The organism is Mogibacterium neglectum, from assembly GCF_030644205.1.
Classification (GTDB): domain Bacteria; phylum Bacillota; class Clostridia; order Peptostreptococcales; family Anaerovoracaceae; genus Mogibacterium; species Mogibacterium neglectum.
The window spans coordinates 1,614,800-1,669,659 of record NZ_CP128647.1; the positions used below are offsets into that span (position 1 = coordinate 1,614,800).

The window sequence follows — 54,860 nt, forward strand, 5'->3', positions numbered from 1 at the left end:
AGTTTCACCGCTAACATATTTCTTTTCTGCCATGACTTACCTCCTTATGCCTTCTCGATATATTCGTAATGCGTATTTTCAGAGCCATCTGGCTTTGCAGTGATAGTTAGTTCATATCCTATTACTGCATCGTCCTTGTACTCAACTTCACCTACTTCAGAAATCGTTCCAGCAGGTACTACAATGCGCTTGATATAGCCTCCCTTAAGTACCGTTTCAATAACATAGATTGCATCTTCTGTTTCAGATGAGTTTGATTTAATCACTACCTTATCATCTAATGTTCCTGTTACATTCTTGCTACCAAATGCAGTTTTCAATACTTCTACATTAAGTGCCTCAATGAGCGTTACTTCAAACTTATCTGTCTTCTCCTTGAGCAGAGATGCTACGGTGTTTCCGCCCCAAGCCTTAACATCATCTGTATCTAGCTTGTTCTCGTTTTTAACACCATCATCACTAATATATCCAAGTGACTTAAACGCTGCATTAAGTGCTGTTTTTGCATCACTTGGAATCGGTGTTCCTACTGGCGCTCTCCAGATAGCTCCACCTACTTTTGGCTTTCCCGCAGTAACATATGCTGCATTTACATTTGTTGCCATTTGTATTCCTCCTAATTGTAATAAGTAATATCGTATACTGACTGAAATCTATATCTCTTAGTCGTTAAATCGGTGAAATTATAATCTGAATTGAGTTCAACTTTAGTTGCAACACTATCAGGTCCTGCCATCTTATACATGGCTTCCTTCACCTTTTCATTCAGCTCTGCAGCTTCATACCGTGTCTTCCCATAAGTTTGTACGGCAAATGTTGCCGTGTTTAGTCCTACAGATTCAGTGCCGCCCGTTTTTTCGACTAGAACAAACTTATCACCAGCATTTTTAGGTTCTTCAATATACACCTTAATGCCAGGTAACTTCTTTTTCAGCCATTCAAAAACTGTTAACTCAACCATCATTAACCTCTCATAGCTTTAAGAAGTGTATTGTTTTTCGAGTTATCTTTCCGTGCTTTAATGGTTTTTGCGTGCACAGATGCATTTACACGATTCTTTCCAACATGTGTTGTCATTTCATAACCATCACCGCATCTACTCTGAATTCTTTTAGCGTGTTTACTACACTCTGCCATAAGCTCATCAGACCTTAATAACTCTCTTACACCACTTCTGTTTAACTGAAACTTAGTCATAACATTCCACCTGCACTTGTTTATTCCACGATAGCGGAAGCATTTCTTCTATACCTTCGATAGGTTCTCCAACAACCTTGAATTTCTTTCCAAAAAATTCAACAAGGCAATCCGTCCAGATGTGTGTATCACCTTTTGGGATTGCTAGTTTATAGATAACCTTATCGCTCATAATTGATCTTTCTGTTGTGATATCATCAGATGTTACCGGTGCAACAAGTACATTCTCAACAGTGACAGCATGCTCTTCATATATAGCTGTATCAAATTTATCTTTACTTGTAACAAACTTTTCATATAGTGTTACGGTAATTCCTTTAATCTCCATATATGTCAATCACTCCTAATCTCTGCCTTTTTAGCCCTAGCCTGGATAGTTCTGCATCTTTGATGAATAGTCCTCCGCCAGGGACTAAGTACGTCCCGGATGTTGTGTATCCCATCGCCGATTGAGAGAATTGTGTCATCGGTTCATTAGTTGTAGATGATAGTAGCATTCTTGTAATTACGTCTACTGTCACCGACTTGGCAATGCTCCCTAGAATTGGTGATGCTTCAATCATCTTGTCCAAATCTTTTCCAGTTAAGCTTGCCTCATGCCTAAGCGTGTCACAAACAATAGGCAGGAGCGCTTCTGCACGCTCCTGCTCTTTCGGTAACAAATTTCGCCACATCTTGTTGATATCTTCAAGAGTTGCGTAGTTGCTCATTTCTAAGCCTTCTTTCCGCCCCTTTTGTTAGGCTCATCAGCTTCATCATCTTCAGTTTCAGCCTCTTCAGAATCCTCAGCATCAGCCTCTTCAGCAGCTTCTCTAGCTTCTGCTTCATCTGCATCTTCCCAGAATTCTCCGCTGATTGGTGCATCGACTTCAATAACTTCTCCGCTTATTGTGTTTCTATACCTCATGTTACTAGTCCTTCTTAATAATCTTAGCAAACGCGGATGGATCTAGGATTCCCCAGCCGATATAAGTCTCAGCTCTGAGGTACACCTGGTTGTATGCCTTGAGGTCCTTTCCTGTCTGGTCAGGATCACCGTAAGGGATAACTTCTAGTGGAATATCCTTAGCAAATCCCCACTTAAACCCATTTGCAAAATCTCCTACGTATCCAACAGCCTTGTTTGCAAACGAAACTGTGCTGTTTACATCGCACGCAGTGCCACCAAGAGCACCAGGGCTAGCACCAAATCTAAACTCTGGATACTGTGGCACTCCATTTACCTTAATCTTTGCAAGCTCACTTCCAAATGTCTTTGATAGAGCAAATCCTGTTACATCATACTCACCGATTGCTGCAGCTGCTGTTTCAAGCACAGCCTCTTCAGTTCCAGCTGTATAATCTACCTTTGTAACACCTGTTGCAGTATCAAAGCTCTTTTCCCCGATTAGCGAAGATGCCTGCTTATCTCTAGGGTTTACTCCGTGCATTGCCATGATGTCAAGACCACGTGCAATCTTCTTTGAATAACCGTCGTTAAACGCAGTTAGGATATCGAGCTGCTTTTCCTCTGATGCATACATGAATTCGTCAGACACTCTAGCTCCGTACTCGACTTTAAGCGGTACAATCTTAACAGGTTCAGCCTTAATTCCACCTGCGCCCTTCTTTCCGCCTTCTCCAACGAGATTTACTTCGCTATCCATTGAAAATGTGAAGATGTCACTTCCAGTAAATGCCACTGGAATCTGCCCCGATAGCTGAGCAAGTGTTGAGTGTCCCTTTACTTTGTTAAATAGGTCTGCTACCACCTCTGGTGCAAACATTGTTCCCATCTGTAGTGTTTCTGCCATTGTTTCTTATTCCTTTCTTAAATTACCTAGCATTGATTTTAGTGCGGCCTTTTTCATATCACCGCCTGAGGGCTCTGTGTCCTTCAATGGCGGTGTTTTTGGCTTGCTTAAAAATGATTTAAAAGTTTCTGCATCCTTCCTCAAAGCCTCTTCATCATCACCTGACAATTTACCTGCAAGCTCATATGGGATACCTGCCTCGTGCGCAACTCTAATCTTCATATCGTTTTTTTCATAAACGCTGATTCGATTGTGCAACTCTGCAAGTTCCTTTTCATGTCCGGACTGCTTTTCAGTAAATTCTTCAATCTGCTTTGTCTGGGTTGCGATAGTTTCCTCAAGAGTAGCGTTCTTTGATTTAATTTCATCATAATCACTATACTGCTGAGCAAACTTCTGTTCCGCTCGATTCAATCTCTCTTTGATTGCTGTATCGAACTCATCTTGTGTTGTGATTGGTGTAAAATCACTCATGTTCCACCTTACCTTTCTACCACTTACCGGGTGGTTCCCGTAAATATCTAAAAAGCAGCCTCTTCAGGCTGCATTAATAGCTAATTCTTTGTTTTTCATGTATTTTAGTTTCTGAACATAGCCAATATGCCAATATTGTGCTATCCATTAAAGCAATTTCAATATTATCTGCTAATGACTTATACCCAAACCCTCCATTGGTGCCGATCGCTCTTTTTTCACTGTTGCTGACCGTTTGTGCTAATGATGGTTGGCCAGCATGACATATTTCTTTACTGAATATACCTTGCTCAAATGCAGCATTCGCTACTATTATCTCTTTTACAGTTGGCAGCAATGGTGCTTTGAGCTTCATCTCCCTCATGTTCTCTTCCAGCAATTGCTGTCCATTAGCGCCGTCTACGACTATGTCATATACATTTGGATTCATCATGAATGGTATCATCCAGCTATTCCCTGCTCTTGTTGGTCTGCAGTCTATACATTCAACAAATATTCGTCCATCATCTGTGCGAGATGCAACAGACATTGCAACATTTGTTCCATCTTTGCTGTACTTAACTCCCAGGAACAAGCCTCCAACAAGTTTAGGCATTGCCTGTACTTGAAGCTCCGCCCACTCATTAGAGCTTATTGCCGACTTTTGATTGTATCTTAACCACAGCCCAAGTCTCTGTATATTGAAGTCGTCATCATCGTTTCCAACTTCATCGAGTATCTTTCGTTCTGTAAGGATTGTTCCTAAAGACGGATTTGTCTGATACCATGCTTCTTTATCTCTTACATCTGTTTTCTTGTCTACGGACCATTCCGCCCATCCAGTGTTTACCGTTTTACCACCTAAGGCATTTTGCCTTAGTTTTAAGAAAACTGTTCCAGAACTTACTGGTGTTGGTGGTGTTCCACAATATACTGTTTGCGGATTGTTACTATCCGATACAACATACTTTAATGCAGATTCCTGATCATCTGTATATTCTTGTGCCTCGTCTATTACAAGTAAATCAAATCCTTCTCCCAGACCACCTTTCGCTGTCCTGGTTCTAAATTCAATTTTTCCACCGTTTTCTAGTTCAATATGTTCCTTTCCAAACGCTCTGTAAGATGATTTAATCTGCAGCTTTACTTTTGTAACTAGTTTTAGTAATCTATCCCAAGCTGCATGTGTTGTTGATGTCCTATGGGCTGTGTGCATGATATGTTCGCCATTTTTTAACCCCCACAGTTCTCGTATAGCCACAACCTCATTCTTTCCGTTACGTCTTGGCACCGAATATCCAAATTTTGTATGAGTCCATAGCTTTTCTTCATTCTGTGCCAATATGTCATATATGAGTAGCTCTTGCCACTCTTGCGCTATCCTACCAGTTTTGTTGTATAACTTTATTGCTTCGGCCCCTTTTGTTTTATAATAGGGCAGGGTTACGAACTCGGTAGGGATTTGCCTTCCAATTCGTACCTCTGGCATAACTCCTCCTAATTTTATTGGGTGACTGAATTGACTTTAGATAAGTATAATGATATATTGCTATTATATTAAGAGATTCCTCTCCCTCTCACCCATTGTTGAGGGGGACAGGAGTCTCTTTTTTATACCCTTTCGAATATATTTATTACTTCATCGTTTTCAAGCACTATTACTCCTTTAATGAAATCTAAATGTGATGACCAAAATGCTTCCTCTAGCTTCGAATATATTTCCTTTTTATTCAATTCACACGATCTAATCTCCAGTGCAACATATTCTGCTTGGTCCTTAGCGCGACCAAGATTATTATAAATTGTGTTCTTTCCTCCTCCCGTAGGTTCTTTCTTATCAATTCTGCACTTACCATTCCTAAAATAATCCGCCACCCTTATTTCTTTAGGTCGATTTATTTTGGGCATCATCTGTATATCTCCACCGATGGCTTTGATTATTGCTTTCGCAGTTTCCAGCTCATCGTTACTATAGTCTAAATAATTTTGTGTTCCGTCCAATTCATATCTTTTGCCATTAATGAGATATGTCTTTTTATCTGGTAAAATGGTGCCCTCTACTTTGTATTTTTTATGAATGGCTAGGGTGTCAATATATAACTTGTCTTGACTTCTGGCAATGCGTTTTAGTCTTGAAATTTCAGACGCTTTTTCATTTCCTAACTCGTTGATTCGTTCAATTCTTGCTGCTTTTTCAGACTCAAATTCTTTTTTACTCCAAACATCCGTGTATCTGCCCTTCATATTTTTAAATAAAACTATGCACTTACAGTAATCGTGTCTTCTAAAAAAATCTGCTGGTTGTTCCCCGTATTCATATTCTCCTGCAAGGCTAGCGCACCAATCACAACACCTGCCGATTTCTCTGCGAATCACGATAGTTTTCAGTCCAACCTGAGCAGAGCTTTCAGCATTTTCTTTGACAAACTCGTCATAATAAGCTTGTGTAATATTTTTGATTGGCTCATTAAGGTATTTATTTATCGCCTGTTCAGCAATTTCTTTTCGAGTTTTAGTCATACTCCTCAATTCCTACGTTATATGCATTCACAAAATTATTTATAAGTGATTCTATTCTTTCTTCCGGGAATACCGGTTCTATTGGCTTGATATGTATTCCATTCGCCTTGCGTACAGCCATGACAACCTCTGCAGCTACTTTATTCACAATGTCATGAATCTTTATCATAAGCGGTTTTATTGCTTTTTCTGCAATATTCCAATACATTTTGTCATTTGGCATCATCTCAGGCTTGATATTCTCTATCAGCACTTTAGAAGCAATCTCCCCTAGCCTCTTGCATAGCATTGTTACATCTCTTTGAGTTGCTTTACCATTTTCAACTTTGAGCTTTATCGCCTTTATAACAACATCTATCGCCAATCTTTCATTAAACGCAGTTTCTATGCTTTTCTGAAGCTCTAAGCCTATATCATTCATAGAATCCCCTTACTTGTTACTTGCTATCCCTGTTATGTCTCTTAGCACTTCCGCATCCAGATAATCAGGTACCGCTTGATTAATCTTTATTGCTCCATCTCCAATGCTACTCAGCATTGCTGCATCTGGTTCAAGCACTGGCTCCCACTTAGGTGTTGTTTTATACACAGCTCTACGCTTATATGCGAAATCATCTCTTACACATGCAGCTAGATATCCAGCATTCAAGAAACCTGTTCCAAAGTTTCTCTGCGCCTTTTTCGCATATAGTCTCAATGTCTCGTGGGATGCCTTAATAGCTTCTTGCGATGACGGATTGTCAGTAACAAACCCGAGATCGTCCATAGTCAAACCTGTTTCACCAGCAAACAATGATGCAAACATTTTGAGCTGGTCATTATGCGGCTGCATTGACTGCTGTGTAAACTGCCCAAATTTTGGTTCGCTTTCGTTTCGTCCAGATGAACTTGTTATCGCAAACATTGCGGACATTGCAGCACTCCATTTATCCAGTATTTCTGTATCAGGACTGAGTCCAGTTACCCACTTCTGCGGAAAGCTGAAAAACTCTGCTGATATTTCCGAGCGTTTAACAGTTCTTGATGCAGATGCAAGTATAGACATACACGCACGGCTTATCCTCGACCTTCCAAACGGTCTGTCTGCATCAGAACGATAGATTATCGGAACGAGCAATGGATACGGTGCTGGATTATCATATACTTCTGCGCCTGCTTGCTTGTCATAAATGATTGTGCTTTCTGCCGTGAAATATGCTTCTATTTGAGGGATACCGCTATCATCCCTCTTCAGCACTGCATAACCTTCTGTGAGCATATTTGTAACTGGATCTAGTATGCCAGTTGCATCATCCCCATTAATTACTTGTAGCCTTGGGAATCCGTCTTCATCTGCCGATATATAAATAAAAGAGCATGATGCTATCAAAGCCCCTAAAATTGCGCTATCAAAAAGCACATCGCTGTTATTCGCCTGATAAATGCCATTTATGTCAAAGGTATCATCAGCAAATTCTCTGAATACAAGCCTATCAGCAATGCTATCTACTGCTTTCCCACACCAGCCTAATGTTGACATCATACTCCGTAGCTTTGGTGGAGTCGAAATTCCAAAATCTGGTACATTATGCTTCATGGCATAGTACATGTATCTTGTCTTAACTCTGCCTCTCTTGATTGATAATTTATTTCTTAAATATCCTATGCCTCTATATGCCATTTCATTCTCCTAAAAATTTTTCATTACACCCCCTCGTCCGGGGGTTAGCGTGTGTTTTTTTTCGTAGTGACGGCGTGAAGGTCGCGAGCAGGGGGAGGGAGGGTCCCATGCCCCCTGTGAAGTTTGACCAAAAAAATTTTTTATTGTTTAAAAAGTTCTCCAGTCCACGCTTTGAGGTAAAACTCTGTTACCTAATTCTGTCTGCTCTTGTGGTGCAGCTTGATCGCTTCTGACAATCTTATCTGACTTCTGTCTGTTGCAAGTCAAGTGAGCTAATTGCAAGTTGTCTATGTCACTTGGATGTCCACCTTTCACAATCGGAATGATGTGGTCTATACATGCTGACATCGGATCTGGATACTTAAGGGAGAAGTCCACCGTGTGTCCACAGATTGCACACACCGACTGTGTGGCATATACCCTCTTCTTGTTCTTCTCGAACAACCCCCTATGGGGGCCATTTTTATCAGGGCGGGGTATATTTTGCATGACCCCTACTCCCATGCTGCCCCGTGCGGGTTTCTCTTGCATATCGATTCCTCTAATCTCTTGCACTGACTGGCGTTGAGCTTCATTGACATGTGTGTCTTTTGCCAATGCAGATGCCAGTTTTGTTTGCTGTATTTCCTCAATAACTTTCTGAATCTCTAATTTTTTTAATAAATTGTATCCGGCTGTGCCTGCTGTTTTACGGCTACATCCATATGCCTTTTGATAGGCTTGTGTAGCATTAAAACAATTGCAGTAATATGCGCAAAATAATTTTTGCTTAGATGTAAGAAAATTATTTTGCATAAGATTTTCAGAATCTTCTTTTAGCATTTTCTTTAAGGTCTTCGTCGTGGCCTTTCGTTGTTCTTTTTTCTGCACAACTTTCTTTGATGCGCTAGCTCTCCATTCGCCACGTCTCTTCCATGACCTCAAAGTGTTCTCATTTATTTCTAGCTCTACAGCTATTTCTGATATTGAATAACCGTCGCTATATCTTCTCTTAGCTTCTTTCTTTTTTTCTTCGTTCGTCATCATAATCGCATAATAAATGCGGTAGCTTTCGCCACCGCTTGAACAATATTATCTAAGGAGTTATTCATGGTTTATCTCCACGTACACTATAGCATGGGTGCACCATGAATTTTACTGAACTGTTTTGTAATTTTGTTGGTTTGCTATATCTTGTAGTGCTCTCCCATGTAGGATGTATACCCATCGCTCAGTCATATACATTTCTTCCGCGATTGTTTCAAAGGTCTGCATTCTTATGTATCTTCTGCGCAATACCTCTGCATGATCTGCATTCGACAGCTTGTAGATAGCCTCTTCAATCTTAACTCTTTGTTTCCAGAGTTCGTCTCTTAATCTCTTTTGCTTTTCTCTCAAAGTTGCTAGTTTAACAGCTGTATCCTCTGTTATCTTGCTAATACTATCACCGCCCGGCATTCCATCATAACTTACCGCCTTAACTCCCAGCGTTTGTTCTATATCAAAAATCTGATTATCAAGCTGTGTTATTCGCTCGCCAATTCTCCGATACTCATTAATAAATTCTTTTGCTGTCATATTTCACCTACCAAAACCAACCACTCTTTACAGAGTGTCTACGCTAACTAAGTCCTCAAAGCTGACCTGTTCTATTTCGGCCATGCGGATATATCCTTCTCGCCTATTAACAATTCTTCCCTTGCGCCACGTCTTTATCCTTGGCACTGGATCGGTGGCTATCATTTGATACTCTTTATGCTCAAGTCCTGTGATTGGATTCTCAAACTTTCTAACCGAATCCTTGTCAAGCTGATATCCTTTAAAAGCTTTAGGTTCGTCAAATAGCTGTGCAATACTCACATACTCTCTTTTAACAATCGGCCTCTTCAGATTTCTGCTTGCTGTCCATCTTCTCTTTGTCGAGTTCTCAGGATCTCTAAATGTTTGTTGTGTCTCTTTAACTAAGTATTCTGCAAGCTCTGTGTAATTACGTGATCTATCTAGTGTGGATAACCATATGTGCCCTAGCTTCCACTGCTTATCGATAATCGAACCATCTATGTAATTCATCACGATGTGATGATGTATTCTTTTGTTTTTATATTCCGTAACAGCAACGTAATAGAATTCCTTACCTTGCTTTGCATATTCTCGTCTCATCCTGTCAATAAATAAAGACAGCTGATGTTTAGCCTCTTCAACACTCATTATCTCTGCGTATGTTAGAGTGGTGTGAAAATCTCCAGGGAAAAAGTTCATGTTTAATAATCTAGCTAATGTCTTAACTGATAGGCGATCATTATATTTCTGCACAGCTTCATTGGTCTTATTCTTTTTTTCTTTTCTGTAACCTTTAGATGCTCTTAACGTCATCCTGATAGCAACATCTATTACAGCTCCAGCTGCACATATCTCTCTGATTACTTTTGACATTTATCTTCCCATCCTATATGGCTCTATTATTAATACTCTAATGAACCTTTACTCCGGACTTGCACCGGACTGTTTTCTTCTATATATATGTAGTTTTTATTTCCTAAGGTTATGCAGATGGTCTCTCGACCATCTGCAGATTTATATGATCTGTAGCTTTGTAGTTAAGTTACCTACTATTTTGTGCTCTTTATCCTTATTAAGTTAGTTGCTACAGTTTCATATCCATTTTTCCTATTGGACCTCTTTTCTTTTCTTGTAATAGCCAGTATCCGTGTTCAGTAATTTCACACGCATATTTGTTAAAACTGGTTTCTCCAATTTGCAAAATTTCATCCGCTATAGTTTCTATCTGACGTTCATCCAATATCATTATGAATGTCCTGCTTGCTATTTCAGACTTATGAAGTATTTCTAATTTGCCCATCTCTTTGTTATTCTCCTCTACTGCTAAAACGGTATATCCTCTTCAGTTGCCTCAAATGCATCCGGCAGCTCTCCCTGATAGCTAGGTGTGCCATCATTATATGCTTCATCTGGCTGCCTTGGAGTTCCTTGCTGGCTGCTGCCCAGGAACTCAACATTGTTTGCTATTACATCTGTTGTATATACTGTCTGTCCTTCTTTGTTCTTGTAGCTGCCCGTTTGGATTCTTCCGTTGACTGCAACTTGCTTGCCCTTATGGAGGTATCTATCGCAGTTTTCTGCTTGCTTGCCGAACACCGTTATTCTGATGAAGTCAGCTTGCTTTTCCCTTCCTTGTGTTACTGGTCTATCAACTGCAATGCTGAAATGCGTTACTGCAGTTTGATTACCTGGTGTGTACACTAGCTCTGGATCTCTAGTCAGTCTTCCGATTAGTATTACTTGATTCATTCTTTCTCCTTATATATAAAGGCGGTGATTTATCACAGCTATATGATTTGTACGTTTTATGATCGAAAGGAGATATTTTAAAACCACCGCCTCTATAAACTATTTATTGTTGTTCTCGTTTTCTATCCTTGCTAACTGTCTATGCAATTTATAATTCATGATTGGCAGTGTATCGATATTAAGCCCTTGCTTGAACTGCATTATCATGACTTCTACATCTGCCATTTCCTCACGAATGGCTCTTGTATCCTCTCTGGCTATCGCTGTAATTAGTTCTGCCAGTTCTTCCACAAGCTTCTTTGTTTGCGCCTCTTCTCCGTAATGTTCCCAAACTTTACGGCCCATCTCTGCATTTGCATTTTCTAGGAATTCTTTTGTCGTCATCTTCATAATTAGTTCATCATCCTTTCCGCAGCAGCTGTTGCTTTCTCAAACGTGTCATAGTTTGTTTTCAGAGCAGTTCCATCCTTATGTATCTTTATAGACATTGATTCCTTTATATCGCCTGCATCTGATATTCTTTCTATTTTCTTTACCCACTTAATTTTCTTCATCTTCTGGTACCGCCTCTTCTATAAGTTGATTCATAAGTTTTGTTCCTGCTTGGAATCCTATTGCTAATGCATCTACTTCTGTTCCCTCCGGGAGTCTATTCTTCTCAGCCAGGAATTCGCTTGCTAGGAAGTCCATTATTATCTTGTCTTCCATCTTGACCTCTTTATTTGCCTAATGTTTCGAGTTCGTTTGTAAGAATCTTCTTCAGAGCTCCTTTGAACTTTTCAGCAGAATCTTTGTCCATCTGGTCAAGCTGATTCACACATTCGTTGAACGTACTCTGGAGATTATTCACATTAATTCTGAATGCTGCGAGAACTTCTCCGCTTGCTACTGCTGCATTAAGCTTTTCAACCTCAGCTTTAGCCTTTGATAGTTCCTCTTCAGTCTTTAGATTTTCAGCTTTTGCCTGGATCTTAGCGGTAGCTACAGCCTTTTCAATTTCTCTATCTAGCTCAACTCTTGCCTCTTCAAGAGCTTTCTTAACCTCTTCATCCTTATTAATCTTGCTCTGCTTTACCTTTTCTTTTTCCTTCTTCAGCTTTTCTTTTAGATCCTCGATTTCTTTATCCCTTTTCTCGAGTTCTTCAGTACTGATTCCTGGTTCAGATTTTTCTTCTTCCAGTTCTTTGATTATGTTCTTTAGTTCAACTATCTCTGTATTTTGTGATTTGAGGTCAGCAATTTCCTCCTTCAGTTCTCTGACTGTCATTTCGGAAATGTCATTATTTTCTACTACCTCTACAGCCACCTCTTCAGGTGCCGCTAAAAGTGCGAACACCTTGGAAATACTCAAATCCGCAAACGTTTGCGTTTTTGAAAAGAGGCTATTTTCTTCTTCGCATCTTTTGGCCAGAGACATCATCATCTCTGCTTTTCGCTTGGAAAAATCCAGGTGTGATTCACACCATGATTCAAACTCACCATGATTTAATCTATCCTTAATGACTAATAGCCTCTGTCCGGCATTGGCAGCAATCATCATTGCAATGTTGCCTATCATCTCCATCTGGTGATATAGTCCATTGACTTCTATCTGTAGCTCTTCTGTTGTTTTATCAACCAATTCTTTCTGCACTTCGTACTCAACATTTGTAATCTCGTTCATTATGCTGCTCCTTTCATTGTGGCTTTATCAGCTCTCTTTAATTTCTTCATCATCCTTACTAGCCACTTTTCCACCCATTCTTTTACTCCCTCTTCAGGAAGTCTATTGCCTTTACCGTAGCACTGCTTTAGTTTCATCGTTTTTAAATCAACTTCGACAGTCACAAACGATTCTTCTTCAGCTCCTACTTTTCTTAATACAAATATCGATGTTCCTCCATCTGTTGCTCTTTCATAATAAGAGGCTACGCAGTTATGATTACTGCGGCCTTCTTTATTGAACTCTGTTCTGTTCCTAAGAGGTCTTATCAAATACTCGCTATCTCTCCAGCTCATTTTTTCCAATCTTGGCAGAAACTCTTTTTCAAACTTTGATTGTCGTTTTTTATCCGCTTCCTTTCTTATCTTGTCCTTCATAGCTAGATATTCTTCTGATATGCGATCATGTGCTTCTGTAAGGTCCTTTGGATATCTATAGTAATCATTTAATGGATATCCAAGTTCTTCTAACTGTCTTATGTAGTCATCGTATTCTCTCTGGATAGACATACGGCGGATAGTGTCACTAGCTTTTCTCTTTTCTCTCTGTTTGTTGAAATACGTTGCCAGCCTTACAAGATTTTCTGTTTTCCCCTTTTGATAAATTGCACTTATATGAAATTCTTTCATTACTAATTCGATGTGGCTCTTTTTTACTTTTCCGTGATTGACCAGCATCTTATAGGTTGATATGCTAGGCAAGTTGAACATGTCCCAATTCTTAAGTTTCTCTATATCTTGATGTGTTAAACCTAAAAATTCAGGAATTGATTTTGCCCTCCAGTTCGGTCTGATGTACACTGGACACCTTGTAATTTTGCATCTGACTATATCTTCTAATCCTGCTTTCTTAATGAATTCAATTTGTGGATACTTTGCGCAAAGTGCAGCTTCTTTTATCATGTAGTCTGCGCATCTAACATATATATCCATGTACTTAAGGAATGTATTTTGCAACTGCTCTATAGTTACAAGGTTATGTACACAACCTTTATCTATCAGGTAAATTGAACCATCTTGACATCTCGACCATCCGCCTCGATATGCTCCTTGATATGCATACATGAATTGTTCTTCTCTAGATATACACACAATCCGCTCTATATATATCTGTGTGACATCCCTCATATCGGCAACTTCTTCTCCGTTATATATCCAGGAAGCATATGCAACTACGAAGTAGATTGTTTCATTCCTATAGAACATCCATAAGTATGTTTTGCCACTGCCCAACGGATGGCATGTGTGTGGCATGAATATTCTATTTTGTCCTCTGTACGGTAACCAGTCTCCCTTTCTTATCGTCTCTATGTAATCAAATGTTTCTCCGAATCTAGGACAATGGGCCACCCTCTTAAACCTGTTGTATATGATTGGCTTATCCAGGCTTTCTGTAACTATGTTTTCAAAATCATCTGGATACTCGATATCAACAGGAATATTCTCTATATTGCGATATATGTATTCCATGACTTCCTCCTTAAATGAGATCCAGGATATCTACTACCTCCGCATTCTGTGCCTTTGTTTCGTCAATCTCGAAATACTTCAACACCATTCCTCTCACTTCTTCATCTGAGATTGCAGCCATGTTATTAACAGCTTTTTCTTTCGCTTTGTTCCTTATATCGTTTATTAAATCCTTGATGGACTTCTTGCCATCAAGGATCTTGTTTGCTACTTCTTCTGTGGTGCAGTGCTCGTTTATCGTTTCTTCAATAAACGTCGCTAACGCACCTTTTATTTTCAGCGATTCTTCTGTTATCTTCGCTCTTGCTTCATTGATTCTTTCCATGATTTACTCCTTTGTTAGGACAACTTCTCCACTATGAATACTCTCGTACTCTTTATCTCTTTCAGCCATCCTCTCTCTAATCTGCTTAATAATATTGTTCATTAATTCTCTTGATGATTCGTTTTTCGTTCGCTTTAGGCGGTCTTCGAATTTTGATATTCTGCGCTCGTCATCATTGTTAGCATAGGTTAGTTCGTACATACGAGCTTTACCGATAGGATCAAATCTGCAATGCCAGTCGTCGTTATACTCGCACTTCTCGCAGCACTGATCACATACTGTGCCACGTATTCTACGACACCACCTGAACGCTCGGTTGTCTCCGAGTGTGGGGTGTTCAAATCCACATACATCACACTCTGATTTAACGCGAAACATTATTTTCTCTTATCGCCTACCGCTACCATGAATGCTAGTGTTAGACAAACGATTGCCGTTACTGTTACTACTGTCCAGTTCATTTTGATACCTCCTACAAGTAATTACGGCCAATTAGCCGCATCCATTCTCTTCTTGCCTGTTCTGCTGTATAGCCTTGCTCTATCAACTCAATTTCATATTGAAGTTGGTAGTGCTGGCGCAATCTCTGATTTTCTCGCTGCGCCCACACGGTGCAGTTTGCATGCAACTCCTCATGATGCTTTCGGCACACATCGACCTGGAATTCATTATCGATACTGATTTGACGATTTGAGCCACCAAATACCTCGTGTCGCTCTGCATAAGGTTTGCCACAATACTTGCAAATCCTGTTCGGTTTGTTTTTCCAACCATTCATTTTCTTTTTCTTCTTTACCGACCGTGGCTTTGGATAGGCGCAATTTTGGTAATAATCATCTAATTTGCCCATATTAGTAACCGTATAACTGCTAGTAATAGAGATGTCAGCGCCCCTATGTCAAATATGAAAAATAGCAAGTTGGCATTTTTATACCTTTTTTCAGCGTATTCATGTAAGGCTATTACACCTATCACTAGCACCAAAACCATCAGCCACCATGAAATCTTTAACATTTTCGCCTCCTACTCAAACTTAACTCTTCCCCATGCATCAGCATCCTGAATCGCTGACTCTTTGCAGTTAACTATAGGGAGTGCTAGTTCTTCTACTATTGCATCTTCAATCTCTGGAAGTTCCGTCCTTGTGAGCTGTTCTTCAGAGAGCATATCTCCGAAATATCACTTTCTTCTATCAACATCCATATCTGCCTCCTAGATTGTCATCTGGTTTGTCTGCTTCTTTGTGCGCTTGATATCGACCTTACCTAATACACCATTGATTTTGATTTCACTATTGGCAGCGCTGAATTTTGCATTACTGATAAATCCTGCGTGGATCAGTTCGCATGTTGTTTTCACATACCTAAGACTTGTATCATCTAACGGCATGAAATTTAGATTCCTCGACTGCTCTCCGCATAGCATCTCAACATTTTCTTCCATCATGCGATGCCATTTTGCCTCATTCTCACAATCGCACGATTCACTAGCGATTCTATCCGCCTCTTCCTGAGTCTCTGCAGATACTAGATGCATCTGTCCGCAGTTTTTGCATAATCCTTCCATGTTGTACTCCTCTCTACATGCATTGTTTGATAACATCTATAATCATTGCCGTCTCTGAATCGGCGGTAACGTTGGCTGTCTTCTGATAGTCATCACTATATGTTGCGGTTACAATTTCATGTGCTCCTTCTTGCCTGTAATCCAATGAGATTAAATCTTTAAACCCTCTAGTTTCTTGTAATACTGGCAAGAGCATTTCACATATCTTTTTCTTATCTTCCATCGCTTGACTGCTCCTTTTCTAACTCCTCGCTGTACACCATGTATCGGTGTAACTCTGTGATTACTAGCGTGATACCTACTATCACCATTCCAATAATGAATGTTCTAACTAACATATGTTTACCCCCTTACTCGCATCCCAGTGCATATAGGAATATCCATAGCATTGGGATGAATAGTGTAGCTGCGATTGTGCCAACTACTGCGATTGGTTCAAAGTCTCCATCTTCGTTAGAAAATATAAACTTGATTGCTTCTATAGTGTTTTTCATTAGTTGCTCCTCCTTTTACTCATCAGTCGCTCTGCTACATCCGCTGCAAGATATTGCTTTTTCTTTCCGTCGGTGATGTATTCGCACCCCTCCATCAGAGTCATTACGTAGTCTCTAGATTTTCCTAGATACCTAGCTATGTCAGACTGGCATGGCCAGTTCCCAACTTCCCTTTTTATGTCTCGTACTATTACTTGTTTATCCATTTCTTTTATCTTCAACTTTCTCTTGTTTGCGATGTATAATCTCCTATATAGATAGTTTTTTGTTTTCGAAAGGAGATTTTTATGCGTTTAAACCTTGATTGTATGAGAGATGTTCTTCTTGTAGCCGAAGAGAACCTTCCATTAAATGGCTCTTTACCTATGAGCGATTTGCTCCCACTGCTCCCTGGTTATTCAAAAGATGAAATAACGTACACTTGTTTAAAATTGAATGAAGCTAATCTTTTGAACATCTTTAAAACCCCCTATCCCGGCGGAACTTTTGTAAACGATATTCGCGAGATCACTTACAATGGTCACCAATTTCTTGAAAACATCCGCGACCCATCACTTTGGGAAAAGATTAAACAAAAGGCAAACTCCGTCGGCTCTTTATCAGTAGATGTTATCCTTGCTGTGGCAGCTAATGTTATAAGTAATCATGTTAACTCTCTTTTTTAACTATCTTTTTTAACACCTTTTCTGTGGCTTTATGCACTTCGTTATGTTCAACTTCAATCTGTTTATCTTTCATGAACTGTACAAGTGCATGAAGTCCAATTTTCTGCACCATTCCCCATATCAGTAACGCTATGTTTAATGCTATGGATACTATTGCTATTACTGTTACTATTTGCATGTCTCTTTGTGTGCCTCCTTGTGATATACTCCCTCTACAGGCTGTTGGAGCAGCCGAGTTTTTCAGAAAGGAGATTGTTTAAAATGGCTTGTGATTATGAACTAACTTTGCAAATTGCTAAAGATATCACTGTTGCAGCGCTATCTAATTCACCATCCGTACTTGCCGATAGAGATGCCGGTGTGTTTATCAGCGAAATGTTTACAGCAATTCACGATGCTGTTGTTAAGGCTAACAAGGGTGATATTTCTGAAAATCAGAATGTCTCTTATTAGCCTTTAATTCTCAATTTGGCTAGAGGCTCGACCAGTTGCACAATTTCTCTTGTGCATACATCTGATGACAGTCGAGCCTTTATTTCATTAGCCAGCAGTTCTTGCACCTCAGTTATAATTCGTGCTTCTTTTCGCAAGTAGTGTGAAAAAGATTTCTCTTCTTTTTCAGAGTCCTTTTCTGAATCAGCCTTTAAGGTTTTAAATTCTTTTTCTCCGTTTACCACTATAACTATTCGCTTTGCATCTTCCTGGCTACGTAATCCGCTCAGTGTTATCATTGTTCCTTTTGTCATTTCTTCCTCCCTCTTCATCGCCGTTTTATAGTTGACTATATTTTTTGTTCATCGAAAGAACCAGTTATATCTTCTACATTGCAATCCAAAGCTTTTGCAATTTTCATCAAGGTGCTCACGCTCGATTCCTTGAGTGCTCCACTTTCTAGTCGACTAATTGTGATTCTGCCAACCCCTGATTCTCTGGATAATTCCTCTTGATTAAGCCCTTTTGCTTTTCTGATTTCTTTTAGGTTTGTAAAATCCATGTTGTACCTCCTTTGTCTGAAATTATAGTCGACTATAATTTTTGTGTCAACCCCTTTTTATAGTTGACTGTACTTTTTTTCTTTTGTATAGTTAGCTATACAAGGAGAAAGGGAAACTATTATGCACTTAGGAGATGTAATTTACAATTTTAGGATGACACACAATAAAATGTCTTTAGTTGAATTTGCAAAGTTAGCTAAATTATCAACTGCCTATATTAATCAGCTTGAGAGGAATGTAAATCCAAAGACTGGTGAGTCGATAGTTCCGTCATTAGAGACATTCTATAAAGTCTCTAATGCAATGAATATTTCTTTAGATGAGCTTCTAACTATGGTTGACGAAAACCAACCTGTCGGACTAGCGGGAGTTCAAAGTTACGAAAAGCCATTTACTCAAGAGCGTCCTCTTCCATCAAACATCATGGTGCCAGCTGGTCGACAAATTCCTATCCTAGGTACTATTTGTGCCGGGAATGGTATTCACTGCGAGGAGAATTTCGAGGGTTATTTCTTAGTGGATAGATCTATCAAGGCTGATTACTGTCTACGAGTTAAAGGTGACTCTATGGTCGATGCTGGTATCTATGATGGTGATGTTGCTTTCCTGAGGAAAGATTTTGATTTTGTAGATGGCGAGATATACGCAGTATGCTATGGTGCTGAAGAGTCCGCTTCTTTAAAGAAACTATACAAGGTGGATAATAAGATGATGCTCCAACCATGTAACTCAGATTATACAGCTGAATTTGTTGATGCAGATGATGTAGTTATTGTTGGTGAGTGTATAGGCACCTATCATGCTCGATAAATTATAGAGTTAATGGCTCATGCTATGGCAATACCACTCTGTACATCTTAGGAGTGATTGCAGATATATTTATTATTATTTAATAGGAGGAACTATTATGAAAACATGGAAGCTGATATCTGGAATCTTGTCAATTGTTTTAGCTGCATTTGTATTATTCCAATCAATGGCTGTTGGTTTAGGCAACTCTCTTTCTGAGAACGGAGAAGCAAGTGGAAGTGCTGGATTTTTAGTAGCAATTCTCTTAATTGCTGCCGGCATCACAGCAATTGTAGTTAGAAAAAGCGTTAAAAAGGGTGCTCACATTGCATTAATTATCATGTATGGTTTAGCTGCAATTGTTGGTTTTACAATGGCAGGCAGTTATGAGGATCTAAAAATCTGGGCTGGTTGGTGCTTAATCTGTGCAATACTTGCTGTTGTTGCAATCATTAAATCAAAGAATATCACTGAAGAAGACAAATAGTCTTTTTAATAAAAATAGCCGCCCTGCGCCAACAGTAACGGCTATATCTCAGCATTATTGCGAGATTCAATGTTCGGGGTAAGTATATCAACAATAACTATTTTTTTCAATTGTCTTGATGTAATAATCATTAATTGTTGGTGAGTGTATTGGTACTTATCATGCTAGGTAGTATAGATTGATTATACTGTTGTCGCATTTAACAACGGTTTAGTTTATAATGGCAAGGTTGATTTGCTCGTGATTTGCTCGTGATTTTGTCAATTTGATATTGCGATTCATTAGCTAAATGCCTGAATTCCAATGGATCCATTGTTTTTTTATACTCGTGATTTGCTCGTGATTTGAAAGGAGTAAAAATGAAAACAGATTTGACTATGTTTGATTTGTTGAAAGAACTACGAGAAAGTTCAACGGTAGAGCTAAAAGCAGCACATAAAGAGTTACCCAAAGAGTTTTGGCCTTCGTATTCAGCTTTTTGTAACACAGATGGTGGAGTTATTTTTTTAGGAGTAAAGGAATCACAACCGTACAACGAAATTGTGGGAGTAATTAATCCTGATAAGATTATGAAGGTCTTATGGGATCAACTATCAAACCAACAAAAAGTTAGTTTTAATGCATTGTCTAATGATTCGATTCGCGTATTTACACAAGGTGACAAATCTATATTAATGATTGACATCCCTGAAGTGAGTTACCTGCACAAACCTGTGTTTCTCAATGGAAATTATTCCAACGCTTACATAAGATCAGGTGATGGGGATCGCAAAATTACAGATGCGCAACTGCGTGCCTTCATTAGAAATGCAACTCCAAATTCTAGCAGTGATATTCTGCTTGATGCAAAACTTAGTGATCTTGATCCTGTTACTATTGCTTTGTTCAAAGAAACAGTTACTTCTAGGAATCCGCACATCATTGATCCCGAGATGTCTCAAGAGCATTTTTTATTGAGGATTGGAGCTATAACAAAAGATGATTCAAATGTTTCACGTATTAAAAAAGGTACTCTTTTATTCCTAGGTAAATACCAATCTATACGAAAGTTTTTCCCAAACTACTTCCTGGATTTTCAGAATAGGTCAAGTTCAGAAAGCAGATGGATAGATAGAGTTGCTACCGACGAACTTTCAGAAATTGAGATGAATATATATAATTTTTTTATGTCCGTCTCAGCAAAAATGAAGAATCAACTAAATCAAGCTTTCGATTTAGATGAAAATCAAGTTAGAACAACCACTGCTGACTTTGATACAGTAGTTCGTGAAGCATTTACTAATTGTCTAGCACATGCAGACTATGAACTTGCATCACCGTCAATAAAAATCGTTATGCATAACGGTTGGATTACTTTCACAAACCCCGGGCAGATGCTTATAACTAAAGGACAATTTTTTAGAGGTGGTCAATCAATACCACGAAACGAACTTATAATGACCTTCTTTAGATATATAGGTGCTTCAGAAAGACAAGGGGGCGGGGGACCTCAAATATATGAAACTACAACGAGGCATTCTTTTCGTATGCCAGAGTTAAAAACATGCATAGATTATACAGAGTTAACAATTTGGTATATAGATTTAGTTGATTCATATCCTGAACTTTCTAATGATGAAAAAGCTGTTTTTTCATATATAGTTAAATCCAGAGTGCAAGTTTCTACTAAAGAATTACAATCTAATTTGGGATTCACTGAATACAAGGTAAGAAATATATTAGCAAAACTAGTAAACGACGGAAAAATAGAAAAGATTGGAAATGGAAAGTCTACTAGATATCGAGTTGTGCTGGGAAGTGATGAATGGCTTACATCCGCTAGAATATTTCTATCTTCATTCTAATAAGAAAAAATGACCGCACCTGCGGCAACAGGCACGGTTATAGAAATTGGCATCGCTTGATACACAAAGTTCCAACATGAGTATATCAGCGATGCCTTGTTATTACAAGCAGGGTACTTTTTGTGCCTAAATCAAGGAGGCTGATATGGATTATATTCGTAGGTCATTCACATATAATGGTAAACGGTATTGTGTGTATGGAAAGACTGAGCGAGAAGCGATTGAAAAACTTGTATTAAAACGTCAAGCTCTTGAGAATGATGAATTGGTTAATCCTGCAAAACGAACAGTATCATCATGGGCGATTGAGTGTGTTGAGACATATAAGGTACGGCAAAGCTCTATCACTCGTGAGAAGTATCTACAGAAAATGCAGTCATATGTCCTCAAGGAGATTGGATCTATGCTACTCAAAGATGTATCGCCTATCGTGTGTCAGCAGGTATTAAATCTAAAGGCTGATAAGTCTAAGGCCACTATAAATGATACCTATCAAATGTTACGTTTTATATTTAAGTATGCGAAAATCAATAAATTTATTAGCAGTGACCCAACGGAGCACCTCGCAAAACCAACTGGATACTATAATCCTAGACGATCATTTACAGTTTCGGAAGAGAAGCATTTTTTAAATGTGCTAGACAACCATTATGAGCCTCTTTATTTTGCGTTAATGTACTATGCTGGATGCCGACCATCTGAAGCTTCATCAGTTGAATTCAGAGATATAGTAATGCGTGAGGATGTCAGATACTTGCATATAAGAGGCACCAAGACAAAGGCTGCAGATAGATACGTTCCTATTGTAGATGGACTTGCAAGATTTATTCCCTCTTCAGCTAGTCCTTTTGAGCTACTCTGTAAAAATAGATATGGAAAAGCTTTGAATAAAGATAACAAAAGGCGAGTATGGGCACACCTCTGCAGGTTAATGAATATTGATATGGGATGTAAGATATATAGAAATCAGTTGCTTCCACCATACCCACTAGCTACAGATATTTCTGCATATTCGTTGCGCCACACGTTTTGCACGAATCTACAAAAGCGAGGCGTGGATATTAGAACAGCTCAATATCTGATGGGGCATGCTGACATTCAAATGACAGCCAATATATATACTCACGTTGATTTTGAAATTATAAACCAGGCAGCAGCGTTAATGTGATACCGTGTTACTCTCTGCGATAATAGGTGCTACAGCCATTGAAATTACTGATTATTAAGCTGTACTCCTAAAGCGGGTGTCGGAGGTTCGAATCCTCTTCGGGACACCATTTAAAAACACCGCAATTCTAACGAGTTGCGGTGTTTTTGTTTGTCAAAATTCTTTTACATACTAGTATAGTGCTCAAGCACCGCAGACGTAGCTCCCTTCGAGCTAGACTCAACTGCGATTCCCAGGATTTCCTTAACCAGCTTGAAATTATCCGTGGCATTTCTCTTCCAGTCCGCAAATTCAGGCCCAAGAATATAATCTTGATACTCTAAACTATCTTCTGGTCTACCTTCAATTCTGACGAGAAGCCCTTTATCACGCATAACCCTCACTACAGTTCGCACTTCATCGTCCGTCGAGTAGAATAACTCTGGTACCAGCTTTACCTTCCTCTGAATTGCGTCGGAAACGAACAAGTATAAACGCAACTCCTTATTTACAAACCTCTTATCGGGTATGTAAACAGGTTCGGTATCGTCAGGAATTTGAAACTGCCTTTTATCCTTCTTTATCCCGTAGTATTCGCAGATACCGTCTACTTCTCTCTTCGTTAAGTTATATTTTGTTTGAAACTGTTTCTTTGTAAGCATCTATATCACCTAATTTTTTGAGACTTAATCTGTCACTATGATAACATATGAGAGAATACTAAAAAGGCTATTTTTCAGTATAATAGTGCCGGATTTTCAGTTATTAATTGCTTCTGTTATAATAACGAACATATCAGGAGCTGGCACTCCTGGTTTTTCTTTTGCGTGTATACATGACGCTTAATATCATTTCTTGGTTATTAACAATATAACACAGCTTTATTTATATACAATGTTACTTCTATAACGATAGGATATGCAACTTTAATGAATACCTAACCCTACAATAATCATAAAATTTAACGATAGAAACATAACCGTCATGTTAGCATCTTTCTTTTCTTTCTCGAGCATTTTATATGTATATATTAAGACTAATATAATGGATATTGCCGATCCAGTTTTAATAGCAGAATGTAATGGGGATACATCAAACATGGTATATATTCCATAAGCCATAAAGAAAACAGCTTCATAGATATATATTATATTTTTATATAAATTACTCATTTTTTTCATAAACCTCATTTTCGTGAAACACCTCCTATTTCGTATGAATATCTAACCAAACGCATTCCAGCTCTATATCTCACATGTCTGTATTTTTCATTTTTTTTAGTGAAAAGTTTAATATCAAGCATAAGATTGAAAGAACAACAAATATTATTAAATTAATCTTATTATATTCAAATAGCGCTATTAATGTAATAAGGCATATACTCGTTACTAGATTAATTAACATCTTCATAAGTACCTCCAAAAGTATTATATATATGTTTGAAATTAAATTATCTAACTTACAATTAACATTTACACACAAAAAATACAAGTATTGAATATAATATTTATACGGTACACTATGAAATTTACAATTGTAATATTTCACACAAGAATTATTAAGTAAATCGAGACAAGCGAGGCCACATGATCGAACTCAGAAATGATACATCGGTAAAATACAGCTACGACGAGTGGATGGAGTTTTTACGAGAAAATGATAAGCACAGGCTGCAGATAGATTTCTCGAATGAGACCAATCTACCTGCCGATATCAAGGCACTGATACTGCCTTCTGTTTCTGCGTTTCAAATCGGTGAGCATAGCGATGGGATTCATCTGCTCAAGGCGGCAGAGGGGTTCGCTCGCAAGTTTAATGAACCTACATATCCCGAGGTCATGAAACTATTTATAAGAGAGGAGAATTTCCACTCCTCATACCTAGGCGAATTTATGCGCTATTACGAGCTTCCGCTCCGTAAGAGCAATTTCCTCGATAAGACATTTCGCCGCCTCCGTAGACGCAGCGATATCCGCCCTGAGGTCGTAACTCTCGTAACGGCAGAGATTATAGCCCTCTCTTATTACTCAGCTCTCAGTGATGCTACGAACTCACCGGCGCTAAAGAGAATTTGCGCTCAGATGCTTCACGATGAGCTTCCTCACGTGATTTTTCAATCTTATACACTAGGCCATTTTAAGCAAGGCAGATGTCTTAAGCTTCAAAGACGGCTCCTCATGAGAGCTACAACTCTCGCTGTCTGGACTGCGTACGGAAAAGTATTTCGCGCATCAGGCTGGACATATTCTAAATTCAAGCAGGAAAATCTCGGCTATCTAAAGCAGTCTGAAGATATAGCCAGCGATATAGCTCTATGTTTTGCTTCGGAAATCGGGCAACAGAGATAGTTAAAGTCACTTATATAGATGACCAGCATGTACTAAAAAAGTACATGCTATTATTTTGCATAAATCTCATTGACAATATCGTAATACGATATTATATTTTAGCTAGAAATATCGATTAACGATATTAGAAAAGCTTACAGCAAATTTGATCAATGGGTGGTGCTATACATGGCAAAAAAATCATTGGAACCATTAACCGAGCCGATGTTCTACATACTGCTTTGTTTCCACCGCTCTGATATGTGCGGGACGGAGATATCGAGTTATGTAAATGATCTCACGGACGGAAGGGTCAAGCTCGGACCAGGGACTCTGTACTCACTCCTCTCACTTTTTCAGGCAGAGGAATTAATACGTAAGCTGCCCCCAGATGGCAGGAGAATTTCTTACAGCATTACAGAGCGCGGAGAACAGTTATATCAGGATGAAATCTGTAGATTAGAAGCATGCCTTAGTGATGCACGGAGGTGCAGTTATGAGCGATAGGATTAAACAGAAGATTTGTTATTTTGGTCTTTCCGACATATATCAGGAACAGAATTGGCTTGAGGATCTGGCTAGGAGAGGGCTCCTTCTCACATATACTGGCTACTTTATATACGACTTTGCATATGGCGAGCCAACTGAAAGAAGATACCGAATTCTGCCAGAGAAAAGAAAGAAGATTGAACAGGAAGAGCTGGATATATATGAGTCCTGCGGATGGACATGTGTGCGAGGAACGCATGCATCGACTGTGTTCTATACAGACGATCAGAATGCGCCCGAGCCTTTTACAGATGTAGTTACGGAGAAGAAGTATTATGTTAAGCGATTGTTCTCTACACTCATTACATCTATAGTTACTGCGATTTACATACTGTGGATTCTAAGACCCAACACGTATAGCTTTATCTTAAATCCAGTTGACTTTTATTATCAGTTAGCTGATCAGCCATCTCCACTCATATGCCTATATTTAGTGATATGTCCATTATTAGTGTTGTTCTATCTAGGGATTATCTTTAAATACGTTAGGTTAATATGGCAACTGAAAAGAGAAACTTTTAAAAGGACTTACGGCTTTAAGTCCAGACGTTATGTAAATATGATTTTAACTAATGCGATTATCGTGCTGATGGTGGGTCTCTTTATATATGTGATCTTCGTGCCAGATAAGAGAGTCATGACAAGCAGCTTCAAAGAAGCTTTGGCATATAAGGATGCTGAGCTTGTAAGGTTTTCCGAATTTGACCCATCCGCTTGGGATGAGGTCCATTCGAATATGATAGTAAGAAATGGTAATAACAATATCGATAATCCTGACATAACATACGAGACAAGTTACGACCGTAATGTCATGATGACAAAGATGTCCTCGGAAGACCTATCTGTCTCTTCTAAAACAGATAAGGGTAATCCACCAGTGGCAGGGCTTAACTATCATGTTCAGCTATACAAGGCTAAGTCGTCTAAAATTGCTGCACGCTTTATGTCATCTAATATAGAAAATCAGCTGGAAGGAATGAATTTCGACGTATCAGAGAGACGCATCCGAGATATGAAGTTTAAATATAGTGGTCTAGATTACGCGGCATATATCAGAGCTTCTAAAACGGATGAATTTGCATATGCATTAGATACACAGATGCTTTTCCTCAGAAAGGGAAATAAATATGTCGTTGTTACATATAGCGGTCCTGTCGATCTGAAGTCGAAGGTTGGGCTCTTTGCATCGAAGATGTAGCTACATTGTATTCCATTGTTATCGCAAAATGTTCAACACGAGGTGTGTCATGGATAAGAAAACGAAATTAAAATATGACCCTTTTGGCATAGTTGATATGTTTTATAAGCAGAACTGGCTTGAATATCAGGCAAGAAAAGGTCTGCTGCTCGCTAACGATAATCTACTTACTTGCAGATTCACCGTTGACGAGCCAAGAGATAGGCGGTATCGCATATTGCCATACAAGCATAGCAAGACGACGCAGGAGGAACTGGATTTATATGCTTCTTGTGGTTGGCATCTGATATACGGTTCTGGTTCAGTAATGATATTCTACACAGATGATCCGGATGCCCCAGAGCCATTTACGGATGTGCAGAGTCAGCATAAGTACTATAGAAAGAGCTTGATTACTAATTTTATTTGGATGCTAATTCTTTTTGCAGAATTACTTTTTAGCATCAGCCCAAGTTGGCAAGGATTCACTATATCACCTTCAGAACTTCTCTACAGCAGTGCTGATCAACCGCTTTCCACTTTGGCGATGACTTTTATTGGATTACCGTTGGCGCTTTTGTTCTGGTTTCAATATATGTTCACTTATATCAGCATACTGAATAGGAACAGAAAGAAGGATTTTTATGGGGCTTCGGGATTCAGATTGAAATATTATGTCAATGCGACGTTTATTATAACTTTAATCGTCCTAACCCTATGGAACATCATTGGCATCACTCGGACAGTGAATATCTCATCATCCGGCGACTTCACCCAGGCTCTTAAGTACAAGGGCAATGAGATTGTGCGCTTCTCGGAATTTGACCCTGATACGTGGAAGACTGTATATAAGAAAATCGAGTACTACCACGATGGCGAAGGCGATATGATAACCTTTGATGTCAATCAGGATAAAACTCTACTGATGCCTAGAATGGTGTCTGAGGTGCTTGAGGTAGAAAAAGATACTAAGAATGATGAAGATACTGTAAGGGAACTTTATTACAGCGTTAATCTTTACAAAGCAAGGTCTTCTAAAGTCGCATCTGAATTCATGAAATATAATATAAAAGACGAGCTCACTGGGTTTAGTGACAAAGTGTCTATCAAATCTATTGACAAGTACCGTTTCGATTACAAGGGCCTCGACTACGCTGCATATATCGTAGATGAGAAGATGGCAAATGATACTACTGCAAAACGTGACCAGCTACTCTTCCTAAGAAAAGGGAGTACCTACGTATGCGTTTCATATTACGGTCCTATCGACCTGAAGTCGAAGGTAGGACTGTTTGCAGAGAAGATGTAGGTTTTCAGATTATCTGAGGAATACATGTTCTAAACCCTGTTAATCGTTTTATTAGTAAGCCTATAAGCAAATAACCAGCCATACGGCTGGTCATTTCAGTTCCTGATTAAATTGCTTATTTATATCACGTATATCACGCTATTCTTCTGGAGCCTCGAACAGAACCTTGAACTTCGAGCCTTCACTCAGATATATTCCCTCGATATCTTCAGGATGATTTGCTACGAGTTCTGCGACATTATCCACCTCGAACGAAACGCATATCCCGCAGGCTGCGCTAAGAGCTCTAGGCACCGGCATCAGTGTTGCGGTTTGATCTATGCTTTTCTGTTGCTTGTGAAACTGCTGTGCTCCAAAATGCGTATGAAAAGTTGCGATAAACATTACTTGAGAGTAATCAGGTAATCGCCTTCTGGCGTTTCACTGTATTCCATAGATAGCTTGTTGTTCGCTGCATATCTAGATATGTTCTTAACTGGTGTCATGCTGTCTACGAGAACTTCAACAGGTGTTCCAGCCTTTACAGCGTTCTGAGTCATAATTACTGGTTCAGGGCACGAGTACCCTCTTGCATCTACCTTAGTCATTTTATGCCTCCTTAGCTTTTCTTATATTCATCAGACCGATAATTAAAGTAACGATAATTCCGAACACAACTGCAATCTTGCCATTTGGCGTTGGTCCCATTGGTGTCGATGCTAGTGCAAAGTTGTGACAGAAGGCTGCTCCAACGATTAGTCCGAGAACTGCAACGCCCGAGTCTGCATTTCCAGCACCTGAGAGCACAACCTGGCGAAGTGGACAACCACCGAGTAGACAAGAGCCCAGTCCTACGAGGACCATTCCTAGGAAGTTCCATAGAGAGTCGTTAAATGCGATTGGCTGCTTGTCAAACCCTGCGTGAAAGAAGCCAAGTGCTATGTTTCCAATGAGAGCTGCGACAAATATTGCAATAAATCCAGATAATAGATAGAAATCTTTGAATAACACTGCATCGCGAAGTCCACCAACCATGCATAGTCTAGTGCGCTGTGCTAGAACACCGACAACAAGCCCTGCGATTAGCGAAATTGCGAGTGGTGCGTGCATAGCTCCAGGACCCTGTTTGCTGAATACAAGAAGTGCTGGGAATGCGCATAGGATAACGAATAGTACTACTGTTATCGCTGGCATTGCTATGCCTTCTGTTGGTCCTAGTGGAACTGACTTCTTAAGCGTGAAGCCCTTCTTGAGAAATACGATTCCGCCGATAATTCCGCAGAAGAATCCAATCAGACCGATAATTGCATTCCAGTCCCCACCAGCGATTCTGAGAATCATTCTAAGTGGGCAGCCGAGGAACATTAGAGCTCCTACCATGACGAAGAATGAAAGCACGAATCTTGTCATCGGTGAGGAACCGCCACGAACTTTGAATTCTTTTCCGCAAACGGACATGATAAATGCACCAATAATAAGTCCAATTATCTCAGGACGAACGTACTGCACAACTGGAGCATTGTGGAGCTTAAGAGCACCTGCAGCATCTCTCAGGAAGCATGCAATACAAAAGCCCATGTTAGCAGGGTTGCCATACTTGACGAGAAGTACTGCTGCCGCGCCGACCACGAGCCCAGTAATAATCATAAGGGTACTTTTTTCTTTTTTCATTGTATCCTCCTTGTTTAAATAATATCGATTTATTATTACGAGTATACCAAACAAGGATTTTGTATTAAAATCAGTAATTTTAATACTTAGCTGTAATTATTAATATTTTCAATAGCAATTTATTTTGCACTTCTATTTAATGAGAACTTCCCTGCAAAAGCCTCTTCATCGCCGCCCTATACTTCTCGACTCTCGCATAATCTTCCGCACCAGGATGCTCTATGCGTCTGATATCCATATTATGACTTAGGTCGGCAAGCTTGACGGAAGTCGCGAGCTTATTTTTCGATACCCTATCTATGTACTGCATGTAGTCTTCGCTTAGGTCTTTCGTAAGGGTCTTCACCGCTTCAACAACCTTATCGCTAAATCCGCACATGCGCAAATACACCTCGTCATACTCGCTATCCTCGAGTACGTCATGAAGGTAAGCGACTACCTTTTCCTCTTCCGTTTCACACATATCTGCGACTGCGAATGGATGCAGATAGTACGGCTGTCCCGCCTTATCGAATTGTTCGTAGTGCGCTTCCTGGCATATCTGCTGTGCTAGCTGAATCTGGTCCACTTTCCTAAACCTCCTTTGACAACTATCGTATGGTTTACTGTTATAGCAAGAGGCACTAGCCTTGCTATGCTAGTGCCCCTGTTGTATCGAAATTATATGTTGTGTTATCAATCACATGTGTGCCGGTATACATTACGCCGTCTTGTCCTAGGTAATACCATACGCCATAATGCTTTACCCATCCTTTGTGCATCGCGCCGCTAGAGCTTAGGTAATAGCTATTGCCACCTTCCTGAATCCAGCCAGTCTGCATAACTCCGTCGTTACCTAGATAGTACCAAGCACCGCCAGTGTACTGCCATCCCTTCTGCATTGCACCGCTTGAATTCAGATAGAACCACTTGCCATTATCCTGTACCCAGCCGGTCTTCATCGCACCGCTGGAGCTTAGATAATAGCTATTGCCACCTTCCTGAATCCAGCCAATCTGCATAACTCCGTCGCTACCTAGGTAGTACCAAGCACCGCCAGTGTACTGCCATCCCTTCTGCATTGCACCGCTGGAATTTAGAAGATACCACTTGCCATTGTCCTGTACCCAGCCAGTTTTCATCAATCCACTCGCATCAAGGAAATATCTGTGACCACCGTCTTCTACCCAGCCTGTCTGCATAGCACCATCATTATCCATGAAGCACCAGTCTTTTCCGTACGTTATCCAACCTGTCTTGAGTGCACCCGACGAATCTGCGAAATACCACTTATCCTTGGCTTTAACCCAGCCAGTGCCCATGATTCCAGATCTCGTTAATACATATTTCTTTTTTGCCGCTTTGTCGTAATATACAGTGTCCTGCAGCATTAAATTATAGCCTTCCGAGTCGAAGCAATACCAAGCTCCATCGATATATTGCCATCCGGTAGCGTATTTTCCATCATTTTTAATATAAGCGTAAGTCCATCCGTTTGGTGCGGTAGCATCTCCCCAGATCTGCCATCCTCTGATAATAGGATGGTATGTCTTTGCCTTTACTAAAGCTCTGCAAGATTCATCTGCAAAAGTCTGCATATCTGTGGATGACTTATCAAAGTCCTCTACGATAGCACCAACATTTTCAATCGCTTTGTAAGCTGGGGTATTGTGCTTGTCTGCATATAGCTTATATGACAGTTGACGAAGCGGTCCATTTGATGAGAGTACAAAGTTCTTAGGTTCTAGGAATTCAAGTAACTGCTTACCATTTGCACTTGAGATTCCGTGATGACCAGTTCTTAGAGTATCTATCGTGCCAGACTTCTTATAAATAACCTCTCCATATTTATAATCGATCATCGCAGATGCGTCTCCGAGTATTACCGCATTATGTAGTCCTTTTGTAATCTGCGTGATTATGGAGTTGTCGTTCTCCGTATAACCTTCTTTGTTGACAATGCTGCTTAGGTTATACAGCGCGATATCTAGGTTTCCAAACTTGAAGCTAATATTGTCGCTATAATCTCCCTTCCTAGTAATCGTTGCATCCAACTTAGAAAGCGCACTCGTATCGTCGGAAGTGATATCGACCATAGTAACCTTTGCCTCGGTTAGTTTTCTTGAAACTTCCTTAAAGTATTCAGCGGTCTTCCATGTCGGATCTTCATACTTAGGAGCCCAATTTAAATATTTCTTATGGATATAAACTGTATCTGAGTCAAAGAATGGATTTCCATCGGAATTCTTCTCGTCAACCAAATCTATAAATCCACCTATGTGATCTGAATGCGCATGCGTAGCAACAGCGAAATCAATATGCTTAACGCCTAGTTTTCTCATAAACTCCGCTACGGTCTTGCCATTACCACCCTGAGCAGCATATGGTCCGTATTCGCTAGGGTTTGATGCATCGATCATACCAAATTTACCGTTGCTTTGAACAAGCGTGCAATCACTATGCGAACCATCTGTTGACGGAAGCGATAGATAGTATACTTTATCGCTCTCCGCATCCCACGTTGGGTTTTCATCGTCTGCATTTACATTAATTGGGTAAAATACGACCAAAAAAAATAGCAACACGAGACTGCTACATATAAATGCCAGTATAGAGTTATAGCTCCTTCTTTCCATTTCAACCTCTCACTTAAAAAACGTGTGTCATTTAACAGAATGATTCTATATTAAGGATTTTGTATTTTCAAGTATTTTATCGGTTAATCAGGTTAAATAGTTCCCTATTTAGTTATCCTATATTTTCATCATTTTCTATTGATTAGCAGGAATAAAAAATGTTATCTACCCTATTTACATGGACTCTCGTAAATGATAATCTACAACTCATGCAAAATTACTATTATAATTAGAGGAGGAGCAGAACTATGAATCACGAAGAATCATATTTTGATAGCGGGTTATTTCAGCTTATTGGATATAGCCTTATTGGCATACTTATTACAACTGCAACCCTCGGCATTTGTCTGCCTTGGGCGTACTGCATGATTTACAACTGGGAAATAAAGCACACGGTAATAGAAGGTAGGCGCCTAGAATTTGATGGCACCGCTGTGCAGCTATTCGGGAATTGGATAAAGTGGCTTCTGCTTACGATTGTAACGTTGGGAATCTATGGGTTCTGGGTGAATATCAAGCTTAGACAGTGGAAGACGATGCATACACATTTTGCGAATTAGATTTTGCTATTAATTTCCTGTATCTGGACTAGTCAGCTTCTCTATTGGATCGATTTTACTTAATATCTATGCTGCGAGGGCTCACTAGGAAGATTCAAATTTAAAAAATTATTTAAATGAAAAAGCCTCGAATTCGCCAATACAAAGGCGTTTTCAAGGCTTTTACTTTTGGAGCTGCTGGCGAGAATCGAACTCGCAACCACTTCATTACGAGTGAAGTGCTCTACCATTGAGCCACAGCAGCATATTGAAGTTGCCCATAAAGTATATAATAAAATCAATTACTTATCAATGTTGCATTTTCATATTCAAATCGCTGCATGATATAATCAATTATACGCGTATATCACTATTATCATGGTCGTGTACATATTAAATATTTACAATTACATACGAATTGCGAGGTATCCTATGACCGTAACAGAGCAAGCACAGAAAATCGAAAATAAAAAAATCTGCCTCATATACACAGGTGGCACAATTGGCATGTCTAGAACAGATATTGGCTACGCACCATTGGCTGGTCACTTTCAGCATGAGCTAGACCGCATCGACGACCTCCGTTCTGATGGAATGCCGCAGTATGAACTCGTTGAGTTCACGCCACTTCTCGATTCATCCAACATAACTTACGTTCAGTGGAATATGATTGCCGAATCAATCGCATCTCGCTACGACGATTACGATGGATTTGTCGTGCTACACGGCACAGATACCATGGCGTACAGCACTTCTGCGCTTTCTTTTATGCTTGAGAATCTTAATAAACCTGTGATTTTCACCGGGTCACAAATTCCACTTTGCGAGCTCCGAAGCGACGGAAAGGATAACCTCATTACATCCATATTGGTTGCTGCTTCTGGCAAGGTGAACGAGGTAGCGCTCTACTTTGGGCACAAGCTATTACGTGGCAACCGAGCCATGAAAGTTTCAGCAGATGGGCTTATCGCATTTTCTTCGCCGAATTATCCGCCGCTTGCAAATGCCGGAATAGACATCAATTATAATGAACCTCGCTTGATGCCGAAGTCTCGCGGAGAGCTCCTCGTTCAGTCGATTAAACCTGCGAAGGTTGGTGTTATAAAGCTATTTCCAGGAATCCAGTTTGAGCTATTTGCACCAATTGTGACGCGCGGACTCGATGCTCTCGTACTAGAAACATTTGGCACTGGCAACATACCTAATTATGACAAAGCGCTACCACCTCTCATCGCTCGCGCCATTGCAAATGGCACTACAGTGGTAGTCTGCACGCAGTGCTCACAGGGAACAGTCAGGCTTGGGGCATACGAAACGAGTTCAGAGCTTGCAAAAGCAGGTGCTGTATCTGGTTCAAATATGACTACTGAAGCGACAGTAGCTAAACTCTACTACCTCTTCAGCCTAGGTCTGGAGCACAGCGAAATCAGCCGGTTAATCGAAACCGACATGCGGGGAGAGCTTAACCAATGAAGCTATCATATCTCTCATCATTGGCACACCCTGATCTCCGCTCTTACTTTGAAAATTCAGGTTATGTTATCCGCACATTTCCCGAACTATGCACGGTGTCGAGTCTCGTTGATAATCATCCAGATGTGCTGCTGTGCAAGCTAGGTGCAAAGCCAGAATCTCCTATATATGAAGGTGTTTCTGATAAACTAAGTCCTGTTTATCCAAACGACTGCAGATACAATGCGACATGTACGGGAAAGTTTTTTATCCACAAGCTGGATATAACTGATTCAGAACTCCTATCTGCTGCAATGGCGAGCTGCGGAGATGAACTGAAGCTTGTAGATGTCCGTCAGGGATATACGAAGTGTAGCACCATAATAGTGGATGAAGAATCCATCATCACTTATGACAAAGGCATTGCAAAGCCTTGTGAGATGGCAGGAATGAACGTGCTGCTAGTCGAGCCAGGCTTCGTGAAGCTGCGAGGTGCCGATACTGGATTTATCGGAGGTGCGAGTGGACGCGTGGATGATGAAATAATATTTAACGGCGACCTCTCGGCGCATCCAAACCTTAAGAAAATTACCTCTTTCATCGAGGCCCGAGGCCTTGGTTGCAAGTGGTTTGACTCGTACGAGCTCGAGGATATTGGTTCAATAATTACGGTTACAGATTCAGAATAAGGATATATATGAAAAAACACGCTATTATTCCAATATTTATACCGCACCGAGGCTGTCCCAATGACTGCGTCTTCTGCAATCAGCGGAAAATCACAGCTCGCACGGCTGCCCCGACTGTAGATGAAGTTAAAAATACGATTGACACGTGGCTCACGACGCTCGGAGAAGTTCCGACGGTCGAAATTGCTTTTTATGGTGGAAGCTTTACAGGGCTCGAACTCGCTGAACAGAGTTCATACCTCGCTATTGCCAAGGGATATAAGGATAGAGGACTCATCGACAAGATTCACCTTTCGACGCGCCCTGACTATATAGACAGCGAGATTTTAGACAATCTAAAGGTATACTTGGTTGATACGATTGAGCTCGGAGTTCAGTCTTTCGACGATGAGGTGCTTCGTAGATCGACTCGCGGACATACAAGCACGGCTGTATACGAAGCTGTCTCACTGATTAAAGAGTATGGATTTGAATTTGGAATCCAGCTGATGATTGGACTTCCGGGAGATTCTCTTGAAACGTGTATCTATTCAGCAAAAGAGACTGTTAAGCTAAAGCCTTCACTAACCAGGTTATACCCGACCATAGTTATTGATGACACAGAGCTACTAAAAATGTATGAGCGCGGTGAATATCAGCCACTAAGCAGAGAAGAAGCCGTTACAAGGACGGTGGCAATGTATAAGATACTCGATGATGCAGGTATCACGATTATGAGAGTTGGGCTCAAGAGCACTGATATTATCGGTGAAGGTGGATCGATAAACGGCGGAACGTATCACCCTGCTTTCAGGCAGCTCGTTGAGGGGCGAATAGCGAGAGATAAAATCGAGCCGCAGCTTGATAGGATTGTAGACGAGCTCAGAACATGTACCGAAAAGTCAGGCGAGCTCAAGGTTAACCCTTTGCAAGATAGCAATTCAGAAACCGAAGTCTTAAATCAGCAGAGAATAACTCGAGTAAAAGTAGATATTTTCTCTTCTCCTAAGTGGTTTTCAAATGCCGTTGGTAACAGCTGCGAGAATAAGAAATATTTTGAAGAAAAATACCCCGAACTAAGTATCAGGTTCAGGGTAGATGACAGCTTGGAAGCTGCACAGTTCAGAATAAACAGCGATATATAGCAATGTCTTGCTCTTTAAGGCATTGCTTTTATAATCATATTATCTTAATTAGAGCTAGTATACGTATCGTAGATCTCTTTATCTACGTATTTCCTTATCTCCATCCAGACCAATTTTGATCTTGATTTTATCTCTGCGCGTGTATCATCATCAAGTTCAATGATTTCTGTTCCGCTTCTTCTAATAGTATTTATTTGTTTCTGCACACGCTTATCAGCTTGCTTCCTAGCATAAATAGTGGCATTAGCAGCTGCCTCGTCCATAATCTTTTTGTCTCTCGTTGACAGTGAATTGTAAAAATCTTCATTCATGATAAGTGAAATCATATGTGGTAAATGGTTAGTCTCTATTATATATTTCTGCTGCTCATATAGTTTGTTGGAAACGATAACCTCATAAGGATTCTCCTGTGCATCTATTGTATGCTGCTGGAGTCCTATATATACCTCAGCAAAACTCATTGGCAGCGGATTTGCACCTATACATTTCCAAAATTTTAGATGGTAGCTGTTTTCCATAGTCCTTATTTTTTGACCTTTGAAATCGTTTATACTCTGCACCTTCTTATTTGTGCTCATAACGCGAAATCCCTGATCTGCCATCCCAAGTAGATGATACCCACCGTTTCTATAAGTCTTACTTAGGATTTTTCTGAACTCTACATTTTCCAAAGTCTTCCTATATTCATTCATAGAATTGTGAATTTCTGGCAAATCGAACACTGCAAGATTTGGCATAAATGCAACTTGTGGTCCCGTATTTTGCACAACAAAAGGGATATCCCCATCGCGACAGCTTTCTAAAAGGTCTCTATCTCCACCTAATGTTGAGTTGGGATAAACTTGGATTTTTATACGCCCGTCGCTTAACCTATATACTTCAGATGAAAATTTTTCTGCATAAAGCTGAGTTACTGTATCCTTTGGACTTGCAGTAGCCAGTGGCAATGCATAATTTTGTTTACTATCAGAACTTACAACTTTAGCTATTTTTTTCGCTTTTACCTTGCTATAATCTGTACCATTTGATTCTATAGAGCAGCTTGAAAGAATAAGCAAAGTTATTAGCCATAATATTATGGCTAGAATTTTTTTATTTTTCATTCAATACCTCCTATAGCAGAGCCAGCGAAAGAGCTGGTATGAAAGTGATTAGTAGCAATGCTATGAGAAAATATCCAATCATAGGCAGAGCTTTTTTTGCAATATCCATAACCGGGACATCCGTAAGGGAACTTGCTATGAATAGATTGACGCCTATAGGTGGTGTGATAAATCCTATAGCAAGATTAACGACCATTATGACTCCGAATTGGATAGGGCTCATGCCAATATTCGTAGCTATAGGAAGCAAGATAGGTGTCAAAATTAGTATCGCCGGCGTTGTATCCATTACCATTCCAACAATGAGCAGAAAGGCGTTTATAACAAGCAATATTATAATCTTGCTGTGAAAATTTGAGTTTATAATCTCACTAACCGACTGAGGAACCTGCATAAGCGTTATAGCTCTCGAAAAAGCCGTGGAAGCAGCAAGAATAAAGAGTATAGGAGTGAAGGTTCGAATAGCTTCCTTAAATATGTCTCTAAGATCCTTTATTTGGATGCTTTTATATACTAACAAACTGATAATCAGGGCATAAAACACAGAGATTACAGCAGCCTCTGTAGGTGATGCAATCCCAGAGTATATACACCCAAGGATAATAACTGGACTCAAAATAGCAAAGAAGCTATCCTTAAATACTTTCCTAAAGCTTCTGCTGTGCAATTTTTTTACTTCCTTCTGGATCCTAACCTTATCCTCACCATATTTACGGCAATAATAAACTGCATAAATCATTAAGAGGATTCCGATTAGCAGTCCAGGTATTATTCCAGCAATAAAGAGCTCACTAACCGATGCACCTGATGCCATACCATACATTATAAAAGGAATGCTCGGCGGGATAATAACTCCTAAACCACCCGCAACTGCAACGATGGCCGTTGTAAATTTAAGATCATACCCAAGCTCTGTAAGTATAGGAATTGTCATGCTACCTACAGCAGCTACCGTCGCTGGTGCAGAACCTGAAATAGCTCCGTAGAACAAACATGTAGCGATTACCGCGCAAGGCATTCCGGCCGTACGATTTCCAAAAAAATATGCGAATATGTCAAAGAGTTTTTTAGATATTCCGCCTTTCGCCATTATGATTCCAGACAATACAAACATAGGTACTGCAAGAAGAGGGAAGGAATCGAGTCCACCAAACATAGCACGCACCATATATTTCGCACCTACTGTGAACGATGGGTCTATAAGCGACGGCAAGACTGATGTAATGCCAAGGGCGATACCCACTGGTATGGCAATAATGAGAAGTATAACGAATATAATTAATAGCATAGCTATTGGCATTTATACTTCACCTCCCCCGTTAGTGGAATCAAGGTTTTCTACATTCGCCTTGATAACAGCATCTGTGCTAGAGTGTTCAGGATGCACGGGATCATAAACATCTTTTCCTATTGTAATTTTAAATTCAATAATCCAGCGCTGCACAATACGAAACGCCACAAGAACAAATGATACGAACGGAGCCGCTTGTATAAAGTACATAGGAATCGAGCAGGCAGGAGACACCTGTCCACTCTGAGCTGCAGACATCATATATGAGTATGCAACAGGAATCATATATATAAAGAAGATTAACTCAAGGGTATGATTCACAACCTTTATAACTGCGTTGCCGCGCCTAGGAAAAATAGATACTAATTGCTCAATCTTGATAGATAAGCATTTCTTGCTACAATAGCTAACACTAAGAAATCCACTCCATATAAACATGTAGCGTGTTATTTCCTCAGACCATGATAGAGACATTCCTAGAATATAACGCGATATTACCTGTATACCCATAATTAATGTCATCCCGATGAGAAGCCCAATTAACAGAATCTCCTCAAGGCTTTCGTCAAGAATATGAATCAATTTCTTCATACCGTTCCCCTTTTCAAGTAAAGCATTTACAGGATAGTAAAGGAAAAAAGAAAAGACTGGACCCTATCGAATCCAGCCTCATACGCATTATATATCACTTATAAAGCGTTATGCAACAGTGCGAGCACGGTGCTAAGATCGTTTACTCCCATCTGTCCAGGAGCCGATGCTTTCCCAGCAGCGCCAAATGTTAATGATGATCCAAATACTTCACCGCAAAGTCTCGAAATAACACCAGTTCCAGCCATAGACATGGTGATGATAGGACGTTCTGCATAATCACTATACATCTCCTCTGTAGCAGCTAGGAGCGTTAAGACATCTTTCTTGTTTGTTGGCATCACCGCTATCTTAAGAATATCTGCACCTAAATCCTGCATTTTGCGAAGCCTTGAAATAATGTCATCTTTATCTGGAGTCTTGTCGAAATCATGATTCGAAGCAATTACCTTAACCCCTGCATTGTGAGCTCCGGCGATAATTTTCTTCACGACGTCATCTCCAGTGAATACTTCCACATCAATTAAATCAACGTATCCAGTCTCTGCGACCTTGATATTAAACATTGCATAATCATCGATCTCAATAGACTTTTCACCACCCTCCTTTGATGTACGGAAAGTCATTAACAATGGAGTATCTCCGAGAACTGCTCTTAGGTCTTTGAGCGTATCTTTTACCTTGCTAAAATCAAATACATTCTCAAACCAATCGACACGCCATTCAACTACATCTACCGGGATATTATCGAAGCTCTTTGCCTCTGCCAATATATCTTCTTTAGTCACACCAACGATAGGTACACAAATCTTAGGTACGCCTGAACCAATTTCAACATTTCTAACTTTCACTGTATTCATAGCCTTGTGCCTCCTCTATTCCTTATTAATTTCTATCATCTTCGAATAGCGCATATTTACGAATAGTCCAAGTATTACACCCACTGCTGTTAGCACTATATTCATCATCATTACGCCAGATGGACTCATCTTTGCTGCAGCTGTAAGCAATGTGTAATTGCAAAGAGAAGATGCTATCATAACGAGTGCGGTAACAGTTCCCTTAATCTTAGGGAAAATCATGTTGCATACAGATGTCGCAATCTGAAGCAATCCACCGGCTCCTGCCCAACCGATGATAAATGCACCTAAGATACACAATGTCTGAGATTTTACAAGATATACAGAAATCATAGTCACTAGACAGATAACTGGGTAAACAAAGATAAAACGAACATCTTTAATCTTCTTAGTTAATAGAGCAGTAAAAATCAGTGCGAGGAAGGTTCCCAGTGAGTAATATGTCTGCATCTTTGATGGATCTTCCCAACCTACATCCTCTTTAGCAAAGTTTTGCGCACAATTCAGCCATAGCTGGAATGTACCTGTTGTAGTAAATCCGATAAGAATCATAGCGATGGACTCCACTGAAAAGTGAGTAGTTTTAATGTTCTGAATAAGTCCTTCCTTCTTCTCTTTTTTAGCATCTGCATCAGGAAGTGGCAAGAATAATATCAGTGCTGCAAGAATAATATAGCAAACGCCTGCAACATAGAATAGTGTATTATATGACTTCATACCTGCTGCTGTTGTAGTAACAGTTATTCCTAAAATAAATGGAATCATCATCTGGGAGATAGAAATAAAGAACTTAATTCCCATTGTAGCAACGCTTGGGTTCTTTGAGAATATCTCCCCGACACCTGGATAAATTCCTGTATCAAGGAATGAATTTGCTATACCTCCGACGATAGCACAGATATAAGCTATCTGGTATCCACCATGAGATCCAGCATTGAAGGCTGCCGCTAGACCGATAAGATAAATGGCGTATGAAAGTCCACCTATGATGCAAGAAACGCGTCTTCCCAGTTTATCTGAAAGCGGTCCTGCGAATGGTAAAGCAATAAGACGTCCTAGTCCAAGTGCCGCCGAAATAGCTGTGATTGCCATAGCCTCGACTCCCCAGCTAGCGGCAAGTGTGTCTTTAATAAGTGCTTGACCTAAAATGGCAGCTCCTATACCGTGTAAAAAATAGTTTAAGTACATAACTAATGCACTTGGCAAATACTTCTTGTTCATTTGTGTTCTCCTCATCACAAAGTTGATTTAATAATTCAAATTTCTAAAATGTATCACAGATATATAAACGTCACCTAACTTTATATGTTAAATACTTAACTAATATTTGTGTATAGTTTATCAATATTTTCAAATGTATTCCAATGCTAATTAATAGCATAATTAATGCACTAAAGGTATTGATGATATATAATCACTATAACATAGCAAATCTAATTGAATACAAATACATTGAGCATAATATTATCGAGGTGCGACTATGACATTGAATCAATTACGTTATTTTTTAGCGGTGGCTGAACATGAAAATTACCGAAAGGCAGCTGAGAAGCTTTATATCTCCCAGCCTTCATTATCGCGCTCAATATCATCTCTCGAGACAGAACTGGGCGTACTGCTGTTCGATAAGAATGGCCGAGGAATAGAGCTCACCAAGGAAGGAAGAATATTCCTTATATATGCTGAAAGAATTATTCGTGAATGTGATGTAGCTCTTAACCGAATGCAGGAAATAGCAAAGGGCGGCGGTCAGATCGATATAGGTTATGTATACCCGTTGGCTAACCATTACATTCCCAATCTCGTTCGATCATTTCTTGCACAGGAAGATAATGAAAATATTTCCTTTAACTTTTATCAAGGACATACCCCTGCTATTGTCTCTAAGCTAAAGATTGGTGAACTTGATGTGGGTTTTGGTGGTCACATACCTAATGATGAAGATTTGGATTTTTATCCGATTATAAAGGAAGAGCTGGTTATTATAACTCCTAAAGGTCATCCACTTGATGCTCAAGATTTCGTATCTATTAATGAACTAAACAACCACCCATTCATTAGTTACGAACGTGGTGCCTGGATGGGAAAATATACGGCGCATTTATGCGAGAAATTATCGCTCTCTCCGAATGTTGTCTTCGAATGTCCTGATGAACATTCTATTCATGCCATGGTTTCCGAGGGCTTTGGTATTGCGTTGGTGCCACATATTGATGAATTGGATGAAGAAAAAATCACTATACATAGTGTTAAAGATGCTGATCTCTATCACCACACATATATGATATGCATGAAGGATCATTTCTTAATGCCAGCTGCCAAACACTTCAAGGAATATGTAAAATCCTTTTGCAGTAAAGAAAAAGAGGGAGAATAACTTCTCTCTTTTTTTGATAAACAAATATCAATCAATAGCCTATATGTATCATTATTCATACTAAAATGTAATTTTATTTAACAATCTTCTCATATACAATGAACTTATCACAGATATGAAATGGCCTATAAAAATTCTATGGACAAAGAGAGGATTATTATGAACAAGAGATATCCGCACATTTTTGAACCTATTACTATTAAACGCACTACTATCAAGAACAGAATCGCTATGACCCCTATGGGTAGCAATTATGGCGAAGCAAGTGGCGAAATGAGTAATCGCCATATGAACTATTACAAACTTCGTGCGAAGGGTGGTACAGGGCTTATTATTGTAGAAAATGCTAACGTTCAGTACCCAGTTGGTTCTAACGGAACAAGTCAGCTGAGAATTGATCATGACAGATTCATGCCTAGACTTTATCAACTGGTTGAAAGTCTTCATAAAGAGGGTGCTGTTGTCGCTATTCAGATTAACCATGCTGGAGCATCTGCCTCATCTGCAAGAACAGGTGTGCCTACAGTTTCATCCTCAAACATTCCTACAAAAGACGGGGGCGAAACGCCACATCCGATGACTAAGGAAGAAATTTTAGAAACGGTAAAAAAATATGGCGAAGCTGCCAAGAGAGCTCAAGCTATCGGCTTCGATGCCGTAGAGATTCACTGTGGACACTCTTATCTAATGTCTCAGTTCATCTCGCCTTATTACAATAAACGTGAAGATGAATTCGGAGGTTCTGTAGAAAACCGCATGAGATTTCCAAGAATGGTACTGGAAGAGGTCCGCAAACAGGTTGGACATTGGTTCCCTATCATCATTAGAATTTCAGCTGAAGAACGTGTTCCTGGTGGAAATGAATTGAAGGATACTATCGAGTATCTCCAATATCTCGATGAATTCGTAGACATGTATGACGTGTCTGCTGCTCTTAACCCATCACTACAATATCAGATTGACTCCAATTTCCTTCCTGATGGTTGGAAACACTATATGGCTAGAGCAGTCAAAGATGCGTATAAGAAGCCTGTAATCAATGCTGGTAATTACAGGGATCCTGCTGTTGTAGAAGATGTTCTCGCAAGCGGAGATGTAGATATTGTCGGTATCGGTCGTGGACTAATAGCTGATCCAGAGTGGGTAAAAAAAGTAGAACACGACGAAACAGATCTTCTTCGCAAATGTATCAGCTGCAATGTTGGCTGTGCAGGTAATCGTATAGGTATCAATCGTCCTATCCGTTGCACAGTGAATCCAGCAGTTCCTGAAGGTGATATATATAAAAAATTGAGAGTAAATAAAAATTGCAATGTAGTAGTGATTGGTGGTGGTACAGCCGGTCTAGAAGCAGCATGTACTGCTGCAGAAGTAGGTTGCAATGTATTTCTTTTCGAAAAATCCAATAAACTTGGTGGGCTTTCAGAATTTATCTCCGATCTTCCTAGTAAAACGAGAATGAAAGACTTTCCAAAATACCTAAGAGCCAGAGCTAAGAGCTTGCCTAATCTATACACTTTTTTGAATACAGAGGCTAGTATAGAGGAAATTAATAAATTCCATCCGGATATAGTTGTGAATGCCACAGGATCACATCCTGTATTACCACCGATTCCGGGACTTCGCGAAAATATAGCAGCTGGAAATTTAGATGATATCTTCATTATGATAAATAATGTAACAGCTGGAAAGTACCCTGAAAATTTTTGCAAGGGCAAGAAAGTCCTCGTAATGGGCGGTGGTTCTGTAGGTCTAGATATTATAGAGTATTTTGCACCACTTGGCGCAGACTGTACTATCGTCGACATGCTCCCTACTATTGGTGCGGTTGCAGATCCTATAACTAAGTGCTCAATTAGAGAGACTTTTGATGTAAATAACGTAAAACAGTACGTTAATACTGCAATTCAGGAAGTTAAGGAACACTCTATAGTTGTTAAAACTCCTGAAGGCAATGTAGAAGAACTTAAATTTGACCTTGGATTCAGTGCCCTTGGTTTGGCCGCATATAATCCAATTCTCAATGATCTTCACAAGGAATACGATGAAACTGACGTAGATATTTACAATATCGGGGATTCAGTTCGTGCACGTCATATCATGGAAGGAACAATGGATGGTCGAGCAATCTTAAACGTTCTTGATAAGAGAGGACTTCTAGACCTCAGTGAAATTGAGTTAGCCTAAAGAGTTACCATAGATATATCGACAGTTACTAGTTAATAATTAGATGCCCTAAGCGGGCAAGAAAGAGGTGTAAAATGCCAAATATTACAGGTCACACAGAGTTGGTTGGTCTAATGGCTTATCCTATTCGTCACACGCAGTCCCCAGTCACACACAGTCTGGCTTATGATAAAAATGGTGATGATGTTATTCAACTCGCTTTTGAAGTGGATAACGACACACTTGAGCCAGCTGTAGAGAGTATACGCGCTCTGAAAATGCTCGGTTCTAATATATCTATGCCCAACAAGACAGTTGTTCACAAGTATCTCGACAATGTTGATGAAGCAGCCAGGCTGTGCGGTGCTATCAACACAGTTGTAAATACTCGTGATGAGAATGGTAATGTCACAGGCAAGCTCAAGGGTTACAACACAGATGGTATGGGATATTGGCAAGCAGTAAAGGAGGAGGGAATCGATTTCAGAGGAATGAGAATGGTTCTCGTCGGCACAGGAGGTGCTGCTACAGCCATTGCAGTCCGTGGTGCGCTCGATGGTATTAAGGAATTACATGTCTTCAACATCAAGGATAAGTTCTATGAAAGAGGAGAAGAAATTGTAAAACTAATCAATAAAGAAACAGGGTGCAAAGCATACATGTACAATCTCGCTGACAAAGATAAGCTAAAAGCAGAGATGCAAGCTGCAGATATTTTCTGTGATGCTACGGGTGTAGGAATGCATCCACTTGAAGAAATGTCTAACATTCCAGATGGTTCATTCTTTAAAGAAGACCTCATCGTAACAGATACAGTGTATGCTCCTCGCGAGACAGTTATGATGAAACAAGCTAAAGCTGCTGGTGTTAAGAAAGTATACAATGGTATGGGCATGATGCTTTTCCAAGCATTGATTGCGATTAAGCTCTACACCGGTAAAGATACAGATGTGGCATATATGAAGGAGAAGCTCGGGATTTAATATTACGTATCTCAATTTGTATAGTGTTCAATACATATATATTCATAAAGCCTAAAGCACTTAAAGTGTAAAAGGGACGGCAATGGCCGTCTCTTTTATTTGAGTAAAAATAAGATTTTACATAATCAATTAATGATAATTCCGTCATGGACGTAATATTCAGTCAGATACAAGAACGTTCTATCTGACTGAATATCTTAGTATGGTTTTTTGTTTTTCTTCAGATGTTCTATTTTTATTACTCAGATATATCTCTCTATGTACTACACCTATTCGTATAAGGTTGCACTCACCAGCAAGCTCATTCATTTTATCAAACGAATTTGGTTCATCATCATAACTTCCAACGTGTAAAACCTGTATAGACTTTCCGTCTTCTATTTCTTCAAATATTATCTCCTCATACAGTTCATTAGGCTTTTTCTTTTTTACATTTTCAAGTGCTTTTGAAAATATATCCTGTGCAATAAAATCAGGCTGTTTAATCATCAGCTTGTATTTCAATTTACTTTTATCAAATTCTTCAATCGTTTCCCAAAGTCCTTCCAAAGGATATACCGTAAAATCCGTAATCCCATCACCCTCTCCAGCTTTAATTGTATTTTTAAATAGCATTTTAATTGCGTAAGCAAGAGAATATAATGCGGATATTCTATCTGAAAAATCCTCTTCATTCGGATTGCCTTGACCTTTGATTGAAATAAATTTTTGCTTTGGTACCTCTACAACAACCGGCGTCTGTTTTGAATTATAGAGATTTTTTTCTTGTTTTTTCCATTCGTACTTCATTATCTAGCCTCCTTATATTTAATACCCTTACTCTACAACAATATCCTTGACACCACTTGTCATATTATATATTTTTCTGCCATTTTACTTATCATTTCTTTAATTTGTATTCGTACTTCTTTCGGCTCCAACACTTCTACACCATCTCCAAATGAAAAAATATAGCTGTACAAATTATGATCTTTCGGCATTTCCATCTCCGTATATAAATTACCATCGTCATCTTCTGAAATTTCTCCGTTTAGTTCATCATATACTCGAAAAGCTGCTTTGCGGTCAAACTTTATTTTGATTTTGACCGTATTTTCATGTGGGATTTCTTTTTCCAGTACCAGATTCTCAAAACTATCTTCAAATGTCTGATTTTGAATTTCTAAATGTCTCATCCTAGATATTTTGAAATATCTGAAATCATTTCTAAGTGAACATAAGGCATATAAATACCAGTCTTGACTCTTAAAAAGTAGTCTAATCGGCTTAACATATCTAAGTGTTTCTTCCTCATTACTACTAAAATATGAAAATGAAATCACATGTTTACTTAAAATTGCATTTTTAATGTCGCTAAATGCTTTTTCATGCAACTTATTATTTTGCCAATTTGTAAAGTCAACCTCTATCCAGTTGCTACTTTTTATTTTAAAAAGCGCGGATAGTTTTATCAGAAGCTCATTATCATATTGTTTTGTTGTACTATCTAACCCTTGAAGAGCTGACATAATCTGCTGTTTTTCATTTTCAGAAAGAAATGATTTACTAAGTACAAAATCTTCGGCTATTTCTATTCCACCACCCTTTCCCTGTGTGGCGTAAATGGGAATACCGGCACCGCTTATAGAGTCGATGTCTCTATAAATTGTTCTAACAGATACTTCAAATTTATCGGCAAGCTCTTTCGCCGTAACTTTTCCTTTTCCCAAAACATAGTATAATATCCTAAATAATCTATTATTCTTCATAGTCTTAATATCTCCTACACTTGTTATATCATAATAACTTGACATATACTGTCATATTATAAGATTATTTATCAATATACATTGATATAACATATCATTTTGATGAATAAAACGAGGTTACACATATTGAAGCGAACCCCAAAAGTTGGACACAAAACTAACCTTTGGAGGTGTACCTCACTTGCGTGTTAACCCCGTTTTTACTCATTTATTAAATAGGCCAATATTATAACTCTTCATTTCTAAACATGTCATTTATCCTAATCAATTGATATCGCCTTGCACTTTTCATCAAGGACTGCCTCGGTAGCTGCAATATCTTTAAGGCGACAAAGTATCTCTAAATCATCACCTCCGTTTAGGATAGTTGCTCCATGAGGGATAATCTCCTTGCCATCTCTCATGACCGAAACTATTAGACTACCTTCAGGAAGCCCCAGCTCCATGACTTTATGTCCATCCATTTTTGAACCGATATGAACGCTAGAATCGATTACGACCTTGCGTTCGCGAATTGAAATGCGTTTCTTGACATATCTCTTATTGGTCTTGTTGTAAACATCTGTCATATATTCATTATCAGCCATAGCTAGTCCGCTCTCCGCTTTCTTGCGCTGTCTCCTATGCATAAGCTGGTCATATACTGGTTCTCCTCCAAGTAGATCTGCAACTACATATGCGACGAGCGATGCTGAGACGAGTGATAGAAGGGTCATGAAGTTTCCAGTCATTTCCGTGATGAGGATAACCCCTGTTATTGGAGCCCTTACGATAGCTGAAAAAAAGCCTGCCATAGCGATTATTACGAATCCTTTGATATAGTATTCCTCTACGCCAAATGTCACGCTTAAAAACGTAGAATAAAGTCCTCCAATAATTGCTCCGATGACGAGTAATGGTAAGAAAATACCGCCGGGAGTTCCCGTTCCGAAGCTCCCTGTCGAGAAGAACAGCTTTGCTACGAATAGTATGGTAAGTGCTGCCAGTGTAAATTTACCATCGCTTATGACTTTTACGAGGTTGTTTCCACTGCCGAGCACTGCTGGGTATATGAACATCATCAAGAACGAAATCATCAGCATGATTCCTATGCTGATGAACTTGCTATCGAATCTGTCAAAGAAATCCTGCATCTTGTCTAGCAGTTTATTGTATATAACACCGAGTATTCCAAGTATTACGCCAAGCAAAACTACTGACCAGTAGAGGCGTAAAGGAATTCTATGCTCAACGTCAAAATCGAATACCGGTCTAAGTCCAATGATATTTACAGCAATATAGTCAGCAACTGCGCTAGCTGCCATCGTGGATACGAGAACTTCTGCTGAGAAGTTCTTGTGCAGCTCTTCAAGTGCAAAAAGCACTCCAGCCAGAGGAGCTCCAAACGCGGCGGCTAGTCCCGCACCGGCACCACAACTCATCAGCATTCTCTCTTCAGTCAGCAGCGCATTTTTCCGGCGCGCGAAGCCCTTGCCTATCATACCACCCAGCTGAATGCTCGGGCCCTCTCTACCGAGAGCCAAGCCGCCGCCAATAGCCAGAACGCATCCCGCAAATTTAGCAATCAGCACCTTGCGCCAGTTCTGATCCTCAAAGCCCTTCAACTCACCCTCGATTTGCGGGATGCCAGACCCCGAAATATCTGGTTCAAATCTAATGAGCTTATCTAGAATCCAGGCGATTAGAATCAGCACCAGCAAAACTGCAACAGCATATATCGACCTCACCTTAATTAGATGAACTGCCATCTGGCGAGCCTGATCAGCCTTCACAATCATAATTCTGAATAAAGCAATAACAAGTCCTACAATAGAACCAACCGCTATGCCCTCTAGTATAAGTATGTATTTAAATCTCTGTTTCTGCCTAATGTTACGAACAACGTAGCTCTTATCTAAACTGCGCTTTGCAGCCATATTCCTTCCTTCCTGCTTCTCTATGGACAAAAAGCAGCAGCCCTAAATAGAACTGCTGCCCAATATACCCCTCTACAAGTCAATTACTTCGAGTACAAATCACTAGTCGAGAACTCTGGGTTCGAAGTCATATCTATTCCCAGCGACTTCAGCGTCTGTTCATCTCTATCGCTTAAGATTGCTGTGCTGTGAGCTTTGCAGCCGCGCAGCTTATACAGCTCCTTGAGTGCATAATCTGCTGTTGGATTCGTCATAGTCGACATAGTCAGAGCCATGATAATCTCTTCGCAGTTAAGTGCGGACTTATCTCCGAAGAACTCCACATTCATCTTCTGCATGTTCTCTAGTACCTGCGCTGATATAACCGGAATGTCGTCAGCAAGACCAGCTAAAGTCTTTATCGCGTTGAGAATCATAGCTGCTGATGCCGCCATCCTGTGCGAACTTCTGCCTGTAACAATTCTGCCATCCGGTAGCTCAATAGCCGCTACGATTACATTCTCATAGCGCTCATTCTCCGCACGCTTCATCTCGGCGTATTCCTCTGCAGGTGCAACTACTTTTCTATCGTAACGAGTAGCACCAACCTCTTCCATGAGAAGCTTTGTACGCTCCAGCACTGATTCGTCAATCTTACCTTTCTTATACGAAACCTCTGCGAGTAGGTATCTTCTGATTATCTCCTGCTTGGCCGCCTCGCGGCAGATATCATCATCGATAATACCGAAACCAGCACGGTTAACCCCCATATCAGTTGGGGACTGATATACACTCGCATCGCCTGTAATCTTGTCGAGTATTCTCTTGAGCACTGGAAAAGCTTCGATATCTCGATTGTAGTTTACCGCTGTAACCCCATATGCCTCAAGGTGGAATGGGTCTATCATATTCACGTCCTTGAGGTCGGCTGTTGCCGCTTCATAAGCGATATTAACAGGGTGCTTTAGCGGAATGCTCCAAATTGGGAAAGTTTCGAACTTAGCATACCGAGCCTTAGTTCCACGCCTGTACTCGTGATACACCTGAGATAGAGCGGTCGCCAGCTTGCCGGAACCACCACCAGGGCCGGTAACCACTATTAGCGGCTTGGTAACCTCAATGTAGGGGTTTGCACCGTACCCCTCGTCGCTAACAATAGTGTCAACGTCTGTCGGATACCCTTTTGTATAGTTGTGTTTATAGGTGCGAATGCCTCTACGCTCCAGCTTGTTGATAAACATGTTAACCGCTGGATTGTTTTCATATCTAGTTACTACAACTGAATTTATCTCAAGATCATAGCTGCGGAAAGCATCAATGAGTCTCATTACCTCGAGATCGTAAGTGATTCCGAAATCCTGTCTCGTCTTGCTAGAAATGATATCTCCTGCATAAATGCAGATAATTATTTCTGTCTGGTCCTTCATGCGGTTCAAAAGTTTAATCTTGGCATTCTCATCGAAGCCAGGCAGAACTCTCATCGCATGCTTATCTTGAACAAGCTTTCCTCCGAATTCGAGGTAAAGTCTCCCGTCTCCAGCCTGAATTCTCTCCAAGATATACTTTGACTGTTCTTCGATGTACTTCTCCGCACTAAAACCGACACTTCCCATTTGTTTACGGTCCTTTCTAAATCCAATTAAATAATAATAATTAATACTATACAGTCGAAAGCACTCGCTATATATTCTTCGCTAGCAAGGCTTAACCTCAATCTCAAGCTTATTCCTAAGATTGACATACGGCTCCATCTTGATCTTGTAATCTGCAGAAATCTTACCGAATCCGTCCTCATCGAGTGATTTCTCAATCTTATTGGTGTATATCTCCATTTCAAGATTTCCAGTCGGTATGACGTATCTCGTGATATTGAGCACGCCTTCCTCAAGCTGCATATCCATCATGCCAGCGCCATCATCCTTGCCATATCTTCTAATCTGCAGCTTATCCTCGCCTTCGAGCTTCAATATGGTTTTTGTATTCTCTAGGCCGGCATCTGCAACCTCATCGTATGTGATGTACATGGATTTTCCTTTATTATACAAGAATCCCTCAGTAGTCACTTCGATATTATCTTCCAGTATAAGTACCCTCTTGTAGGTTTGACCAGCAGGAATGAGTTTCTCGGAATACTGATTGTTTGAGATCACCAGGTTTATACTTTTCTTCTCTGCCATTAATTCCCTCTTATGCCTGAGCTTGAACAGATGTAGCGATGACCTTCGCTAGCTCTGCAACAGCCTGTGCGGAATCCTCCTTTACAGAGGACTTAATTGTTACGATATCTCCCACAAATTCGATATCCTTCATGTCCTCAAAGAATTCCTTGATAAGCTTTCCGCTCACTGGGTTCCATGAACCATTCTCAATGATGCTGACCTTCTTATTGCACACGCCCATAGACTTCATCTCTCCGAGCGCTTCTTCCATCTTGACGAAGATTCCGTTGTTGTATGTTGTGCAAGCTATTACGATGTGATTGTATCTAAATGCCTGTGGGAGCACATCCATTGGATCCCAGTGCGATACGTCCATCAGCTTCATGCGAGTAACACCATCCTCAGCAAGCTCGCAAGCGAGAATTTCAGCTGCGTTCTTAGTGTTGCCATAAGGTGAAGCATATAGAATCAGAACGCCGTTCTCCTCGGACTCGTAGCGCGCCCAAGTGAGGTAAGCATTAATATATTTCTCAAAATCCTTGCGGATTATAAATCCGTGAAGCGGACAAATCCTCTTGATATCTAGACCACCAACCTTACCGATTAACTTCTCTGTAAAAGTTCCATATTTACCAACGATTGTTGTGTAGTACTTACGTGCCGATGGTAACCACTCTAACTCAAAGTCGTATGCATCCGCAAAGATGTTTCCGTCATGCGCACCGAATATTCCAAATGCATCAGCCGAGAACAGTGAACCTGTCGACTTCTCGTAAGTAACCATTACCTCTGGCCAGTGAACCATAGGTGCCATATAGAATGTAAAAGTATGTGACCCAGTACATAGCTCGTCACCTTCTTTGATTTCCTCAAAATATTTGTCAACATCCCAAGTCACATATTGCTTAACCATAGCCTTAATCTTCTTGCTACCGACCACCTTTGCTTCTGGATGCCTCATAATTAGCTCCTCTAGCGAAGCGCTGTGGTCCGGCTCAACGTGGTTCACAATTACGTAGTCGAGCGGTCTGCCGTTGAGCATGTGATCAACATTCTCATAAAAAACGCCTGAAACTGATTTATCAACTGCATCAAGCACAACTGTCTTTTCATCATCTATAAAATATGAATTGTACGCCATACCATCGTTCATAGGAATAACTCCTTCGAAGACTGAGAGCTTGCGCTCGTTACCGCCAATCCACCAAATCTTATCTGTTACCTTGTAAACGCAATGCATTTTGTACCCCCTGTAAACTAAATTAGAATGCAAATTATGCATAAATCATATCAATAAATTATACTACTTTGATATATAGTTCAGCAACTTATATCGACATACTTAGGGCATTTTATCACATAAAATACATATAAATTGCTATGAAAAAAATATTTTCACTATATAATAACAGCAAGACAAAAACTATTATTCAAGGAGAATATCTATGAGCGATTTTGATCATACTATTCCGACGGAAAATGATAATTCCAATAATGTTGACGAATGCTCCGGTGTGCAAGATGCAGACTGTACAGAGGTTAATTCTGAAACACACACAGAAAAAGAAATTCATGAGGATTCGAATGAATATTGGCGCGACGATAACTCCGTCTACGATGTGAAAAACGTGAGGCTCCCCGAGGACACTCCAGTTAAAAAGGAATGGGGTAGCTATGCCCCAGAGGATGCTGGCGATTTCCTTCCAAGAGACGGCAAAGAGCCGAATTTCGTTTTGATTGACGAAAATAGCAACGTCCCTGCACCGAGGAGCAGATTTGCTAGAGGTGAATACGATAGCTATGCTAAGCACGCTGCAGATGGCTCATTCGAAGGATTATATGGCAAGCACGCGGCTCACAAAAATGGAGTTTATAAAGACACAGCCTATGCAGGACAAAATAGAAGTCCCGAAGCACAGAGAGCGCATGCTTCTGCCACAGAGTTTAATGGTAGCAATTCATCGGCGCAGAAAAGCCCTAAGTATGTGACTAAAAAGTTCTTTATCATCATGCTGATAATCGCGATGATACTCACGTCGGTAGTAAGTTCATGGCTTGTGGTGTTCTTCTCAAATAGAACACCTTCCTATAAAAATCTTTCGACTTCCTCCTTACAGAGCGCTACAAGAGGCAAGCTCACCATAGATGAGATTGCTAGCAAAAATGCCGATGCGGTGGTTGAAATCATGACTACTTCTGGTGGCACTAGTGAAGGTGCAGGAAGCGGAGTTATCGTAAAATCGAATGGCTATATAGTCACGAATTACCACGTGATTGACGGAGCGACGACTATTGCAGTAAGGCTGCATAGTGGTAAGAGCTATTCTGCTAGTGTGGTAGGCTACGATGAGCAGACCGATATAGCTGTCCTCAAGATAGATGCTGCTAAGCTAAACGCTGTTACAATCGGCAGGAGCAGCAAACTTTCGGTAGGTGATCTAGCTGTTGTTATCGGCAATCCGCTCGGAAAGCTCGGTGGAACTGTAACGGCTGGCATCATAAGCGCCAAGGATCGTAAGATTGAACTCGAGAATAGGACTCGCACGCTTATACAGACAGACGCTTCTATCAACGAAGGGAACTCTGGCGGCGCATTATTTAATAGCAAGGGCGAACTCGTCGGAATAGTGGTGGCAAAAGGTTCAGGAACAGGCATCGAGGGTCTGGGGTTCGCAATACCAATCGATTCCGTCGCTTCATCCATCGATGACATCATCGAGCACGGCACAATAACCGGTAAGCCAATGGCTGGAATTTCCATCTACGATGGCGATGTAAAGGATAAGACCACAGGCAAGAGTACCGCTGCTGTTCTCATAGCTGAGGTGAATGGCTCAAACGCTAAAGCTGCAGGTCTAAAGAAGGGTGACCAGATTGTATCCGTAGATAACGAGAAGGTATCCACTGCAGAGGGTGTAATTTCAGCCATCCAGAGCCACCGCATAGGTGAAACAGTTAAGTTCGGGATAATACGAGACGGCAAAGAGATGACGATTTCCGTGAAGCTGCAGAGCTCGGCGGATATCAAGAAGTAAACTCTGATAGTATCGCTTTTATCATATATGCGCATAATCATTACAAAAAGACAGAACCCCTCATCCGAAGGGTTCTGTCTTAATTTTCAGTAATTTATTAACTTGGTACAGAAATCCGCAAACTAGCGCTTCTTATATCCAGTCACCATCGTCATTGCAAAGCAGAAAACTGTTGCCCATGCGAAAAACTTATGCTTCTTCATAATCCAACTCCTTGATATCTTCTTCCGACTCACTTAACAGCGGCGTTGTGCTATATAGTCCGCTCAGTATAGTCGATCCGTTGTGGAATAGCGCTGATGAGGAAGGTGTTAAAATTCCTGCAACTCCTAGTCCAATAAGCCCTGCATTGAATGCAACTATGAACTTGTAGTTGTTATCTATTCTCTCCATCAGCTGCATACTTATTCTTCTCAGAAGTACGATTCTGCGCAGGTCATCCGATGAAATCGTTATATCGGCAATCTCTCTTGCAATCGCAGCACCTTCATTTACAGCGATTCCAACATCTGATTCAGATAGAGCAGGTGCATCGTTTACACCATCTCCAACCATGATTACCTTTCGGCCTGCTGCATGCTCAGCTTTTATAAATGCGAGCTTATCTTCCGGAAGCACCTCTGCGCGATACTCTGTGAGGTCGAGCTTCTTTGCCACTGCAGCAGCTGTTCTCTCGTTGTCTCCCGTGAGCATGCATACCTTTGACACTCCGAGTTCATAGAGCTCCTTGATTACATCAGCAGCCTCTTCTCTAAGTGGGTCAAATATGCAGATTACAGCCTGCAGCACTCCGTCGATAGCTAGGTACAGATGCGAATATTCCGTTG

Annotated in this window: 72 protein-coding genes and 1 tRNA gene (2 of these 73 running past the window's edge); 18 read left to right on the forward strand and 55 right to left on the reverse strand. The window is 40.1% G+C overall.

The annotated features are described in order from the left end of the window. The 32 genes from QU661_RS07585 to QU661_RS07740 form a co-directional block, all read right to left on the reverse strand. Positions 1–33, reverse strand: partial view of a hypothetical protein gene (locus QU661_RS07585; protein ID WP_304989611.1) — the beginning only. 243 nt of this gene lie to the left of the window's left edge; the window shows 33 of its 276 coding nt (coding positions 1–33); its start codon is at positions 31–33; the stop codon falls past the left edge of the window. Positions 34–44: 11 nt separating this feature from the next. Beyond that, positions 45–605: a phage tail tube protein gene (locus QU661_RS07590; protein ID WP_106057599.1), complete on the reverse strand. Its 561-nt coding sequence runs from the start codon at positions 603–605 to the stop codon at positions 45–47. Positions 606–616: 11 nt separating this feature from the next. Beyond that, positions 617–964, reverse strand: coding sequence for a hypothetical protein (locus QU661_RS07595; RefSeq protein ID WP_304989612.1), 348 nt, complete (start codon positions 962–964; stop codon positions 617–619). Next, complete coding sequence (locus tag QU661_RS07600) at positions 964–1,197, reverse strand: hypothetical protein (protein ID WP_304989613.1); 234 nt, start codon at positions 1,195–1,197, stop codon at positions 964–966. The genes QU661_RS07595 and QU661_RS07600 overlap by 1 nt, the downstream gene beginning before the upstream one ends. Beyond that, a complete protein-coding gene (locus QU661_RS07605) occupies positions 1,190–1,525 on the reverse strand; it encodes a hypothetical protein (RefSeq protein WP_304989614.1) in 336 nt (111 codons plus the stop codon). The genes QU661_RS07600 and QU661_RS07605 overlap by 8 nt, the downstream gene beginning before the upstream one ends. Next, the gene (locus tag QU661_RS07610) at positions 1,515–1,907 is read right to left on the reverse strand and encodes a phage Gp19/Gp15/Gp42 family protein (RefSeq protein WP_304989615.1); all 393 of its coding nucleotides are present in this window, start codon (positions 1,905–1,907) and stop codon (positions 1,515–1,517) included. The genes QU661_RS07605 and QU661_RS07610 overlap by 11 nt, the downstream gene beginning before the upstream one ends. Positions 1,908–1,909: 2 nt before the next feature. After that, on the reverse strand, positions 1,910–2,104 hold the full coding sequence (locus tag QU661_RS07615; protein ID WP_304989616.1) for a hypothetical protein: 195 nt from the start codon (positions 2,102–2,104) through the stop codon (positions 1,910–1,912). A 4-nt stretch (positions 2,105–2,108) separates the two neighbouring features. Beyond that, positions 2,109–2,990, reverse strand: a complete 882-nt coding sequence (locus QU661_RS07620; RefSeq protein WP_304989617.1) for a phage major capsid protein — start codon at positions 2,988–2,990, stop codon at positions 2,109–2,111. Between the two features lie 6 nt (positions 2,991–2,996). Then, on the reverse strand, positions 2,997–3,464 hold the full coding sequence (locus QU661_RS07625) for a capsid assembly scaffolding protein Gp46 family protein (RefSeq protein ID WP_304989618.1): 468 nt from the start codon (positions 3,462–3,464) through the stop codon (positions 2,997–2,999). Between the two features lie 73 nt (positions 3,465–3,537). Continuing rightward, the gene (locus tag QU661_RS07630) at positions 3,538–4,932 is read right to left on the reverse strand and encodes a terminase TerL endonuclease subunit (protein ID WP_304989619.1); all 1,395 of its coding nucleotides are present in this window, start codon (positions 4,930–4,932) and stop codon (positions 3,538–3,540) included. Between the two features lie 122 nt (positions 4,933–5,054). Beyond that, positions 5,055–5,963: a CdiA C-terminal domain-containing protein gene (locus tag QU661_RS07635; protein ID WP_304989620.1), complete on the reverse strand. Its 909-nt coding sequence runs from the start codon at positions 5,961–5,963 to the stop codon at positions 5,055–5,057. Beyond that, a complete protein-coding gene (locus QU661_RS07640; protein WP_304989621.1) occupies positions 5,956–6,384 on the reverse strand; it encodes a hypothetical protein in 429 nt (142 codons plus the stop codon). The genes QU661_RS07635 and QU661_RS07640 overlap by 8 nt, the downstream gene beginning before the upstream one ends. Positions 6,385–6,393: 9 nt before the next feature. After that, a complete protein-coding gene (locus QU661_RS07645; RefSeq protein ID WP_304989622.1) occupies positions 6,394–7,623 on the reverse strand; it encodes a phage portal protein in 1,230 nt (409 codons plus the stop codon). A 147-nt stretch (positions 7,624–7,770) separates the two neighbouring features. After that, positions 7,771–8,646: a terminase small subunit gene (locus QU661_RS07650; RefSeq protein ID WP_304989623.1), complete on the reverse strand. Its 876-nt coding sequence runs from the start codon at positions 8,644–8,646 to the stop codon at positions 7,771–7,773. 111 nt (positions 8,647–8,757) lie between these two features. Beyond that, positions 8,758–9,180, reverse strand: a complete 423-nt coding sequence (locus QU661_RS07655) for a DUF1492 domain-containing protein (protein WP_304989624.1) — start codon at positions 9,178–9,180, stop codon at positions 8,758–8,760. Between the two features lie 27 nt (positions 9,181–9,207). Further along, positions 9,208–10,035 carry a rolling circle replication-associated protein gene (locus tag QU661_RS07660; RefSeq protein WP_304989625.1) on the reverse strand — a complete coding sequence of 276 codons (828 nt, stop codon included), beginning with the start codon at positions 10,033–10,035 and terminating at the stop codon, positions 9,208–9,210. A 211-nt stretch (positions 10,036–10,246) separates the two neighbouring features. Further along, positions 10,247–10,462 (reverse strand): hypothetical protein, encoded by a 216-nt coding sequence (locus tag QU661_RS07665; RefSeq protein ID WP_304989626.1) that lies wholly within the window; start codon positions 10,460–10,462, stop codon positions 10,247–10,249. A 23-nt stretch (positions 10,463–10,485) separates the two neighbouring features. Next, positions 10,486–10,911, reverse strand: coding sequence for a single-stranded DNA-binding protein (locus QU661_RS07670; RefSeq protein WP_304989627.1), 426 nt, complete (start codon positions 10,909–10,911; stop codon positions 10,486–10,488). Positions 10,912–11,010: 99 nt separating this feature from the next. Then, positions 11,011–11,301: a MazG nucleotide pyrophosphohydrolase domain-containing protein gene (locus QU661_RS07675; RefSeq protein WP_304989628.1), complete on the reverse strand. Its 291-nt coding sequence runs from the start codon at positions 11,299–11,301 to the stop codon at positions 11,011–11,013. 2 nt (positions 11,302–11,303) lie between these two features. Beyond that, entirely contained in the window at positions 11,304–11,465 is a 162-nt protein-coding gene (locus QU661_RS07680) for a hypothetical protein (RefSeq protein ID WP_304989629.1), read from the reverse strand. Further along, positions 11,452–11,619, reverse strand: coding sequence for a hypothetical protein (locus QU661_RS07685; protein ID WP_304989630.1), 168 nt, complete (start codon positions 11,617–11,619; stop codon positions 11,452–11,454). Before QU661_RS07685 ends, QU661_RS07680 begins: the two co-directional genes overlap by 14 nt. A gap of 10 nt (positions 11,620–11,629) precedes the next feature. Beyond that, positions 11,630–12,574, reverse strand: a complete 945-nt coding sequence (locus QU661_RS07690) for a DUF3102 domain-containing protein (protein ID WP_304989631.1) — start codon at positions 12,572–12,574, stop codon at positions 11,630–11,632. Continuing rightward, complete coding sequence (locus QU661_RS07695) at positions 12,574–14,082, reverse strand: PcfJ domain-containing protein (RefSeq protein ID WP_304989632.1); 1,509 nt, start codon at positions 14,080–14,082, stop codon at positions 12,574–12,576. Before QU661_RS07695 ends, QU661_RS07690 begins: the two co-directional genes overlap by 1 nt. A gap of 10 nt (positions 14,083–14,092) precedes the next feature. Continuing rightward, on the reverse strand, positions 14,093–14,407 hold the full coding sequence (locus QU661_RS07700; protein WP_304989633.1) for a Cas9 inhibitor AcrIIA9 family protein: 315 nt from the start codon (positions 14,405–14,407) through the stop codon (positions 14,093–14,095). A gap of 3 nt (positions 14,408–14,410) precedes the next feature. Continuing rightward, on the reverse strand, positions 14,411–14,785 hold the full coding sequence (locus QU661_RS07705) for a hypothetical protein (RefSeq protein WP_304989634.1): 375 nt from the start codon (positions 14,783–14,785) through the stop codon (positions 14,411–14,413). 94 nt (positions 14,786–14,879) lie between these two features. Continuing rightward, the gene (locus QU661_RS07710; RefSeq protein WP_304989635.1) at positions 14,880–15,257 is read right to left on the reverse strand and encodes a hypothetical protein; all 378 of its coding nucleotides are present in this window, start codon (positions 15,255–15,257) and stop codon (positions 14,880–14,882) included. A 173-nt stretch (positions 15,258–15,430) separates the two neighbouring features. After that, positions 15,431–15,574, reverse strand: a complete 144-nt coding sequence (locus QU661_RS07715; protein ID WP_304989636.1) for a hypothetical protein — start codon at positions 15,572–15,574, stop codon at positions 15,431–15,433. Between the two features lie 45 nt (positions 15,575–15,619). Continuing rightward, complete coding sequence (locus QU661_RS07720; protein WP_304989637.1) at positions 15,620–15,973, reverse strand: hypothetical protein; 354 nt, start codon at positions 15,971–15,973, stop codon at positions 15,620–15,622. Between the two features lie 13 nt (positions 15,974–15,986). Continuing rightward, complete coding sequence (locus QU661_RS07725) at positions 15,987–16,196, reverse strand: hypothetical protein (protein WP_304989638.1); 210 nt, start codon at positions 16,194–16,196, stop codon at positions 15,987–15,989. Next, the gene (locus tag QU661_RS07730) at positions 16,186–16,311 is read right to left on the reverse strand and encodes a hypothetical protein (protein ID WP_304989639.1); all 126 of its coding nucleotides are present in this window, start codon (positions 16,309–16,311) and stop codon (positions 16,186–16,188) included. Before QU661_RS07730 ends, QU661_RS07725 begins: the two co-directional genes overlap by 11 nt. Positions 16,312–16,323: 12 nt before the next feature. After that, complete coding sequence (locus QU661_RS07735) at positions 16,324–16,467, reverse strand: hypothetical protein (protein WP_304989640.1); 144 nt, start codon at positions 16,465–16,467, stop codon at positions 16,324–16,326. After that, positions 16,467–16,673, reverse strand: coding sequence for a hypothetical protein (locus tag QU661_RS07740; protein ID WP_106057623.1), 207 nt, complete (start codon positions 16,671–16,673; stop codon positions 16,467–16,469). Before QU661_RS07740 ends, QU661_RS07735 begins: the two co-directional genes overlap by 1 nt. A gap of 81 nt (positions 16,674–16,754) precedes the next feature. On the opposite strand from QU661_RS07740, the gene QU661_RS07745 reads away from it, so the two are divergent. Next, positions 16,755–17,132 (forward strand): DUF2513 domain-containing protein, encoded by a 378-nt coding sequence (locus QU661_RS07745; protein ID WP_304989641.1) that lies wholly within the window; start codon positions 16,755–16,757, stop codon positions 17,130–17,132. Here the strand turns inward: QU661_RS07745 and QU661_RS07750 are convergent. After that, positions 17,116–17,310, reverse strand: a complete 195-nt coding sequence (locus tag QU661_RS07750) for a hypothetical protein (RefSeq protein WP_304989642.1) — start codon at positions 17,308–17,310, stop codon at positions 17,116–17,118. The two genes, QU661_RS07745 and QU661_RS07750, sit on opposite strands and share 17 nt — an antisense overlap. An 83-nt stretch (positions 17,311–17,393) precedes the next feature. On the opposite strand from QU661_RS07750, the gene QU661_RS07755 reads away from it, so the two are divergent. Further along, a complete protein-coding gene (locus QU661_RS07755) occupies positions 17,394–17,585 on the forward strand; it encodes a hypothetical protein (protein ID WP_304989643.1) in 192 nt (63 codons plus the stop codon). On the opposite strand, the gene QU661_RS07760 is transcribed toward QU661_RS07755, so the two are convergent. Together QU661_RS07760 and QU661_RS07765 are read right to left on the reverse strand one after the other, a co-directional pair. Further along, the gene (locus QU661_RS07760) at positions 17,582–17,878 is read right to left on the reverse strand and encodes a hypothetical protein (protein ID WP_304989644.1); all 297 of its coding nucleotides are present in this window, start codon (positions 17,876–17,878) and stop codon (positions 17,582–17,584) included. The two genes, QU661_RS07755 and QU661_RS07760, sit on opposite strands and share 4 nt — an antisense overlap. 35 nt (positions 17,879–17,913) lie before the next feature. Further along, positions 17,914–18,126: a helix-turn-helix transcriptional regulator gene (locus QU661_RS07765; protein WP_304989645.1), complete on the reverse strand. Its 213-nt coding sequence runs from the start codon at positions 18,124–18,126 to the stop codon at positions 17,914–17,916. A gap of 169 nt (positions 18,127–18,295) precedes the next feature. Between QU661_RS07765 and QU661_RS07770 the strand changes: the two genes are divergently transcribed. From QU661_RS07770 to QU661_RS07785, 4 genes are all read left to right on the forward strand, one after another. Next, a complete protein-coding gene (locus tag QU661_RS07770; RefSeq protein WP_304989646.1) occupies positions 18,296–18,937 on the forward strand; it encodes a helix-turn-helix domain-containing protein in 642 nt (213 codons plus the stop codon). A gap of 97 nt (positions 18,938–19,034) precedes the next feature. After that, entirely contained in the window at positions 19,035–19,403 is a 369-nt protein-coding gene (locus tag QU661_RS07775; protein WP_304989647.1) for a hypothetical protein, read from the forward strand. A gap of 359 nt (positions 19,404–19,762) precedes the next feature. Continuing rightward, entirely contained in the window at positions 19,763–21,247 is a 1,485-nt protein-coding gene (locus tag QU661_RS07780) for an RNA-binding domain-containing protein (RefSeq protein ID WP_304989648.1), read from the forward strand. Between the two features lie 145 nt (positions 21,248–21,392). Further along, on the forward strand, positions 21,393–22,415 hold the full coding sequence (locus tag QU661_RS07785) for a tyrosine-type recombinase/integrase (RefSeq protein ID WP_304989649.1): 1,023 nt from the start codon (positions 21,393–21,395) through the stop codon (positions 22,413–22,415). A gap of 164 nt (positions 22,416–22,579) precedes the next feature. Here the strand turns inward: QU661_RS07785 and QU661_RS07790 are convergent, their stop codons facing one another. Further along, positions 22,580–23,056, reverse strand: coding sequence for a hypothetical protein (locus tag QU661_RS07790; RefSeq protein WP_304989650.1), 477 nt, complete (start codon positions 23,054–23,056; stop codon positions 22,580–22,582). Positions 23,057–23,320: 264 nt separating this feature from the next. After that, on the reverse strand, positions 23,321–23,584 hold the full coding sequence (locus tag QU661_RS07795; protein WP_304989651.1) for a hypothetical protein: 264 nt from the start codon (positions 23,582–23,584) through the stop codon (positions 23,321–23,323). 396 nt (positions 23,585–23,980) lie between these two features. On the opposite strand from QU661_RS07795, the gene QU661_RS07800 reads away from it, so the two are divergent. The 4 genes from QU661_RS07800 to QU661_RS07815 all read left to right on the forward strand — a co-directional run bounded on the left by QU661_RS07800 (position 23,981) and on the right by QU661_RS07815 (position 27,756). Continuing rightward, complete coding sequence (locus tag QU661_RS07800) at positions 23,981–24,742, forward strand: hypothetical protein (RefSeq protein ID WP_304989652.1); 762 nt, start codon at positions 23,981–23,983, stop codon at positions 24,740–24,742. Positions 24,743–24,910: 168 nt separating this feature from the next. Further along, positions 24,911–25,228, forward strand: coding sequence for a PadR family transcriptional regulator (locus tag QU661_RS07805; protein ID WP_304989653.1), 318 nt, complete (start codon positions 24,911–24,913; stop codon positions 25,226–25,228). After that, positions 25,218–26,468 carry a DUF2812 domain-containing protein gene (locus QU661_RS07810; protein ID WP_304989654.1) on the forward strand — a complete coding sequence of 417 codons (1,251 nt, stop codon included), beginning with the start codon at positions 25,218–25,220 and terminating at the stop codon, positions 26,466–26,468. The genes QU661_RS07805 and QU661_RS07810 overlap by 11 nt, the downstream gene beginning before the upstream one ends. 49 nt (positions 26,469–26,517) lie before the next feature. Further along, positions 26,518–27,756: a DUF2812 domain-containing protein gene (locus QU661_RS07815; protein WP_304989655.1), complete on the forward strand. Its 1,239-nt coding sequence runs from the start codon at positions 26,518–26,520 to the stop codon at positions 27,754–27,756. Positions 27,757–27,894: 138 nt separating this feature from the next. On the opposite strand, the gene QU661_RS07820 is transcribed toward QU661_RS07815, so the two are convergent. From QU661_RS07820 to QU661_RS07840, 5 genes are all read right to left on the reverse strand, one after another. Continuing rightward, positions 27,895–28,140: a putative Se/S carrier protein gene (locus QU661_RS07820; protein WP_304989656.1), complete on the reverse strand. Its 246-nt coding sequence runs from the start codon at positions 28,138–28,140 to the stop codon at positions 27,895–27,897. After that, positions 28,140–28,343 (reverse strand): sulfurtransferase TusA family protein, encoded by a 204-nt coding sequence (locus tag QU661_RS07825; RefSeq protein ID WP_106057639.1) that lies wholly within the window; start codon positions 28,341–28,343, stop codon positions 28,140–28,142. Before QU661_RS07825 ends, QU661_RS07820 begins: the two co-directional genes overlap by 1 nt. 1 nt (position 28,344) lies before the next feature. Beyond that, a complete protein-coding gene (gene yedE, locus QU661_RS07830; protein ID WP_304989657.1) occupies positions 28,345–29,406 on the reverse strand; it encodes a YedE family putative selenium transporter in 1,062 nt (353 codons plus the stop codon). A gap of 136 nt (positions 29,407–29,542) precedes the next feature. Next, positions 29,543–29,974 (reverse strand): GTP pyrophosphokinase, encoded by a 432-nt coding sequence (locus QU661_RS07835; protein ID WP_304989658.1) that lies wholly within the window; start codon positions 29,972–29,974, stop codon positions 29,543–29,545. Positions 29,975–30,038: 64 nt separating this feature from the next. Continuing rightward, positions 30,039–32,021 carry an MBL fold metallo-hydrolase gene (locus QU661_RS07840; protein ID WP_304989659.1) on the reverse strand — a complete coding sequence of 661 codons (1,983 nt, stop codon included), beginning with the start codon at positions 32,019–32,021 and terminating at the stop codon, positions 30,039–30,041. Between the two features lie 248 nt (positions 32,022–32,269). Here QU661_RS07840 and QU661_RS07845 point away from each other — a divergent pair, with 248 nt between their 5' ends. Then, complete coding sequence (locus QU661_RS07845) at positions 32,270–32,581, forward strand: DUF898 family protein (protein ID WP_304989660.1); 312 nt, start codon at positions 32,270–32,272, stop codon at positions 32,579–32,581. Positions 32,582–32,750: 169 nt separating this feature from the next. On the opposite strand, the gene QU661_RS07850 is transcribed toward QU661_RS07845, so the two are convergent. Continuing rightward, positions 32,751–32,825 (reverse strand) — tRNA-Thr (locus tag QU661_RS07850). A gap of 167 nt (positions 32,826–32,992) precedes the next feature. Here QU661_RS07850 and ansA point away from each other — a divergent pair. The 3 genes from ansA to QU661_RS07865 are packed head-to-tail and all read left to right on the forward strand — an operon-like array spanning position 32,993 to position 35,825. Continuing rightward, positions 32,993–34,033 carry an asparaginase gene (gene ansA, locus QU661_RS07855; protein WP_304989661.1) on the forward strand — a complete coding sequence of 347 codons (1,041 nt, stop codon included), beginning with the start codon at positions 32,993–32,995 and terminating at the stop codon, positions 34,031–34,033. Further along, complete coding sequence (locus QU661_RS07860) at positions 34,030–34,701, forward strand: DUF6873 family GME fold protein (protein ID WP_304989662.1); 672 nt, start codon at positions 34,030–34,032, stop codon at positions 34,699–34,701. The genes ansA and QU661_RS07860 overlap by 4 nt, the downstream gene beginning before the upstream one ends. An 8-nt stretch (positions 34,702–34,709) precedes the next feature. Next, positions 34,710–35,825, forward strand: coding sequence for an elongator complex protein 3 (locus QU661_RS07865; protein WP_304989663.1), 1,116 nt, complete (start codon positions 34,710–34,712; stop codon positions 35,823–35,825). A 44-nt stretch (positions 35,826–35,869) separates the two neighbouring features. On the opposite strand, the gene QU661_RS07870 is transcribed toward QU661_RS07865, so the two are convergent. The 5 genes from QU661_RS07870 to QU661_RS07890 all read right to left on the reverse strand — a co-directional run bounded on the left by QU661_RS07870 (position 35,870) and on the right by QU661_RS07890 (position 40,891). After that, the gene (locus QU661_RS07870; RefSeq protein ID WP_304989664.1) at positions 35,870–36,928 is read right to left on the reverse strand and encodes a TRAP transporter substrate-binding protein; all 1,059 of its coding nucleotides are present in this window, start codon (positions 36,926–36,928) and stop codon (positions 35,870–35,872) included. Positions 36,929–36,938: 10 nt separating this feature from the next. Next, the gene (locus tag QU661_RS07875; RefSeq protein ID WP_304989665.1) at positions 36,939–38,228 is read right to left on the reverse strand and encodes a TRAP transporter large permease; all 1,290 of its coding nucleotides are present in this window, start codon (positions 38,226–38,228) and stop codon (positions 36,939–36,941) included. Further along, the gene (locus QU661_RS07880) at positions 38,229–38,810 is read right to left on the reverse strand and encodes a TRAP transporter small permease (RefSeq protein ID WP_304989666.1); all 582 of its coding nucleotides are present in this window, start codon (positions 38,808–38,810) and stop codon (positions 38,229–38,231) included. It lies immediately after the preceding gene. Positions 38,811–38,908: 98 nt separating this feature from the next. Next, the gene (gene aroD, locus QU661_RS07885) at positions 38,909–39,670 is read right to left on the reverse strand and encodes a type I 3-dehydroquinate dehydratase (RefSeq protein ID WP_304989667.1); all 762 of its coding nucleotides are present in this window, start codon (positions 39,668–39,670) and stop codon (positions 38,909–38,911) included. 15 nt (positions 39,671–39,685) lie between these two features. Beyond that, positions 39,686–40,891, reverse strand: coding sequence for an MFS transporter (locus tag QU661_RS07890; RefSeq protein WP_304989668.1), 1,206 nt, complete (start codon positions 40,889–40,891; stop codon positions 39,686–39,688). 259 nt (positions 40,892–41,150) lie between these two features. Between QU661_RS07890 and QU661_RS07895 the strand changes: the two genes are divergently transcribed. From QU661_RS07895 to QU661_RS07905, 3 genes are all read left to right on the forward strand, one after another. Then, positions 41,151–42,047, forward strand: a complete 897-nt coding sequence (locus QU661_RS07895) for a LysR family transcriptional regulator (RefSeq protein ID WP_304989669.1) — start codon at positions 41,151–41,153, stop codon at positions 42,045–42,047. 159 nt (positions 42,048–42,206) lie between these two features. Beyond that, on the forward strand, positions 42,207–44,234 hold the full coding sequence (locus QU661_RS07900; protein WP_304989670.1) for an oxidoreductase: 2,028 nt from the start codon (positions 42,207–42,209) through the stop codon (positions 44,232–44,234). A gap of 74 nt (positions 44,235–44,308) precedes the next feature. Continuing rightward, positions 44,309–45,196 carry a quinate/shikimate dehydrogenase gene (locus tag QU661_RS07905; RefSeq protein WP_304989671.1) on the forward strand — a complete coding sequence of 296 codons (888 nt, stop codon included), beginning with the start codon at positions 44,309–44,311 and terminating at the stop codon, positions 45,194–45,196. 180 nt (positions 45,197–45,376) lie between these two features. Here the strand turns inward: QU661_RS07905 and QU661_RS07910 are convergent, their stop codons facing one another. The 6 genes from QU661_RS07910 to QU661_RS07935 all read right to left on the reverse strand — a co-directional run bounded on the left by QU661_RS07910 (position 45,377) and on the right by QU661_RS07935 (position 52,238). Beyond that, positions 45,377–45,985: a GyrI-like domain-containing protein gene (locus tag QU661_RS07910; RefSeq protein ID WP_304989672.1), complete on the reverse strand. Its 609-nt coding sequence runs from the start codon at positions 45,983–45,985 to the stop codon at positions 45,377–45,379. A 59-nt stretch (positions 45,986–46,044) separates the two neighbouring features. After that, positions 46,045–46,944, reverse strand: coding sequence for a helix-turn-helix transcriptional regulator (locus QU661_RS07915; protein ID WP_304989673.1), 900 nt, complete (start codon positions 46,942–46,944; stop codon positions 46,045–46,047). 260 nt (positions 46,945–47,204) lie between these two features. Then, complete coding sequence (locus QU661_RS07920; protein WP_304989674.1) at positions 47,205–48,860, reverse strand: ClC family H(+)/Cl(-) exchange transporter; 1,656 nt, start codon at positions 48,858–48,860, stop codon at positions 47,205–47,207. Positions 48,861–48,943: 83 nt separating this feature from the next. Further along, a complete protein-coding gene (locus QU661_RS07925; protein WP_304989675.1) occupies positions 48,944–50,452 on the reverse strand; it encodes a DUF1846 domain-containing protein in 1,509 nt (502 codons plus the stop codon). A gap of 81 nt (positions 50,453–50,533) precedes the next feature. Next, complete coding sequence (locus QU661_RS07930; RefSeq protein WP_304989676.1) at positions 50,534–51,016, reverse strand: YwiB family protein; 483 nt, start codon at positions 51,014–51,016, stop codon at positions 50,534–50,536. A gap of 10 nt (positions 51,017–51,026) precedes the next feature. Then, entirely contained in the window at positions 51,027–52,238 is a 1,212-nt protein-coding gene (locus QU661_RS07935) for an FprA family A-type flavoprotein (RefSeq protein ID WP_304989677.1), read from the reverse strand. Positions 52,239–52,443: 205 nt separating this feature from the next. Between QU661_RS07935 and QU661_RS07940 the strand changes: the two genes are divergently transcribed. Continuing rightward, positions 52,444–54,033 carry a S1C family serine protease gene (locus tag QU661_RS07940; protein WP_304989678.1) on the forward strand — a complete coding sequence of 530 codons (1,590 nt, stop codon included), beginning with the start codon at positions 52,444–52,446 and terminating at the stop codon, positions 54,031–54,033. Positions 54,034–54,222: 189 nt separating this feature from the next. Here QU661_RS07940 and QU661_RS07945 read toward each other — a convergent pair whose 3' ends face one another. Further along, on the reverse strand, positions 54,223–54,860 hold the 3' portion of the coding sequence (locus tag QU661_RS07945; protein WP_304989679.1) for a heavy metal translocating P-type ATPase. The gene runs 1,489 nt beyond the window's last position; only the last 638 of its 2,127 coding nucleotides appear in the window; the start codon falls outside the window, past its right edge — the gene reads right to left on this strand; its stop codon occupies positions 54,223–54,225.

Excerpts from the sequence above, each read along its gene's own strand:
- QU661_RS07625 (WP_304989618.1), bottom strand. The coding sequence starts at position 3,464 with ATGAGTGATTTTACACCAATCACAACACAAGATGAGTTCGATACAGCA.
- QU661_RS07930 (WP_304989676.1), bottom strand. The coding sequence starts at position 51,016 with ATGGCAGAGAAGAAAAGTATAAACCTGGTGATCTCAAACAATCAGTAT.
- QU661_RS07740 (WP_106057623.1), bottom strand. The coding sequence starts at position 16,673 with ATGGATAAACAAGTAATAGTACGAGACATAAAAAGGGAAGTTGGGAAC.
- QU661_RS07845 (WP_304989660.1), top strand. The coding sequence starts at position 32,270 with ATGAATCACGAAGAATCATATTTTGATAGCGGGTTATTTCAGCTTATT.
- QU661_RS07725 (WP_304989638.1), bottom strand. The coding sequence starts at position 16,196 with ATGGAAGATAAGAAAAAGATATGTGAAATGCTCTTGCCAGTATTACAA.
- QU661_RS07690 (WP_304989631.1), bottom strand. The coding sequence starts at position 12,574 with ATGAACGAGATTACAAATGTTGAGTACGAAGTGCAGAAAGAATTGGTT.
- QU661_RS07645 (WP_304989622.1), bottom strand. The coding sequence starts at position 7,623 with ATGGCATATAGAGGCATAGGATATTTAAGAAATAAATTATCAATCAAG.
- QU661_RS07820 (WP_304989656.1), bottom strand. The coding sequence starts at position 28,140 with ATGTTTATCGCAACTTTTCATACGCATTTTGGAGCACAGCAGTTTCAC.
- QU661_RS07705 (WP_304989634.1), bottom strand. The coding sequence starts at position 14,785 with ATGTTTCGCGTTAAATCAGAGTGTGATGTATGTGGATTTGAACACCCC.
- QU661_RS07780 (WP_304989648.1), top strand. The coding sequence starts at position 19,763 with ATGAAAACAGATTTGACTATGTTTGATTTGTTGAAAGAACTACGAGAA.
- QU661_RS07655 (WP_304989624.1), bottom strand. The coding sequence starts at position 9,180 with ATGACAGCAAAAGAATTTATTAATGAGTATCGGAGAATTGGCGAGCGA.
- QU661_RS07875 (WP_304989665.1), bottom strand. The coding sequence starts at position 38,228 with ATGCCAATAGCTATGCTATTAATTATATTCGTTATACTTCTCATTATT.
- QU661_RS07745 (WP_304989641.1), top strand. The coding sequence starts at position 16,755 with ATGCGTTTAAACCTTGATTGTATGAGAGATGTTCTTCTTGTAGCCGAA.
- QU661_RS07825 (WP_106057639.1), bottom strand. The coding sequence starts at position 28,343 with ATGACTAAGGTAGATGCAAGAGGGTACTCGTGCCCTGAACCAGTAATT.
- QU661_RS07755 (WP_304989643.1), top strand. The coding sequence starts at position 17,394 with ATGGCTTGTGATTATGAACTAACTTTGCAAATTGCTAAAGATATCACT.
- QU661_RS07680 (WP_304989629.1), bottom strand. The coding sequence starts at position 11,465 with ATGAAGAAAATTAAGTGGGTAAAGAAAATAGAAAGAATATCAGATGCA.
- QU661_RS07910 (WP_304989672.1), bottom strand. The coding sequence starts at position 45,985 with ATGAAGTACGAATGGAAAAAACAAGAAAAAAATCTCTATAATTCAAAA.
- QU661_RS07700 (WP_304989633.1), bottom strand. The coding sequence starts at position 14,407 with ATGGAAAGAATCAATGAAGCAAGAGCGAAGATAACAGAAGAATCGCTG.
- QU661_RS07760 (WP_304989644.1), bottom strand. The coding sequence starts at position 17,878 with ATGACAAAAGGAACAATGATAACACTGAGCGGATTACGTAGCCAGGAA.
- QU661_RS07630 (WP_304989619.1), bottom strand. The coding sequence starts at position 4,932 with ATGCCAGAGGTACGAATTGGAAGGCAAATCCCTACCGAGTTCGTAACC.
- QU661_RS07775 (WP_304989647.1), top strand. The coding sequence starts at position 19,035 with ATGAAAACATGGAAGCTGATATCTGGAATCTTGTCAATTGTTTTAGCT.
- QU661_RS07840 (WP_304989659.1), bottom strand. The coding sequence starts at position 32,021 with ATGGAAAGAAGGAGCTATAACTCTATACTGGCATTTATATGTAGCAGT.
- QU661_RS07735 (WP_304989640.1), bottom strand. The coding sequence starts at position 16,467 with ATGAAAAACACTATAGAAGCAATCAAGTTTATATTTTCTAACGAAGAT.
- QU661_RS07865 (WP_304989663.1), top strand. The coding sequence starts at position 34,710 with ATGAAAAAACACGCTATTATTCCAATATTTATACCGCACCGAGGCTGT.
- QU661_RS07895 (WP_304989669.1), top strand. The coding sequence starts at position 41,151 with ATGACATTGAATCAATTACGTTATTTTTTAGCGGTGGCTGAACATGAA.
- QU661_RS07770 (WP_304989646.1), top strand. The coding sequence starts at position 18,296 with ATGTCTTTAGTTGAATTTGCAAAGTTAGCTAAATTATCAACTGCCTAT.
- ansA (WP_304989661.1), top strand. The coding sequence starts at position 32,993 with ATGACCGTAACAGAGCAAGCACAGAAAATCGAAAATAAAAAAATCTGC.
- QU661_RS07620 (WP_304989617.1), bottom strand. The coding sequence starts at position 2,990 with ATGGCAGAAACACTACAGATGGGAACAATGTTTGCACCAGAGGTGGTA.
- QU661_RS07900 (WP_304989670.1), top strand. The coding sequence starts at position 42,207 with ATGAACAAGAGATATCCGCACATTTTTGAACCTATTACTATTAAACGC.
- QU661_RS07925 (WP_304989675.1), bottom strand. The coding sequence starts at position 50,452 with ATGGGAAGTGTCGGTTTTAGTGCGGAGAAGTACATCGAAGAACAGTCA.
- QU661_RS07790 (WP_304989650.1), bottom strand. The coding sequence starts at position 23,056 with ATGCTTACAAAGAAACAGTTTCAAACAAAATATAACTTAACGAAGAGA.
- QU661_RS07915 (WP_304989673.1), bottom strand. The coding sequence starts at position 46,944 with ATGAAGAATAATAGATTATTTAGGATATTATACTATGTTTTGGGAAAA.
- QU661_RS07935 (WP_304989677.1), bottom strand. The coding sequence starts at position 52,238 with ATGCATTGCGTTTACAAGGTAACAGATAAGATTTGGTGGATTGGCGGT.
- QU661_RS07640 (WP_304989621.1), bottom strand. The coding sequence starts at position 6,384 with ATGAATGATATAGGCTTAGAGCTTCAGAAAAGCATAGAAACTGCGTTT.
- QU661_RS07795 (WP_304989651.1), bottom strand. The coding sequence starts at position 23,584 with ATGAGGTTTATGAAAAAAATGAGTAATTTATATAAAAATATAATATAT.
- QU661_RS07695 (WP_304989632.1), bottom strand. The coding sequence starts at position 14,082 with ATGGAATACATATATCGCAATATAGAGAATATTCCTGTTGATATCGAG.
- QU661_RS07940 (WP_304989678.1), top strand. The coding sequence starts at position 52,444 with ATGAGCGATTTTGATCATACTATTCCGACGGAAAATGATAATTCCAAT.
- QU661_RS07785 (WP_304989649.1), top strand. The coding sequence starts at position 21,393 with ATGGATTATATTCGTAGGTCATTCACATATAATGGTAAACGGTATTGT.
- QU661_RS07765 (WP_304989645.1), bottom strand. The coding sequence starts at position 18,126 with ATGGATTTTACAAACCTAAAAGAAATCAGAAAAGCAAAAGGGCTTAAT.
- QU661_RS07685 (WP_304989630.1), bottom strand. The coding sequence starts at position 11,619 with ATGGAAGACAAGATAATAATGGACTTCCTAGCAAGCGAATTCCTGGCT.
- QU661_RS07665 (WP_304989626.1), bottom strand. The coding sequence starts at position 10,462 with ATGGGCAAATTAGAAATACTTCATAAGTCTGAAATAGCAAGCAGGACA.
- QU661_RS07800 (WP_304989652.1), top strand. The coding sequence starts at position 23,981 with ATGATCGAACTCAGAAATGATACATCGGTAAAATACAGCTACGACGAG.
- QU661_RS07710 (WP_304989635.1), bottom strand. The coding sequence starts at position 15,257 with ATGGGCAAATTAGATGATTATTACCAAAATTGCGCCTATCCAAAGCCA.
- QU661_RS07635 (WP_304989620.1), bottom strand. The coding sequence starts at position 5,963 with ATGACTAAAACTCGAAAAGAAATTGCTGAACAGGCGATAAATAAATAC.
- QU661_RS07810 (WP_304989654.1), top strand. The coding sequence starts at position 25,218 with ATGAGCGATAGGATTAAACAGAAGATTTGTTATTTTGGTCTTTCCGAC.
- QU661_RS07860 (WP_304989662.1), top strand. The coding sequence starts at position 34,030 with ATGAAGCTATCATATCTCTCATCATTGGCACACCCTGATCTCCGCTCT.
- QU661_RS07650 (WP_304989623.1), bottom strand. The coding sequence starts at position 8,646 with ATGACGAACGAAGAAAAAAAGAAAGAAGCTAAGAGAAGATATAGCGAC.
- QU661_RS07660 (WP_304989625.1), bottom strand. The coding sequence starts at position 10,035 with ATGTCAAAAGTAATCAGAGAGATATGTGCAGCTGGAGCTGTAATAGAT.
- aroD (WP_304989667.1), bottom strand. The coding sequence starts at position 39,670 with ATGAATACAGTGAAAGTTAGAAATGTTGAAATTGGTTCAGGCGTACCT.
- QU661_RS07920 (WP_304989674.1), bottom strand. The coding sequence starts at position 48,860 with ATGGCTGCAAAGCGCAGTTTAGATAAGAGCTACGTTGTTCGTAACATT.
- QU661_RS07670 (WP_304989627.1), bottom strand. The coding sequence starts at position 10,911 with ATGAATCAAGTAATACTAATCGGAAGACTGACTAGAGATCCAGAGCTA.
- QU661_RS07890 (WP_304989668.1), bottom strand. The coding sequence starts at position 40,891 with ATGAACAAGAAGTATTTGCCAAGTGCATTAGTTATGTACTTAAACTAT.
- QU661_RS07905 (WP_304989671.1), top strand. The coding sequence starts at position 44,309 with ATGCCAAATATTACAGGTCACACAGAGTTGGTTGGTCTAATGGCTTAT.
- QU661_RS07750 (WP_304989642.1), bottom strand. The coding sequence starts at position 17,310 with ATGCAAATAGTAACAGTAATAGCAATAGTATCCATAGCATTAAACATA.
- QU661_RS07615 (WP_304989616.1), bottom strand. The coding sequence starts at position 2,104 with ATGAGGTATAGAAACACAATAAGCGGAGAAGTTATTGAAGTCGATGCA.
- QU661_RS07600 (WP_304989613.1), bottom strand. The coding sequence starts at position 1,197 with ATGACTAAGTTTCAGTTAAACAGAAGTGGTGTAAGAGAGTTATTAAGG.
- QU661_RS07730 (WP_304989639.1), bottom strand. The coding sequence starts at position 16,311 with ATGTTAGTTAGAACATTCATTATTGGAATGGTGATAGTAGGTATCACG.
- QU661_RS07715 (WP_304989636.1), bottom strand. The coding sequence starts at position 15,574 with ATGCTCTCTGAAGAACAGCTCACAAGGACGGAACTTCCAGAGATTGAA.
- yedE (WP_304989657.1), bottom strand. The coding sequence starts at position 29,406 with ATGAAAAAAGAAAAAAGTACCCTTATGATTATTACTGGGCTCGTGGTC.
- QU661_RS07880 (WP_304989666.1), bottom strand. The coding sequence starts at position 38,810 with ATGAAGAAATTGATTCATATTCTTGACGAAAGCCTTGAGGAGATTCTG.
- QU661_RS07610 (WP_304989615.1), bottom strand. The coding sequence starts at position 1,907 with ATGAGCAACTACGCAACTCTTGAAGATATCAACAAGATGTGGCGAAAT.
- QU661_RS07870 (WP_304989664.1), bottom strand. The coding sequence starts at position 36,928 with ATGAAAAATAAAAAAATTCTAGCCATAATATTATGGCTAATAACTTTG.
- QU661_RS07675 (WP_304989628.1), bottom strand. The coding sequence starts at position 11,301 with ATGAAGATGACGACAAAAGAATTCCTAGAAAATGCAAATGCAGAGATG.
- QU661_RS07720 (WP_304989637.1), bottom strand. The coding sequence starts at position 15,973 with ATGGAAGGATTATGCAAAAACTGCGGACAGATGCATCTAGTATCTGCA.
- QU661_RS07815 (WP_304989655.1), top strand. The coding sequence starts at position 26,518 with ATGGATAAGAAAACGAAATTAAAATATGACCCTTTTGGCATAGTTGAT.
- QU661_RS07605 (WP_304989614.1), bottom strand. The coding sequence starts at position 1,525 with ATGGAGATTAAAGGAATTACCGTAACACTATATGAAAAGTTTGTTACA.
- QU661_RS07595 (WP_304989612.1), bottom strand. The coding sequence starts at position 964 with ATGATGGTTGAGTTAACAGTTTTTGAATGGCTGAAAAAGAAGTTACCT.
- QU661_RS07805 (WP_304989653.1), top strand. The coding sequence starts at position 24,911 with ATGGCAAAAAAATCATTGGAACCATTAACCGAGCCGATGTTCTACATA.
- QU661_RS07590 (WP_106057599.1), bottom strand. The coding sequence starts at position 605 with ATGGCAACAAATGTAAATGCAGCATATGTTACTGCGGGAAAGCCAAAA.